The sequence below is a fragment of the Bradyrhizobium sp. PUT101 genome, assembly GCF_052043945.1.
In the GTDB taxonomy this organism is placed as follows: Bacteria; Pseudomonadota; Alphaproteobacteria; order Rhizobiales; family Xanthobacteraceae; genus Bradyrhizobium.
The window spans coordinates 281,232-332,760 of the sequence record NZ_CP197207.1 but is presented as its reverse complement, the minus strand read 5'-3'; the positions used below and the strand labels follow the sequence as shown (position 1 = coordinate 332,760).

Genomic DNA, 51,529 nt, shown 5'->3' with positions numbered 1-51,529 from the left:
TCGATCCCGCTGCGCACCGGATCATCGGCTCAACAGGTGCAAGGGCTAACGGTTCCTCCGCACACAACTTATATTTGAATATGTCGATTGCGTCCGAGCCCGCGCCGTAAATGAGACCGCGAACGTCACGGTTTTTCCGGTTTTTGCGGCGTTTACGATAGCGACGCATCGGCCCTGATTAAACCAGAAATAGAAAAGCAACTTCAGCCGGTCGGGGCCGTTTGCTCTCCATGGCTGACCTTCGTCGGCATCATACTCAATTGAATTGGAAAAAATCAGATGAAACATACTTTGATGGCTTCCGTCGCCGTCGCGGCCTTGTTTGCAGCGACCGGTCTTGCGATGGCTCAGGGCGGAGCAAAGGGTTCGGAATCTCCCGACGCCGTTTCGCCGAAAGCTGACAGAGCGGCACCGATGAATGCGCCCGCAGCAAAGGGCGCGCCCGATGCAAAGCACCTCGGCGACGCAAAGGTCGACGGCAAGCCGAAGGCCGCGGAAAGAATGGCGCCGCCGACCACGTCGAAGGACGTGAAGAATTCGCCTTCAGAAACCAAGTCGACCGCCGACAGCAAGACGACCGGCGAGATGAAGGCCGATGGGAAGACAAAGGCGACCGATTCCGCCACCACATCGAAGGACCTGAAGACGCCGACCGCCGAGAGCAAGTCTGCCGCGCCCGAAGGCAAGACGACCGGCAATGCCGCGACCACGGCAGTCGCTGCACCTCCCGCCGAAAAGCGGACCCAGATCAGTTCGGCCATCAAGCAGGAGAAGGTCGAGGAAGTCACCAACGTGAACTTCAACCTGTCGATCGGCACCGTCGTCCCGACAAGCGTCCGTTATCATGCGTTGCCGAGCCGTATCGTCGAAATCTATCCGGAGTGGCGCGGATACGAGTTCATCCTGGTGCACGGCAGGTACGTCATCCTTCGTCCGCACACCCACGAGATCGTCTATATCATCGAGGGCTAAGCTCAACCCGACGACTCACGCGCAAACCGGAAGGGCGGCCCATAGCCGCCCTTTCGTCGTTCCGCCCGAGGCGATCCACCAGGCCACTCTCGCCTCGCCGCGCCGAAGTGATAGCCGCAATCCACAGATCGCGGCCACCTCTCCTCCCCGATCAACCCGATCGTCTCACGCCGCTTTCGCCTGCTCCGGCGATGCCGTCTCCATCGCGCGCATGTAGAGGTCGAGCAGGCTTTCGCGCTCGTCGCGCTCGTTCTTGTCTTCCTTGCGCAGCTTGACGATCTCCTTGAGGATCTTCACGTCGAAACCCTCGCCCTTGGCTTCCGCGAAGACTTCCTTCTTCTGTTCGCTCAACTCCTGCATTTCGCTGTCGAGGTTCTCGATCCGCTCGACGAAGGAACGGATCTTGCCGCCGGGAATGGTGATGTCGGACATGGTGCCTCTTTGCTGAGTGAGGTCGTGAAAATGACCGCAAAGAAATGACCAATGTGTTAACCTCGCTGCCCGCGCAGTGCCTGTTGAAAACTCCGAGGGAGCCGTTCCATGGCCGAGCTTCGCTTCGATGACGGCGCCGCCTATGAGCAGATGATGGGAGTCTGGAGCCGTTCGGTCGGCGAGGTCTTTCTCGACTGGCTCAGGCCGCCACGAGGGCTGCGGTGGATCGACGTCGGCTGCGGCAGTGGCGCCTTCACCGAGCTCATCGTGGCGCGCTGCGCCCCGAGCGACGTGCAGGGCATCGATCCCTCGGAGGGACAGCTCGCCTTTGCACGCACGCGCCCCGGTGCGCGCGTCGCCGTGTTTCAAACGGGCGACGCCATGGCACTGCCCTTTGACGCCGCAAGTTTCGATGTCGCGGTGATGGCACTGGTTCTCGTGTTCGTGCCGGACCCGTCGAAGGGTGTCGCGGAACTGGCGCGGGTGGTCCGTCCCGGCGGCCTGGTTGCGACCTACATGTGGGACATGCTGGGCGGCGGATTTCCGCTCGATCCGATCGTCGACGAGATGCACGCGATGGGGCTATCGCCGACGCGTCCGCCGCATATGGAAGTGTCCACCCTTGCTGCGCTTCAGGATCTTTGGCGCGCGGCCGGGCTGCAGCAGATCGAAACCCGCGACATCACCGTGCAGCGCACGTTCCGCGATTTCGACGAGTTCTGGAGCGTGGAGACGAGGTCCCCCTCCATCGCCCCGGTGATCGCGGCCATGGCGGCGGCCGATGTCGCCCAGCTCACGCAGCGCGTGAGGACGCATCTCGGCGCCGGCACGGACGGCCGCATCACCTGCAGCGCCCGCGCCCACGCGATCAGCGGACGCAAGCCGGGCTGAAGATGTGGCGAGACGGAGATTCGTTCGCAACGCCCGGCGGGGCGCTCGGTGGGTGCGCAAGACATTCGCCCGAGCGCCGCGAATGGTTCGGATCGCGACCCTTGCGGTGATTCTGCTTGCGGCCCTCGCGCTCCTGAACATCGCCTATCACGTCGTCCGCAAGCCGACCGAACTCCTTGCCGTCGTCGGACACGCCCTCGACAAGGAGCCGGCCGAGACCTGGGCGAGATACGGGGCCCTCTTCCGCGGCTACTCCACCGCGACGATCAGGCCGGAATTGCTGGCCGCGCTGGCGCAGGTCGAGAGCTCAGGCAATCCGGTGGCGCGCACCTATTGGCGCTGGCGATGGAGCTTCAATCCGATGGCGATCTACCGGCCCGCCTCCAGCGCCGTCGGCCTGTTCCAGATGACCGACCCGGCTTTCGCGGAGGCCGCGCGGTTCTGTGTTCGCGGCAATGCGGTCACGCAGACCGGCTGCGGGCCGACTTTCCTCTATGTCCGCGCGATCCCGAGCCATGCCGTCGAGCTGGCCTCGGTGTATCTGGACCGCCAGGTGGCCATGGTTCTCACGCTCGCGGGCGATGCGAAGGCAAGCGCGCAGCAGAAGCAGGATCTGGCCGCCTTCATCCATCTCTGCGGCGCAGGCCCCGCAGCGGACTATGCGCGGCGCAAGTTTCAGATGATCGCGGGCGAGCGCTGCGGCGATCACCTCGTCGCGGGCTACCTCGCCAGGGTCAACGCGATGAAGCGGCAGTTTCTGCGGCTAGCCGCGAATGAGGGCGGTTAGGCGCAGCCCGGATGAGCGAAGCGACATCCGGGACTTCTGTTGCCGAAGCACCCCGGATATCGCTTCGCTCATCCGGGCTACGAGACCACGCGAGTGGCCGGCTCTACCACCAATACGGCCACCGCCATCCCTCATACTGAACATAAGACGGCACCAGCGGCGGACCGTAGGGATCGACCTTGTCGTCTTCCGGGCGATAGCGATAGCGCGGAACGATGTTGTAATCCCACGGCGTGGGCCTCAGCACCGGCGCCGTGACGATCAGCCTCTCCTGCGGTGCACGAACCACTTGCTTCCGCGGCTTTGCTTCGGCAGCCGATGTTGCAAGGCCGCTCAGCACCAGGGCCGTTCCGAGCGCATAGGCGATGGTCATTTTCTTCATTGCATTGGTCTCCTTGCCGCCAGAGTGCAAAAGGACGGGCGGCAAGGCAAGCGAATTTGCGCGCGACCTTTGCGGGAATGACCGATGCCGGCCCTTTGCAAAGCCCCTCCGTCATTGCGAGCGAAGCGAAGCAATCCAGGCTGCCTCGGCCGAAAGAGGCTATCGCATATGAGAGCTTCTCCCTGCGGCCATCCTTCGAGACGCCCGCCTTCGGCGGGCCCTCAGGATGAGGAGCGAGTGCGCGGCAGCAGTTTCAGCGGGCACCGATGCTGATGAGCCTCCTCCTACAGATGCTGAAGAGCCTCATCCTGAGGAGACCGCGAAGCGGGTCGTCTCGAAGGACGAGGCGCTTGCTCGAATCGATCGCAGCGGCCCCGCGTCAGCGCCTGCGAGCGTCACTCGCCGCGCTCGCCGTCCAACAGCGCGAGCGCCCGCGGCACCTGATCGCGATCCGCCACCAGCACATATTCCTGCCGCGTCAGGCTGGCGCCGCTCGCGAGCACGATCGAATTCTTCGGGCAAAGGCCGAAGCATCCGGTCATGACCAGCTTGGCCGGCTTGGTGCCGTCGCGCTTGCTCGCCTTCAGATCGGACTTCAGCGCACGCCTGACGTCGCGGCCCTCGTCGCTGCGCTTCAGGCACTTCCGGCACACCAAAACCGGCGCCGCGCGGCGCGCTCTGGCGATCATCGGACTTGAAGATTTCGAACTTGCGGATTTCGGACTTGCGGATTTCGACGGCTTTTCAGGCATGGCAGACCTATATGGGACGTCAGCTCATATAGGGATGGAACCGCGATCTCGCTGCCGGAGCGAGACGATGCACGGTGGATCAGCCCTTGCGCGAGCCCTACTCGCGCGCGAGACGTAGCGCCTGCTCCAGCTTCATTCGCTGCGTGTCCCAGCGGCCCTGCTCGGCCTCGGCGCGCGCATCCAGCGCAGCGCGCTCCGCCTCGATGTCCTCGGTGCGCGCTTCGTGCTCCCGCCTCGCTTTGTCCAGCGCCGCCTGCGCGGTCGCGACCGCCTTGTCCCGGCGCGCGCGCTGCTTGGCGCGGGCGGCCTCCTCCTTGCGGCGCTGAGCCTCGCGCCGCCGTTCCTCCTTCTCGAACGCCGCCGCGGCCTTGCGCGCGGCCTGATCGTCGATCTTGCGGGACGGCTTCCTTGCGGTCTTGGCCGGGCGTTTCGTGGACTTGCTGTTGGGCTTGCGTTTGGTCTTGCGCTCGGACTTGCCCTCGCCTTCGCCGAGATCGGTCGGCAGTTCCGCACTCTCGGTGAAGGGGCCGTCCGAGCCGACCGGCCGCCTCAGCACGACACCCGGCTTCGCCATCGTCGCCGCGACGATATCGGGATCGTCGGTCTCCTTCGCTGCGCCCTGATGGAACAGGTTGGAGCTGGCGCCCCAGGCCTGCAGCGCCGCCTTCATCGAGGGTGCGGCGATCGCCTGATCGTAGAAGCCGAGCGAGGTCTGGTAGGTCTTCAGTTTCTTTGGCATGTCGCTCCGGTTTTCGGCGTCGCTTTCCGCTGGCGAGCGTAATCCGGAATATGCTCGCGCTCCATCCGGACTACGAGCTCCCCAACAACGCGTCATACCCTTTCTCGCTGAACGCCAGCAGGCAGAACCCGTGCCCGAACGGATCGGCCAGCATCGCGATCCGGCCATAGGGCGCATCGCGCGCGGGCGCCTCCAGGATCGCACCCGCACTGAGCGCACGCGCCACAGCGGCGTCGACGTCGTCAACGACGACGTCGATATGCACGGGCGTCCAGTGCCGTTCGTAACGGCGGCGGTCGCCGCCGGCGCCGACCGTCCCGGCCTGCTTGGTCAGGAGATACACCGGCGCCGGCCAGCCGAGCAGCTCGACGAAGTCGGCGCCGAAGCGGCGGCCGACCGTCAGGCCGAAGGCTTCGGTGTAGAAGGTCGTGGCTGTCCCGACGTCCGGGACGTCGATGTTGAGGAGGAAGGTCATGGCGGGCTCGTCGGCGAGGTTTCCGGATCAGCGGAAGCTACGCACCGAACGCCCGGACGTCGAGGGGACTCCACCGTGACATCATGCGCCTGTTTTGCCCGACGGCGCAAACGAAATTCGGTATCGCCGAAGTCAAATCAAATCCCGAGCGATTCCATGGCGATGTCTACTGTGCATGGGGTTGTTTTCGCAGATATTGTCTGCCCGGGCCCTCAATCGCCCCTCAGGCTCAGGATATACGCCGAAAGCGCGTCGGCCTGCTCCGGCGAGATCACGAGGTTCGGCATGTTCTGGTGGCTGGTCCTCAAGAACACCTTGAGCGACAGCGCGGTGGTGCCGTGCCGGTCCGCGATGGCCTGGAAGCCCGGGGCCTCGTCGAACACTCCGATCATGTGCGGCTCGACGGCGTGACAGGTCTGGCACCAGGCCCGCGCCAGGCGATGTCCCTCCGCGATCGTGCGCGAGCTGGACCTGGAGGCCCCCGCGGCGGTGTGGACGACGCTGAAGAGAAACAGCGCCGACAGGATGATCAGGATGACGATGCCGATGTAGATTCGAACAGTGTGCGACATGGCCAGACCTCACCGCGATTGAATCATCGCACCAAGCTAGATTTGCATGGAAAGGCCGAGTTGATCTGCATCAAGGGAGAAGCGGATGACCGCTCGTCTTCGCAAGCTTGCCCCCGCCTCCTCAGCACGTCACAAGCTCGGTGTGACCGAAGCCCTTGGAGTAATCGAGCAGCGAGATCACCGTCGGTGTGAGGCGGATCAGCCGCACCTCGGAAGGCTTCGGCACGCTGAGGCCGGAGGCCTTTTGCTCGGGATAGCGCGCCATCAGCAGCGTGATCGCCTTCTCGGCTTCGACCGGATCGGTCACGGCCACCGCCCGCGCCGCCATGGACAGGCCGGTGATCTCCAACACTTCCGCCGGGTCGTCGTCGATCGCCAGCGAGACGCGGTCGTCACGGGACAGGTTCTGCGCCTTCTGGCTGTCGATGCCGCAAAGGAAGTAGATGGTGAAGCCCTCATTGGCATAGCCAACGGTCGTCACCTGCGGCCAGCCATCCGGGCGAACGGTTGCGATCCGCATCGTGCGGTGCTGGTCCAGCAGGGCCTGGATTTTTTGTCTGAGGGTGTCGTCCATCGCGCTGCCTCCGGCGGTCATTTCCACAAAAGGATACGCCCCTCGCGCGCAATGCCGTTGACGCAACTCAACCCCGCGCGGGCGACGTTGGCTCATTCATCATGCCGCTCGCCAGGATCACGGCGACCGCATAGGCTTGCGCTGATCCAACGGTTCAGGAGGCATCACCATGAACGGCAACCGCTATTATGGCGTCCGCGTCGAGGGCGCGAAATACGGCGTGGGATTCGGCTCGGCGCTCGCCATCGCGATCTCCTACACCAACAACCATTCGATCCTGTGGGCGATCATCCACGGCATCCTGGGCTGGCTCTACGTGATCTTCGTCGCGCTGTTTCGGTGACATCGCACCGGCAGGCGAGGCGCTGCCCGCGAGGTTTGCAGCTTTTCCTTGCTTTCCCGGTTCCCGCCTCTACGGTCGCGCCGCGAACGAACCGTTGAGACGAGACAGACATGACCGACACGATGAAATGCCCGGCCTGCAACTCCGAGCACGCCTATCAGGACCGCGATCTCTGGGTCTGCCCGGAATGCGGCCATGAATGGAGCGGCACGGCGGAAGCGGCCGCGGACACGGCGCAAGATGCCGGCGTGCGCGATGCCAACGGCAACGTGCTCGCCGACGGCGACAGCGTCATCGTGATCAAGGATCTCAAGATCAAGGGCTCGTCCTCGGTGGTCAAAGGCGGCACCAAGGTGCGCAACATCCGTCTGCAGGACGCCAGCGACGGCCACAACATCGCCTGCAAGATCGACGGCATCGGCGCGATGAATCTGAAATCGGAGTTCGTGCGGAAGGCGTAAGGTCCGCTAGCTTTGCCGCTGCGCCAGATAGAATCCGCACAGCACCGTCACGAGCCCTGCCGTCTGCAACATCGTCGGCGGCTCGCCGAGCAGCAGCCAGCCGGTGAGCAGCGTCAGCGCCGGCACGCAGGCCGGAAACACCGCGGCGCGGGCAACGCCGAGACGCTGGACCGAGACGGCGTAGAGATAAAGCGCGGCGGGCCCGGCAAGCACGCCCTGCGCCAGCGCCTGGATCGCGTTCTCGGTCACGCCGATGGCCGCAATATGGGCGAGGCCGACGGTCGCGACGTAGACCGGCACCAGCAGCAGCGACAGCACGTTGATCACGAGCGCAGCCGGCACGGCCGAGACGCGCCAGCGGCGCAACATCGCACCGAAGCCGGCGAACATGAACCCGGCAAGCACGAAGATCAGATCGCCCTGCACGCCGTCGGCCCCGATATGGCCGATCGATTCCGCGCCGATCACGCCGAGGCCGCCGACGATGACGAGCGCGCCGGCAAGCCGCGAGGCGGAGATCCGTTCCTTCAGCACGAGCGCCGCGAGGAGCAGGCCGCCGAGCGTCGCGCAAGAGGGCTGGATCACGCTGCCATGGCCGAGCGGCACGAACAGGAAGCCGCTGTAGGAGATCAGCGACATCACGGGGCCGCCGAGCACCATCAGCACGAGGCCCCTGCTCCAGCCGATGCCGCAGAGATCGGAGATGCCCGCACGCGCGACCAGCGGCAGGAACGCGATCCCCGACCAGACATAGCGATGCACCAGGAGATCGACCGGCGTGAAGCCGACCTTGAGGCCGTGCCGCGTGGCGGCAAAGCCGAGCGCCCAGAACAGCGCCGCGGCAAGGCCGCAGACCACGCCGAGCAGCGCCGGCGCTGCATCGTTCTTCTGAGTGAGAGCGTCAGCGCCGCTCGTCCGCTGATCCATGGATCAAGCGATATGTCGGCGCGCTGAGCCGCTCAACCCACGCGGCTGCAGGGCTGGCACGCAGGCATCGCGACGATGCCGCGGAGCCGCGCAGAACCGTGATGGCCGCCGGCGCAATGCGCATGCGGCGTCGTGATGCCAGTGGCCGCCCGAAGCGCTGAACCTCGCTCTGCGCGAGGCCCAGCTGCCTCAAGCAAACTCAGGCTTAGCGGGCCGCGCCCGTGGTGACGTCCGCAGTCGTCACCTTGCGGGGGCTGAGCACTTTCGCCTGGTGGACCGAGGCGATCGTGGTGGGCGCGGCGACCTGCTGCTCGACATGCGCAGCACCGAGCACGCGCACCTGCAGCGGAGAGACCGGCAGACCGTTGGCCTCGTAGGTCGGCAGCTCGGCAGCGAAGGCGGCGGTGCCGCCCACGACCGTCAGGATGGCGGCGGCGATCGTCAAAGTCTTCTTGTTCATGGTGATGCTCCGAAGGTGAAGGTCGGAGCATATTTAGGCCCAATTTGCTGCATTGCGATATACTTTGTTGCATCGCAACAGCGCGCGCGACGCATGGCGATATGCCTAATGCGTACAGGGCCTTGGGCGAATCACGCTGGCCGCGACATGGCGTTTCCGCGGGCGGTACTCAGCCACCAAGCACATTGCCCCAGCCATCGAAGAGATAGGTCTTCCAGGCCACGGTTCCATCTCCACCGGGCCTGCTGGCACGGCGGTAGTCATCGGCCTGATCGGCGGTCCAGGTAATGATCGTGTCCGAAAGTCGATCGTGCAGGATGGCGGGCTCGGTGGGATCGAAGGCGTCCATGGGACGAAGCGTGGGATGCGTCATGGCGCCTCCAACGCAGCAGCGACCGCAAAGTTGCGGCAGGGCCTCGGGCAAGACACCGCGCCGAGGAGAGAGGCGAACTGAAGAAGAGCGTTGCAGCGGTTGCCTGCGACTACAGCTTTTCGCCGAGACTGGTGCCGAGGCGTAGATGATCTCGATGATGGCGCGAGACGCGGCTGCGATCATCGACGCTATACTCGATCGCTGTGGAGCGAATTCAGATTGCGCAAATGCGATCGCCGCAATGTGACGGCAATGCTGCGTTTGCCGTCGTTGTGGTGCCGACACACGCTGGAACCGTCATGGAACCCGCGTTGCAACTCGGCAACACCTGCCTCGAAAAGCCCACATCCGCTGATTTGCGCCATTGCGCCGCCACACCGTCCCCCGAACAATCGACTCGCTGCGTGCCTTTCCGTGCAAGACTGTTTCGTCAACTGTTTGCATCATGACTGTTCGAACAAGATGGTTCGGACAGAACCGTTTGGAGGCAGGGATCATGAACGATCGGCGGTCTCTTCTGGTGGCGGTATCGTGTCCCTCGGCCGTTCTCGCCGGCTGGCTGGTGTTGTCTCTCTCCGCCTATGCGCCTGCCCTCATCGAGAACAGCGGTGCCAATGTGGCTGCCGTCTCGCACGTCAAGGATGTCAGTCGCCTTGACCTCGCCGACGTGCCGCGCGCTGCAACGATCGAGGACGGCATAGCCTTGACCGCCGACATCGCCGCCGCCGTCGCTGCGGCGCCTGCCCCGGCGGCGACTGCGCAGGAAACGCCGGAGGGGCTCGCCTTGGCCATCAAGCTCGCTTCGGCCGACCCGGCACTGATCCTGCCGACGGAGGCGGCGCCCGCACCGCAGATTGCGCCTGAACCGGAAGCCATCGTCAGCGAGGCTGCCCCTGCTCCCGCGCCGGAGCCCGTCAAGCTCGCAGCCGCCGATCCCACCGAGATCGTCACGACGGACGCACTGTCGCCTGCGGCAATCGCAAGCGGCCCCGTCACGCCCGCAAGCAAGGCATCGCCGCCGACCGATACCGTCGCCGTGCTCGACGAATGCTTCGTCATGGAGGCCTGCATCGACCGCTACCTCTGGGCGCTCTATCAGCGCACCGCCAAGGAGGACACGATCAAGGTTCAGGAGCGGCGCGCCGTCACCGTCAAGCGCAAGGGCAAGACCGTCACGGTGATGCGCAGCTTCACGAAGCTGGTCGATCAGGACTTCACCTGGAAGGATCCGAAGGCGGCCGAGCGCGCCGGCATGTCGATGATGGACTACGTCATCGGCGGCATGGACAAGAGTTTCAAGAAGAAGCTGTTCCGCACGCTGCTCGCGGCCGAAGCCGCCGGCCTGTCGCCCGGCATCACCAGCGCGTTCCGCGACGACTATCGCCAGTCGATCGCGAGCGGCCTCAAGGCCGCCTCCGACCGCTCCTATCATGGCGGCAGCACGCGCGGCGGTTATGGCCACGGCATGGCGGCCGACATCGTCAGCACTCAGGGCAACAACCGCGCGCAGCGCTGGGTCTCGACCGAGATCCTGTGGAAATGGGTCGATGCCAACGGCAAGGCGTTCGGCATCGGCCGCCCCTACCTCGACCGCGATCCGCCGCATGTCGGCCCGATCGACGGCCGGGAATACATCTCGCGCCGCGGCGTTGCGACCGACCGCAAGGAAGCCGCGAACGTCAAGCCGAAGAAGACGCGGGCTGCCGCCAGCGCCAAACCGCCCAAGGCGCACGCCGCACGCGAGCAGAAGACCCCGGCCAAGCAGCAGAAGTCGGCGCAATCGGCCCTCAAGCCCGCGACCTGAACCGTCAGGCGTCGGGCCCGCGCTTCGGCAACGGCACGAGCCGCATCTCGGCGGAGCCGGCTTCCTGCGTGCGCACCAGCACCGCGAAGATCGTGTCGACCGCAAGCCGTACGGCCGACTCGATCGCTTCGCCCTTGGCCAGATGCGCCGCGATCAGCCCGGTGAGGAGGTCGCCGGTGCCGTAGGGACGGATCGGCAGGCGCGGCGTCGCAAAGCGCGACAATCGCCCGCCCGTGCACAGGATCGTCTCCACCTGCCCCACCGCCGTGTCAGCGAGCGTGCAGCCGGTCGCGACCACGTCGATGTGGCCCGCCCCTGCCAGCGCGGAGCACGCTGCGCGGAGCCCTTGGGCATCGGCAATCGTGAGACCGGAGAGCAGCTCGAGCTCGAACTGATTCGGCGTCGTGAGGTTTGCCGCCGGCAGCAGCCGGTGCCGAACCACATCCAAAATGCCGTCCGCGACATAGACGCGGCCGTCATCGCCGATCACGGGATCGCAGAGATAGACGAGCTTCGCATTCCGCGCGAGCGCCCGCTCGACGAAATCGGCGATCACGGCAGCATTGCCCGGCGAGCCCAAATAGCCGGTGACGAGCACCGCAGCCTCGTCGACCAGGCCGCGCTCCTCGACGCCCTTCAGGAGATCAGCGACGAGGTCGCTCTCCAGCACCCGCCCGCGCAGGCTGGGGTAGCGCGGATGGTTTGACAGCAGCGTCGTCGGCACCGCCGCAACGTTCACGCCCTCCGCCTGCATGGCGTAGGCAGCCGCGCTGTTGCCGACATGGCCGTGGACCACCTGGCTCTGAATGGAGATGACGAGCATGAGGAAGGTCCGTAAGGTCAAACGTTGCGCGAGGCAAGCGTTACGGCATCTCGTATCCAAGCCCCTGCCGCAGCGCCTGCATCTTGCGCGCCAGCCGCCGGTGACCCGTCTCCTCCGACCGCGCCAATCGATTGGCGACCGCGACATGGTCAGCATCGCTCTTGTGCTGGTTGAGCTTGGCCTGCCCTTCGACCTCATCCACCACGAGATCGACGACGCGGATCGCAGCCAGCATGCTCTCGCGCTTGCCCGGCTCCATCTGCGCGAGGTCCCAGGGTTCTTTCGGTAAGCGCGCCTCGGAGACTGCGAGCAGCGCATCGCCGTGTCCGCGGTTGTCGTCGAGCCCACGCAGATGGGCCACGCCCGACAGGTGCACTGCTTCGTAAAGCCAGGTCGAGACGTTGTCGCGTGAGGCATACCAGTCGTTGGAGACATAGGCATCGTCGCCGGTAACGATCAGCAGAAATCGTCTGCTGCCATCGGCCAGCGCCACAAGCGGATTTTTGGCGGTGAAGTGAATCTGCACGACAGTGTGCCCGCCGCGCTCGGTCAGCACGAATGGCACGTGCGAGGCCCGCGGCCCGCGCTCGTCCGCCGCCACGATCACGCCGAAGCCGCGAGATGCGGCAAATTCCAGCGCGCGCTGCGTCTCGATGCGGAACTGGGCGCGGAGAACGTGCATGGCGTGGGGACTCGATGAATGGATGACGAACGCGGCGAGGCTAACCCATAATCCCCCGAAATCTGAATAACAATCAACCTTCGAACGCCGATGCCAGCAATCCCTCAGCGCCGCGACAACCTCGCAAGATAGGCGCAGGACACGGCCTTCGCCGACGACGTCGAGCTTTCGGTGCGGATCGATTGTAGCCACGTTTGACCGCCGCTATGTCACGGAGCCGCTGCGCGATTCATCGCGCGGCGGCTTGGTCATCCGGGCTGACCGACAGAGCCTTTGCGCCGCGCTCCAAGCTGTCGCAGGCTCGTCACCCCCGCGTGATATGCGCCGTCATATGTCAGCCATCGTCGGCCTAGTCTCCGCATGAGCTCCGTCTTCAACGCCTATACGGCTCTTGCCCTCGCTATCGTGTTCGAGGTCACCGCGTCGGCGCTCCTGCAGCAGTCCGTCCAGTTCACCCGTCCCTGGCCGACGCTGGCGATGGTGCTGTTCTACGTCGCCTCGTTCTACGCGCTGTCGGTGGCGATCCGGGTCATCCCGTTGAGCATCGCCTATGCGATATGGGGCGGGGTCGGCATCATCCTGACCGCCACCGTCTCCTTCGTGCTGTTCCGCCAGATACTGGACGCCGCAGCCTTCGTCGGCATCGCGCTGATCGTGTCCGGGGTCGTGGTCATCAACCTGTTCTCGGAGACCACGGTGCGTTGATGCCGGCCCGATGCCGGCGCGCCTACTGGCTCTGCACCGGCTTAGGCTGACGCGGCGCGGATCGAGGCGGCTTTGCGCCAGCCTTGGCCGCACCCCGGGGCGGCGATTCATCGACCGACACGAGGTAGGCGGCGAGCGCCCTGGCCGAGTCGACGCTGGTTGCGTAGTGGTCCTTCAGGAACCAGGACAGCGTCAGGGTGAAGCGGCCCTTGGCCAAGCCGCGCGGGCTGCGATGGCAGGTCGCGCAGCCGTCAGCAAAGAGCTTCGCGGGCGATTTGCCAGCGTCGAGATTTTGCGCGGCTGCGACCGTCGCCGTCAGCATTGCGGCGGCTGCAAGCGTCATCGGGGGCGCGATCAGGTCGCACCAAGATCGAAACAGCGACGTCAAATTGTCGTCCCCTCGCCCGTCTCGCGATCACGCCGCCGACAGCTGATCGAATTCGGGCGGGGCGTAGGCTTTGCCGTCCTGGTCGGTGATGACGACCCGCCATCCCTCGCTCGCCCACACTTTCGCCTTCGCCACGATGACCAACCGGCTCTCGCGGGCGAAGCTGTACTTCTCGTTGTCGCGTTCTGCGACCATTTTGTAGGCCAATTCGCATCCCCTTGCGTCGCCCTGCACCCAACCTCGTCGTGGCAGCGGGCTTTGGCGGCAATTCGCCGGGAGCGTGGCAATTTGGTGCCATCCGCAGACGGTATGGCCGGCTCCGTGCCATCGGCAACGGAGCCGATCCTGCTGCGTCGGATCGGCGCTAGAGCATGACCCGGAAAGGTGCGGAGCGGTTTTCCGGAAAGATCATGCGTAAAAAACGACCTGAAGCGCGATGACGATTCATCCAAATCTCATCGCGCTTTAGTGCACGCGGATAATGTGGGGACGGCCGAGATTGATCAGGCCCTGCACCGCCGAGAGGCGGTCATCGAGGGCTGCAATGGTGAGCAGCAGATTGTTACGGCGCTCGTCGAGCAAACCCATCTCGGCACCCGTGAGCTTTGTGCTCGTCCGTTCCTTGTGGATCGTTTCGAGGGATTTACGCAATCCGGCAATCAGTCCGGTCAGCTGCTTCGCCTCCCTGGTCATCGACCGCTTCGCGACATTTTGCTGACGGCGCGTCTCCGCCTGGCTCTGTCTCATCTCATCCTCCCGTGCCCCGCTGCCCCGAGTGGATGCTTACATCTTTGGGTACACATCTTACGATCGATGAAATCTGCCCGCGAAGATCTTTCTTAAATTGTACGCGCAGGGAACCTGAGGCCGTGCCGACGCACAAAGCCCGGCACGAGGCCGGGCTTTCCAGGGAACGCTAGTCTAGTGTCTGTCAGAGGTTCGGAATATCGACATCCGTTTCCAACCGGCCGTCGCGCAGGCCGAACATGCGATCGAATCGATTGAAGATCTTCTCATCATGCGTGACCGCGATGATCGCGGCCTCCTGTTCGACGGCAACCTTGCGGAGCAGATCCATCACGATCGCGGCGCGCTTTGAATCCAGCGCGGCCGTCGGCTCGTCGGCCAGGATGATGCGCGGCCGGTTGGCGAGGGCGCGGGCGATGGCAACGCGTTGCGCCTCGCCGCCCGAGAGCTTGGCCGGCATGGACCTCCGGCGATGCCCCACCTCGAGGTAGTCGAGCAATTCGAGGGCGCGGTTGCGGGCCGCCGCCTTGTCCGTCCCTGCGAGCTGCAGCACCAGCGCGACGTTGTCCGTGGCGTCGAGAAACGGGATCAGATTGTGGAACTGGAAGATGAAGCCGATCTTGTCCAGTCTGAGCTGCCTGAGATTTGGCCTCAGCCAGCGACCATCCGCGAGCACCGTCGTTCCGTCGAGCTCCATCGAGCCCGACGATGGATCCAGGATGCAGCCGATGATGTTGAGAAGCGTGGTTTTGCCCGAACCCGACGGTCCGAGCAGCGCGACCACTTGCCGCGGATAGACGTCGAGCGACACGTCGCGCAGAGCGTCGACGCGGGTCTCGCCTTCGCCGAAGTGCTTGGAAATGCGATCGAGCCGGACCAGTGGACGATCCGCCGTTGCAACCGCCATGTCAGCCCCCGAGCGCCGTGGCGGGATCGACCCGAAGTGCGGCGCGAACGCCAAGTCCGCTTGAGAGGAGGCACACCGCGAAGACGATGAGGGCGAGGATGAGGACGTTGTCGGGCTCGAGCACCACGCGTCGTGGAAAGTAACCCTTGGCGTTGACGATGAGTGTGGCGCCGATGATAAAGCCGATAGAGCCGAGCGCGAGAGCCTGCTGCACGATCATTCCGATGATGGTCCGGTCCGGTGCGCCGATCAGCTTCAGTGTGGCGATCTGCTTCAGCTTCTCCATCGTCATCGTGTAGATGATGAGCGCGATGATCACCGCGGAGACGACGAGCAGGAGGGACGTGAATAGTCCGATCTGGCGCCTCGCGCGGTCGACCAGCGAGCGCGTCAGGATCAGTTCCTGTTCCTCCTGCGTGATCGCTGCCAGATGCTTCCAGCGGCGCACCGTTTCGGCCACGGCATCCGCGGAGGAGTTGGGATCGAGCTGCGCGACGACCGCGTTAACCGTATCCCGGCCCGATCCGGCCGTGCCGCGCGCGAGCTGCACGCGCGCGGCAGGCGGAGCCAGATCGAACTGAAGCTTCTGCGCATCGAGCAGATTGATGTAGACGGCGGGATCGCCGCCGGAGCTGACTTGGCGGCTGGTCAGCCCGACGACGGTAAACACGTTGCGGCCGAGCCGGATGCGATCGCCGAGGGTCAGCCCCGTGGTCAGATCGGCGACCAGCTCGTAGTGACTGCGGACGATGGCGCGACCGTCCGCGATCTCCGGCGGACCGCCCGGTCGCGTGGGCTCGTAGCCAATGACGTAGAGCCTCAGTTTGCCGCCTCTGTGCTCGGTCTCGACCGTCTGGTAGGTGACGCTGCCGGCCGAAGACACGCCGGCGATGCGCGCAACCGCCTCGCGGATGTCGCCGGGAATGCGCGAGGCCTGGGCGAACGGACCACGCGTATTGGCTTCCACGACCCACAGATCGACGGCCGGAGCGCGGGCGATGGTCAGGGCTTCGACCACCAGCCCGCGATAGATGCCTATCATCGCCAGCACGACGCCAAGTAGAAGCCCCAGCCCCAGACAAGTCAGGAGGAAGCGGCCGAGATTGTGTCTGATGTCGCGATAAGCGAGGTTCATGGCTTGTCGCCCGCGCCGGTCCTGGCCGAGCGGCCCTCTCGGAAGGAGGTCTCGATCCGGGTCGCCGCGCGTGCGCCGTCCGGCAAGCCATCGACGATCTCCAGACGCGAGTCCTCTGTCCGATGACGGAACTTGACGAGGCGCCGGTGCAATCTTCCGTCCTCGACGGTCCAGACCGTCCCCTCGCGCCCGTTGTAGCCATGGACGGCGGCTTCCGGCACGAGCAGCGCCTTGTCGAGCATTGCAACCGTGATCAGGAATTCGACCTGTTCGCCGAGAAAGACGCGCGGCGGCGGATTGTCGCCCTTGATGAACACACGTCGTTCCTCGGTCACGCGGTCGCTCTCGAGACCTATCCGCGCCACCTTGCCCGTGAAGGCCTCCTGCGGGCGCGACCGCAATCGGGCATCGACCCGCTGGCCCTCGGTGATGAATCCGGCGCGCGCCTCGTCGACATAGGCAAGTCCCCAGTAGGAGCCGTCCGCAACGAGAGTGAAAATCGGATCTCCGGCCTTGACCACGGTACCCAGCTCCTTGTGCCGCTCGACGATGATTGCGTCGTAGGGCGCCACCAGGATACGGTGCCCCAGCAGCGTCTCCTCGTATTGCAACTGCGCACGGGAATCGCTGAGCTGTGCCTTGGTGCTCGCGATCTCGCTCTCCGCAACGCTGGCGTCCGCCCGGGCCACGGCCTCGTCGCGCACTGTTTCCTCGGCCACCTGCTGCGAGACGATGTCGCGCCCGACCAAGGTCTGCTTGCGCCGGTTGGCTTCCTGCTTCTGGGTCAGGACGGCCCGCGCTTTCTCCAGGTTTGCTTCCGCCCGTTTGATGTTGACGGCGGCGATCTCGACTGCAGCGCGGGCCTTGGCGGCCTTCGCCTCCTGCTCGCCGATGCTGAGCCGGGCCAGAACCTGTCCCTTGCTCACATGGTCGCCGTGGTCAGCATTGAGCGCGACGAGGGTGGCGCCGACCTCGAATCCGATCTTCGACATGACGCGCGCCTCGGCCGTCCCGAGTCCAAACACGCGGACGGGGACATTCCGTTCGATCGCGGCCACATCGACCTGGATGGGGCGGTTGTTGATGACGGTGCCTGCCGTCAGGATCAGCGCGAGAATGCCGACCCCCACCAGCGCATAGCGCACGGCACGCCGGCGGAGAAACGGCTTCGTCGATGTCGCTTCGTTTGCGAGCCTGTCCCCGACCGGAGGAGACTGTTCAACTGACGCCCTCATGATCGCTCAGGCTCCCTGCGGGCTGATCGTGCGCCGGATCGCGGCAATCAGCGCAGGATGGCCGCCATCTGGATGTCGGCGTTGCTCCGCGCGCCTTCATCTGGATCAGTATCTGGATCGATACACAGTTGACGTTGATCCGGCTCAAAGACGGGAGCGGACCATCGTTGGCCCAGTTCGGCATGGACGAGTTGGTTCGCGGCCTGGCGCGGTAGCGATAGCTACGGGCGGCTCAGTTGCGAACGAAGATCAATTCGTACGGCTCGCGTTCGGGGCATAGGACTGGAACACACGAGCCACGCGAGCGAGCGACAAGCCTCTGATTTTATTGAATTTATTGAAGTTTTGGCGCAATCCCTCCCTCTCCGCCACATTAGAGCAGCTCGAGAGAACTCGGTAGAATCAGGCTCTTCTGCACATCGGGAGCTTGCGGCCTGGCGTCAGCTCACCTTCAGCACGAAGCTGTCGAAGTACGATGCAAGCCCGGCGTAATCATCCAGCGGCAATACACTCGCGACATACTGGTCAGGCCGCACCACGACCATGCAGCCGCTCTTTCGATCGATGCCTCGCATTGCGAAAATGTCGTGGCCGCCCTTGAGGTCCGGACAGAACATCTTTTCGTAGTCGATCAGACCATAGCGGCCCTTGCGCGGGAGCAGCAGTGACGGCATCGCCGCGACGGCAAGCTGACGATGATCCTGCTGGAAGACGGCGCGCAGGTCGATCACGCTGTCGACGTCTGCGCCAACCGGCGTATATCGCCGCGTTGGCGATTCCCGGCTCTCGGTGAGGAAGTTGCATAGCGCGCGAATAGCCGAACCGGCAGCCGCAGGATCTTCCGCGGGTGCAAACGCGTAGATGCGGAAACGGCCGTCGGCCTGCGCGGCGTGGCCGAGGTGGACCGGCTTGGCGTCCGCCAGCCGGATCACCGGCGCGGAATGGAAGCGCTTGCCGATCATGAGGCCTTGCGCGAGGTGCTGATGCGAAGCCGCCCCGGTGAGCACAGATGGCCTGTAATGCGTAGCCGTGCCCGCGGTGTAGCGCCCGTGCCTGACGAAATAGTCCTGCGTTTTGGCGGCATCGGCGCCGCCGGCCTTGGCGGCGGAGGCGAGAATCCCCGCCCATTCGCGGTCGAAATCGATCAGCTCCTTCGCGACCGCCTGGCGCTCCGCCGAATAGGAATGCAGCAGGCTTGGGGCGCACTGCCTCCGCAGCACGGCAGCAAGCTTCCAGCCGAGATTGAAAGCATCCTGCATCGAGACGTTCATGCCCTGCCCCGCCTTCGGGCTGTGCGTATGGCAGGCATCGCCGGCGATGAAGATGCGCGGCAGGCGCGTATTGATCTCGGCCTGCGGCACGTCGTCGAACTTGTCGGTAAGGCGCTGGCCGATCTCGTAGACCGACCACCAGGCGATCTCCTTCACGTCGAGCGTATGCGGCTTCAGGATCCGCTGCGCCTTGGCGATCACGTCGGCGGCGGTGATGTTGCGGTTCGCAACGCGCTCGCCGACATCGAGTTTTGCGAGCTCGACATAGATGCGGACCATGTAGCCGCCTTCACGCGGAATGATCAGCAGGCTGCCGTCCTTGGCCGACTGGATCAGCGACTTGAAGCGGATGTCAGGAAAGTCGGTCACCGCCAGCACGTCCATCACGCCCCAGGCATGGTTGGCGGAATCGCCGTGCAGTTCGCGCCCGATCGATTTGCGCACCGTGCTGCGTGCGCCGTCGCAGCCGACGACGTAGCGCGCCCTGATCGTCTCGACCTCACCCTCGTTCGCGGCATCGACGCGTTCGAGGCGCACGGTCACGGCATGAGCGGCGGCATCGGCGGCAGGATCGACATGGAGATCAAGCACGCGTCGGCTGTAATACGGCTCGAGCTTCGCCCGCGATTTGCGCATGACGTCGAGGAAATGGTCATGGATGCGCGCCTGGTTCAGAATGACGTGCGGGAGTTCCGACAGCCCGTCCTCGACGTCCTGAACCCGGCCGCTGCGGATGATCTTCTCCGGCGTCCGCTCATCCGGCTTCCAGAACGTCGTTTCGTTGACCCAATAGGCCTCCTTCAGCACCCGCTCGCTGAAGCCGTAGGCCTGGAACATCTCCATGGTGCGGCAGGCGATGCCGTCGGCCTGCCCGACCAGCAACCGGTCCGGCTTCTGCTCGACGATACAGGTCTTGATGTCAGGGAATTGCGCAAGCTGGGCAGCGAGCGTCAGGCCGGCAGGCCCGCAGCCGACGATGAGAACATCGACCTCGCCAGGCAGGGCGCCTGTTGCGCCCGATGCCTGAACGCGCTCGGCGGGATCGGCAATTTCGGGATCGCCCGGCTGAAATCCATTCAGATGGAATTGCATGAGCACCTCTCCCGCCCAATTTCTGTTTGGATATTGCTCAGTATGCTGACGATCAGTATACTTGTCAACGACCCTCGAAACCTCCCTGCCCTCCGCGGAGACTTCGGTGAAGGACAACAACGACATGCCCGGGCATCTGGCGCGCCGCTTCCAGCAGATCGCGGTGGCGGTGTTCCTGGCCGAGGTCGAAGACGCCGGATTCGATCTCACGCCGGTGCAGTACGCCGCGCTCGCGACCATCAAGGCCAATCCGGGGCTCGACCAGGTGACGCTCGCCGGACTGATCGCCTACGATCGCACCACCATCACCGGCGTGATCGATCGCCTCGTACAGAAAGGCCTCGCGGAGCGCCGCCCCTCCAGCCGCGACCGCCGCGCGCGGGAGCTCCAGATCACCGATGAAGGCCGGCGCACGCTGCGCAAGATCACGCCGGCCGTCGAATCTGCGCAGCGCATCATGCTGCGTGGCCTCAGCGCGAAGGAGGGCGAGGAACTGATGCGGCTGCTGCGCAAGGCCATTGCCGCCGGCAATGAGCTCAGCCGGGCCCCGCTACGCGACGTTCAGGTCTGATCCCGGACCGCGTCGGTCATTGTCGCAGCGCACGAAACCAGGAACTAACTTTCGCCTGCTAACGTCGGCCGCATTGGGCGCTTAACGCGCGATTAACTTTGCGGGGCGGAGTTTCGGAATGTTCAGGTTCCTCGTTATGGCCGCAGCCATGACGCTCTCGACCAGTCATGCGGTCGCAGGCGGCCACGGCGGCGGCGACCCTCCTCCGCCGAAGGTCGAGGCGCCGGCGGCGCCGGCGAAGGTAATCCTGACCAAACAGGGCCCCAAGCTCGTCGATCTCAACGGCATGACGCTTTATACCTACGAGCGCGACACCACGGGCAAGACGTCGAACTGCAACGGCAAGTGCACAGAGAGCTGGGTTCCGCTGGCGGCGACGGCCGACGCCAGGGCCGTCGGCGACTTCACCGTGATCGACCGCAACGACGGCAGCAAGATGTGGGCGTACCGCTATCGTCCGCTCTACACCTCACCCGCCGACAAGGCGCCGGGCGATGCCAACGGGAATGCCACGACCCTGCAATGGCGGATCGCGCGGCCCGCGAACTAGGGCGAGAACATCGCCGGATGACGGACGACGCTGCGACGGAATTGACCGATCGCACAAGCCCTCACCCGCGCCAGCGCAAGCCCGTCTGCGCCTGCGCGTTCTGCCCTGGCGGCAGCACCACGACCATCGAATTGAGCTTTACGCGGTCGTAGAGATCGATGACGTCCTCATTGCGCATCCGGATGCAGCCGGACGAGATCGCCTGGCCGATATATTCGGGCTGGTTGGTGCCGTGGATGCGGTAAAGCGTGTCCTTGTTGCCGACATATAGATAGATGCCCCGCGCGCCGAGCGGATTGGCGGGACCGCCACGAACGCGCGCCGGATACGGTCCGAGCCGCGCCTGGATATCCGCCGTCGGAACCCAGTCCGGCCATTCCGCCAGGCGGCCGACCCGCGCGACGCCGGAGAACGCCATGGCCTCCTCGCCGACCGCAACGCCATACCGGATCGCCTTGCCGTCGGGAAGCACGTAATAGAGGTAGCGCGCATCGGTATCGACCAGGATCGTGCCCGGCTGTTCCTTGCGGTGGTAGTCCACGATATGGCGGAGATATTGCTCAGGCACCTTGGCCTGAGCGTAAGGCGTATGCGCGAGCAACTGACGGTCGCGCGGCGTCATGCTCGCATCCGTCGATGGCGAGAGTGTCGTCTGCATGCAGCCGCCCAGCGGCAACATGGCTGCGACGAACAAAACGAGTAAAGATCTTGGCACCGCCGGCCCCCCCGATAGCGGATAGCAGCACCCCCAGCAGCGCCACATATCGCCAAAATCGTGCTGAAAACAAGGCGGGACGGGAACACGTGCGCGTGTTTGATCAGCCGGGTTCCATCACCACAAACGGCGGAAGACCGTCGCATCATCTCCATCCCCTCGCCTTGCTTTGGTCAAACGCGGCTGGACTCGTGCGTCCTGGGGTTCGGGATGGGCCACCTCGACAGATCGGTACCGCGCGAATGCGGACGAACTCGACTTCAAACACCGGGCTTCAAAGGAGCTGCGATGCTCGCGACGCTGAACGCCAAGCAAATCGTCGATGAGATCGTGAAGGACACGGTCAAGGATAACGATCCGCACGACGCGGTTCAGATCTCTCCAGAGGTCGTGCTGGCCTCGCGGCCAACAAGCGCGTCGCCTGCGCTCGCGCCGGAGATCGCGCCGCGGCCGGAGCCGAAGTTGACTCTGGAGCCGGCGCGTGCGCCCGAGCCCACCATCAACGTCGTCTACGGAAAGCCCGCCGCGGCACCGTTTGTCGACACGGCTGTCCGCGTCACGTCCAACGACGGTCCTGTCAGGCAGAAGCGATCCTCGCTCGGCAAGTGGCTGCGCGGAGCGTTCGTCGCGTTCCTGTTTGCCGGCGCCAGCGTGGCCGCCAGCATCGCGTGGGACGAGCACGGCGACGCAGCAAAGCAGATGCTCGCCGAATGGACGCCGGCACTGGCCTCGTTGCTGCCTGCGACCTCGCTGCTACCTGCGACATCGCAGACCACGCCGGTCGCCGCCGCGCAGGCCGCACCGCCTGCAGTGGAAGCCACTTCGGATCAAGCGGCCGACCAATCTGCGACGCCGCCCGCCGCTCAAATTGCCGCGGTCGCGCCTGCCCCGACACTGCCCGTCGACACAACGCAGTCGGTGCAATCGATGACGCGCGATCTCGCCGCGATGGCGCAGCAGATCGAGCAGCTCAAGGCCAACATCGCCGAGCTGAAGGCCGGACAGGAGCAGATGGCGCGCGAGATGGCGAAGCCACCCGTACCGAAGCCCCATGCGGAGGCGAAGCCGCCGGTCGACCCCCGCGCGCGCGCGTCGGCGCTTCCGCCGCGGCCTCCGGCGCCGCCGGTTCGCAAACCGAAGCCGGCCGTGTCGCAGACCTACGTGCCGACTTATGCGCCGGCGCCGCTCGCGCCCCCGCCGTCGCAGTCTGCCGCGGCCGCCTCGCCACCAGCTGCGCCGGTCACGACGACACAAGCCGTTGCCGATGATGATGGACCGGTCGTGCGCCCGCCAATGCCGCTACGCTAAAGCGACGACGTCGCGCAGGCTGTCCGAGTCTGTGTGATGGGTTGAGTCCGGGCGATTACGGGAGCGATACCGCGCATCTTCCGCTCAAGAGAAAAGGCCGTCGGGATCTATGCCGCCGGCCTTCTCTTGCAGCTGCCGGTTCCCGGAGCCCGGTTCTGCTGCAATTCCATGCCTCATGGTCGCGCAAGCATATTTAATAAAATGTTAACGCACTCACACATTGCACATCATTTCTGCGCCATAAGCACAGAGATTGCGCGGCCTGTTCATTCGGCCTCTATCGACTCAGTGGTATCATGCGAGAAGTGTTGAGACTTGCACTGAAGCTCAGATCGTCACACGGGGAATTCACATGCCCTACTACTATTTCGATCTTGTGGTTGGTGAAGAGTTCAAGAACCAGGGGGGAATCATCCTCGAAGACATCGAGGTTGCCTCCGATCGCGCCGATCAGCTGGCATGCGAGCTGTCGCAGGTGAAGCCGGAGCTGCAGCAGAAGGGTTGCGCGGTGCGCGTCACCGATCGCGATCACAACGAGCTCTATCGCACGCCGCTCGATCCGGTGCCGGCCTGGCAGCGCCAAGCATAGCGTTTTCAAGCGAAGCGGATCTTTACTCTTCAAGCGTCGGCGGCTCGAACCAGTTCGTCAGCGACAATCCACCGTCAACGACGAAGGCCGCGCCGGTGACGTAAGCGGAGAGCTTGTTCGACAGCACCGTGAGCGCCATCGGCACGAGGTCCTTGGCCTCGCCGAGACGTCCGAGCGGAATGTGCCGCGCCAGCGCGGGATCTGCAACGAATCCACCGGCCGCGATCGCGCCGGGCACCAGCGCGTTGACGCGGATATCGTGGCGGCCAAACGTCTTGGCCAGCTCCTTCACCAGCATCCCCAGCCCCGCCTTCGCCGTCGAATAATGCGGCAGGTTGCGCGGGGTGCCCGCATGCAGCGACGTCAGAAACAAGAATGAGCCCGGCCGTTTCGCCGCGATCAGCCGTTTTGCGAGTTCGCGCCCGAGGTGAAAGCCGGCATCGAGATTGACGGCATGCATCTCCTGCCACGTCCTGCGATCGACCGCGAGGGCATGATCGGCTTCGCGCCGCGGCGGCGAGGCGCTGTGGACGAAATGCGTGACCTCGCCCAGCGCGGCATGTGCAGCAGCCAGCAGCTCATCGCAGGCCTCGAGCCTGGCGAGATCGCCGACCCAGGGCACGGCCAGAGCGGGCTGCTCGCTCGCGCCGATCGCGGCATGCACCCGCTCCGCGCTCACATCCGCAAACACGGCCCGCACGCCCTCACCGACCAGTGCCTGCGCGATCGCGCGGCCGATGCCATTGCCCGCGCCGGTGACGAGCGCGGTGTCGCGTGCTGGATCGAACGGCGTGCTGAACAGGCTCATGTCGTGCTCCGAGGCTGGGGAGCGGCAGGTTAGCCCACCGCCTGGACCGACGACAATTGTGCCGCGCACCATTGCGGAGCGCCGTGCCGGGCGCTAGCCTCTCAAAAAAACGGAGGAGGTTCCAAGGATGCGCACCGGTTTTCTGATGGCGGGCCTGCTGCTGCTGACCGCGCCGGCCCAGGCGGCCGACGCGCCGCCGCGGTCGATCTATGTGACCATGGTCTTGCAGGCCTTCGCGGCCAAGGTCGAGTGCCCCAACACAGACCTCGTCTATCAGGACCTGGTGCAGAAGGCGCAGCAGATGCACCTGCCCGATGGCACCACCGAGAAGGTGCGCAAGGCGATCGCCTGGATGCACACCGGCGGCAAGATGGGCGAGAAGCAGGACGATGATTTGATGGCCGAGGTCGCGGTCGCGACCCAGGCGACCGACATGGACCAGCGCCGTCTCGGCATGTCCGGCTGGTGCGAGGCCCAGAAGACCAATCTCGCCGGCCTGATCCGAAGCAAGGGCGGCTGAGCGAGCCGGCCTTTCGCGTTAAGCACGCCGCGACGGAACCTCTGCTGCGGCCCAAAATCGTCACAATCCTCGAAAGCATGTGGCATCTTCGAATCCGAACAGGAGGTCCTCATGCGGAGTATCCATTTCGTTTTCGCCGGCGCGATTGCAGCCGCCACGGTGCTGGTTGCGCCCGTGCTGGCGAGGAATTCCGACGCCCAGAAAGGCGAGGAAAAATCCACCTTGTCGTCCTGCAGTGCCTATCAGCAGGCGCCGGATGGCTCGTGGGAGCCGCTCCCCTGCAAAGCGACAGGCGAGCGCGGGCAGCCGCAGACACAGAACCGGACGTCGTCGCAAGGCGCCGATCACGGGGAACGTTGAGGACGATCGCGCTGACGAATGTCAGCTCTGATGCGGGCCGCGCATGATCTTCATGGCGTCCGCGATGTGACGCCACTCCCTGGCCTCGTCGGCCTCGCCGCGGCTCTCGCAGGCCTGGGCTTGCTCGGCGGCCTTCGCGATCGCAACAAAACCGTGCTGTTCGAGCATCTGCCGGGCAACGGTATGGACCTGGACCTCGGACATCATGGGCGCTCTCCCGCTTGAGGGAACTGCGGTGCAGTGCGGCAACTGCCACCGCGGGTGTCTCACAACGGCTGAGCCCCGGAGCTCGTTCCGTCCCGTCGATGTGAGCCAAGACAAAGGCGGCCCGCCATGCCCGGCGGACCGCCCTTTCACCCACCCCAGAGCTGGAAATCTTCGGCCGCGGCCCCTACGCGACCGCCGCCTTCTTGCGCTCGAAATCGTTCGGCACCTCGATATCGACCTCCAGGGTCGAAACCTCGTCGCCGCGTTCGAGCCGGACGATGACCTTGGTCGGGTCCAGCGCCACATGCCTGGACACGACGGCGAGAATTTCCTCGCGCAGCACACCGAGCAGATCGGGCTGGCCGCGCATTCCACGCTCATGGGCAAGCAGGATCTGCAGCCGTTCGCGAGCGACGGGTGCCGAGGCCTTCTTGCCGCGGAGAAGTCGAAGCAGACCCATGCTCATGCAGCCCTCCGTCGCAGCAAACGATCCATCAGACCTCTGCGCTCGGCAGGAACATGCATCGTCACGTTCTCGCCGCAGAGGCGCTTGGCCGCGTCCATATAGGCCCGCGCCGGCGCTCCATCCGCGTTCGACAAGGTCACCGGCGTGCCGACGTTGGACGCCTTCAACACGTCCTGGCTCTCGGGGATGATGCCGAGCAAGGGCGTGGCAAGGATCTCGAGGATGTCGTCGATGGTCAGCATCTCGCCGCGCGCGGCGCGGGAGGGATCGTAGCGGGTGATGAGAATGTGCTTCTCGACCCGCTCGCCCTTTTCGGCCCGCACCGTCTTGGAATCGAGCATGCCGATGATGCGGTCGGAATCGCGCACCGAGGAGACTTCCGGATTGGTGACGATCACGGCCTCGTCGGCAAAGCGCATCGCCATGGAGGCGCCGCGCTCGATGCCGGCCGGGCTGTCGCAGATCACCCAGTCGAAACGGCTACGCAGATCGGCGATGACCTTGCCGACGCCCTCTTCCGTCAGCGCGTCCTTGTCGCGGGTTTGCGAGGCCGGCAGCAGCCAGAGATTCTCCAGCCGCTTGTCGCGGATCAGCGCCTGCGGCAGCTTCGCGACGCCCTGCACCACGTTGATGAGATCGAACACCACGCGACGTTCGGCGCCCATCACGAGGTCGAGATTACGCAAGCCGACGTCGAAATCGACGACGACGACCTTGTCGCCGCGTTGCGCGAGCGCCGCTCCCAGAGCGGCGGTCGTCGTGGTCTTGCCGACCCCGCCCTTGCCTGATGTCACGACCAGTACCTTGGCCATCTCAATTATCTCCTTCTGGTCAGTTCAGCGCAGTAATTCGCATGGTGTTGCCTTGCAGGAAGGCCTGGGCGGGCCGCCCGCGCAGGGCCTCGTCGATGTCGTCGGCGGTCTGATAAAACCCATCGATTGCAAGCAGTTCGGCTTCGATCTTCTGACAATAGATGCGCGCGCTGGTGTGACCGTTCACGCCCGCCATGGCGCGGCCGCGCAGCGCGCCGTAGACGTGGATGGAGCCGCCGGCGACGACCTCGGCGCCGGAGCCGACCGAGCCGAGAATGGTGACGTCGCCTTCCGGGAAGATCACGGTCTGGCCCGAGCGCACGGGGTTTTCGAGGAGCAGCGAGGTCGGCTTGGTCTCCACTTTCACGTCGGCCTTCTTCGGCGCGCTCGGCTCGACCACGCAGCTGCGCCCGCCCGACAGCAGCGGCGGCATCGCGGAGGTCAGCCGGCCCTCCTCCACGCCCTCGATGCCGAGCACGCGGATGTTGCGTTCCTGAAGGCTGGTGAGCAGATGGCCGATGCCGGCCTGGCTGAGATCGACCGAGGACAGGTCGATCACCACGGGCCGGCCGGCAAAGAAGCCCGGCGACCGCGCAATGGTGGCGTCGATCTCATGCAGCCAGTCCTGGACCGGAACCGTCGGCGTGAACACGAACGCCACATAGGAGCGTCCGCGCAGGCGCACCAATTGACGTTGGACTTTTGCTGCAGCCTGCATGGCGGCCGACTCGTTCCCTGTTATTGAATGGTTAACGATGCGGCGGATATGGTTAACGGTCGGTTAATGTCTCCGTGGGGTTACGTGGGACGTGAATTGGTTGGAGTCGCTTTCGTGTCCGGACGCGCGCTGCGACGCACAACTCTGCTGCTCATGGCGCGCCCAAGCCGGTCACGCTCACCGCCAACATGGGCCCGGGCCCCGGCTCTGCAGCGCACCGTGTCGCGCCATCCATGTGATTGCAGGACCGCTCACCCGGATTGACACGGTCGTGCCATCTGGTTTCGATGCGCGTCCCGCAGACGGAGCCGATCATGTCAATTCAGTCGTCCATCAGACGCAAGACCGCGCCGGACATCCGCGCCCGCAAGCACGGCGAGCCGGTCGTCATGCTGACCTCCTATCATGCGCACACGGCAGCGCTGGTGGATCAGCATTGCGACGTTATTCTGGTCGGCGATTCCCTTGGTAACGTCATGCACGGCTTCGAGACGACAGTGCCGGTCACGCTCGACATGATGATCCTTCAAGGTGCTGCCGTGATGCGCGGATCGAAGCGGGCGCTGGTCGTGGTCGATATGCCGTTCGGGTCGTATGAAGCCTCCAAGGAGCAGGCATTCAATTCCGCGGTACGGATCATGAAGGAAACGCAATGCGGCGCGGTGAAGCTTGAAGGCGGCGTCCGCATGGCGGAGACGATTGCATTCCTGTCCGGACGTGGCATCCCGGTGATGGGTCATATCGGCCTTACGCCGCAATCCATCAACACGCTCGGTTCGTTTCGCGCCCAGGGGCGCAACGAGATCGACTGGGGGCCGATCGAGGACGATGCGAAGGCGGTCGCCGATGCCGGTGCGTTCTCAGTCGTCGTTGAAGCCGTGGCCGAGCCGTTAGCGCGCAAGATCACGGAAACGATCGCGATCCCCACCATCGGGATCGGCGCGAGCGCGGCCTGCGACGGCCAAGTGCTCGTGCTCGAGGACATGCTTGGGCTCTCGCCACGAACCCCTAAATTCGTTCGGCGCTACGGCGATCTCGGTCCGGCCATCGAAGCGGCGGTCGAACGGTATGCCGCCGACGTGCGGTCGCGTGCCTTTCCCGGACCGGAACACGTCTACGACATGAAGAAGGGCTGACGCAGCGAGCAGTCAAGCGCCGCTCACTTCTTCACCTTGCTCGCATCCATCTTGATGTTCGGATCCAGCAACTTCGTTGTGAACGCCGTCGTCACGTCGAACGGCTTCTCCATGCCGAGATAGGTGTGGACCAGGTCGTAGTCCTTCTTCATCCGCTCGCCGTCGATCCAGCCGAGCCCCTTGGTGGTCGTGAACTCGTCCGTCATCAGGAACTTGATGCGCTCCCACTGGCGTTCCTGGTTGGCGCGGTCGAGCCCCGAGACCTGCGCGAGCAGCGCGTTCAGGCACGGGGCTACGTCGGCGACGCAGGCCGCAAATGCCTTCTGCGTGACGCGCACGAAATCTTCGACGACCTTCGGATTCTTCTGCAGATAGGCACCGTTGACGATCAGCGAATTGCCGTAAGGGTTGAGCCCGATGTCCTTCCAGTTGACGTAGCCGAGGTCGGGACCGAACTCGATGACCTTCAGGTCGTGCTCGTTGTAGAAGTCGCTGATGATATCGACAGTGTGGCTCTTCAGCGCCGCGATCTTGGCGGTCGGCCCGACATTGACGAAGCCGACGGAGTCGGGCGCAAGCCCTGCCGCCTTGGCGAAGGCCGGCCACATCACGCGCGAGGCATCGCCGGGCGGGTTGCCGATCTTGTGGCCGGCGAAATCCTTCACGCCGTTCACGCCGTAGCTCTTCAGCCAGTAGAAAGTCTGGCCGGTATTGGCATAGACGCTCATCACCGCAACCGTATCGGCGCCCTTGCTCTTGGCCACCAGCATGGTCGCGAGATCGGCGACGCCGAAGGGCGAGCCGCCGGAGCCGACCTTGGCCGCGGAGACGCCGGAGCCCTTGCCGGTCTCGATGGTGAGGTCGATGCCCGCCTTCTCGTACCAGCCCTGCGCCTTGGCGTAATAATACGGCGAGTGATCGGCCGTCGGCGTCCAGTTCAGGATCAGATTGACGGCCTCTCCCGCATGCGCGGGCATCGCCGGCGCACCGAGCGCCAGAGCCAAGACCAGGGCCGAGCCCGCCGCCTGCAAACGCTTCATCGCATCTCTCCTCGTTGCCGCGACCCGGCTTGTCGCTCTCCCCTTGTGAGGATACCAATGCAACAAGCCCGCCCTCCACTTGTCAACTGTTTGGTTGGAAATGCCCGCAAAACGATCTGGCGACACCGTGCCGCAGCGCCGCGACCCCGTCGCCACCCGCAAGAAGCTCCTGACCGCGGCGCGCCAGGAATTCGCCCGGCACGGCTTTGCGGGCGCCCGCGTCGACGAGATCGCCGAGCGCGCCGGCGTCAACAAGCAGCTCGTCTACCATTATTTCGGCGACAAGGACGCGCTGTACCTCGCCGTGCTCGAATGGGTCTATGAGGACATCCGCGAGCAGGAGCGCAGGCTCAATCTCGAAGGCCTGCCGCCGGAGAAGGCGATCCGCAAGCTGATCGAGGCTTCGTTCGACCATCTGGCCGCAAACCCCGATTTCATCGTGCTCCTGAACGACGAGAACCGCGGCGGCGCCCGCCACGTCCGCGGCTCGACCAGGCTGGAAGCGATGCACTCACCGCTCGTCAAAAGCGTCTCCCACATCCTCAACGAGGGGGTGCGCTCGGGCGTATTCCGCAAGGGGATCGACCCCGTCCAGCTCTATATCTCGATTGCGGGCCTCAGTTATTTCTTCTTCTCCAACACGCCGACGCTGTCGGCGATCTTCGGCAAGGACCTGTCGAGCCGGGCCCAGCGGCGCGCCCGCCGCCGGCACGTCGCCGATCTGGTGCTCCAGTCGCTCCGGCCGTAATCAACCAACTGGTTGAAACTTTCCTCAAGTCCGGCTAGGCTTGCGACCCGCGGCAGGGTGGCTGCGAGCAACAGGAGCAATCGGTGGCAGGAGACGGGGCACGCAGCTGGCGCAGCTTTACGATCGTCCTGATCGTGCACCTCGTCGTGCTCGTGCTGTGGCAGGTCGCGGTCGACGCCTTCCACGTGCCGAAATTCATCCTGCCCTCGCCGCTTGCGACAATTCAGACATTGGGAACGACGGGCTACGCCTGGGGTGCCAATACGCTGGTGACGGCGATCGAGATCCTCGGCGGCTTTGCGCTCGGCGCATTCGTCGGCGTCGCGCTCGCCGTGATCTTCAGCTGGGCACCGCTGCTCAGCCTCGTGCTGCTGCCGCTGTTCGTCACGCTGAACATGATTCCGAAAGTGGCGCTCGGCCCGCTCTTCATCGTCTGGTTCTCCTACGGCATCGTGCCGAACATCCTGATCGCCTTCAGCATCTGCTTCTTCCCGATCCTGCTCACCACCGCGCGGGGCCTGCGCGAGGTCGAGCCGGATCTGCTCGATCTCGTCAAATCGCTGCGCGGCTCGCGCTGGACTCTGTTCCGCAAGATCCAGCTGCCGGGATCGCTGCCCTACATCTTCTCCGGCATGAAGGTCGGCGCCATCCTCGCGGTCGCCGGCGCCATCGTCGGCGAGTTCATCGCCTCCGAGCGCGGGCTCGGCTACCTCATGATCCAGGTGCAGTCATCGCTCGACACGCCCGCGATGGTGATGGCGGTCGTGCTGCTGACGCTGCTTGGTGTCGCTCTCTACGGCCTGGTCCTCGCCCTCGAACGCATGTTCGTGGTCGGCGACGCCAGACAGACCTGAAGCCCAAGGACGACGAACCCATGCTGCTCACCCGCCAGACGCTGCCGAAGACCATTCCCGACATCGCTGCGCTCGACGACATCCTGTGCCGGCCGAGCCAGGCGCTGATCGACGACCTCGAGAAGGTCGAGGGCGACATCATGATCCTCGGCGTCGCCGGCAAGATGGGCCCGACGCTGGCAGGACTTGCGAAGGCCGCCGCGCCCGATCGCCGTATCATCGGCGTCGCCCGCTTCAGCGACGCCGGCGTGAAGGACTGGCTGCACGCGCGCGGGATCGAGACGATCAACTGCGACCTGATGGACGAGAAGGCGATTGCGGCGCTGCCGAAGGCGCCGAACATCGTCTTCATGGCCGGCCGCAAGTTCGGCGCCGAGGGCGATCTGTCGCTGACCTGGGCGATGAACGCGCATGTCCCGGCGCTGGTCGCGCAGGCCTTCCCCTCGTCCCGCATCGTGACGTTCTCCACCGGCTGCATCTATCCGTTCGTTCCCGTCGACGGCAAAGGCTCGAGCGAGGACATGGCGCCGAACCCGCCCGGCGAATACGCCCAGTCCTGCGTCGGCCGCGAGCGCATGTTCGAATATTTCTCGCGCAAGTTCGGCACGCCGGGGCGGCTGTTCCGCCTCAACTACGCGATCGACATGCGCTATGGCGTGCTGCACGACATCGCGACGAAAGTGCTGACGGGCACGCCGATCGACGTCAGCCTCGGCCATGTCAATTTCATCTGGCAGGGCGATGCGTCCTCCCAGGCGCTGCGCTGCCTCGCGCATTGCACGACGCCGACCTCGCCGATCAATGTCAGCGGCCATGAGATCCTGGCCGTCCGCGACCTCGCGCAAAGATTCGGCGCAAGGTTCGGCCGCGCGCCGGTGCTGACGGGCAAGGAAGAGCCGACCGCCTGGCTGACCGACACGTCGAAGGCGGTCGAACTGTTCGGCCTGCCCGTCGTTGACACCGAGCAACTGATCGCCTGGACCGCGGATTGGGTCTCTCGCGCCATGCCGAGCCTCGGCAAGCCCACCAAATACGAGGTGCGCGATGGTCGTTACTGACGGGCCGCGCATCGTCCGGCTCGGCGTCGAGGACGCCGCGGCGGGCCTTGTGCTCTCGACCGAAGCGCACTGGAACCAGACGGTCGAGGACTGGCGCTTCTTCCTGAGCGAAGGCTTCGTGTTCGGCATCCGCGACGGCGCACGGCTGGTCGCAAGCGCGGCCCTGCTGCCCTATTCCGGCAACAATGCGTGGATCAGCATGGTGCTGGTGACGGAAAGCCATCGCCGCCGCGGCCTTGCCACGCAGCTCGTCGATGCCTGTCTCGATACGGCGCGCAAGAGCGGGCTGACGTGCTGGCTCGATGCGACGCCCGACGGCGCCAAGGTCTACGGCCCGCTCGGCTTCACCCCGACTTCGCAATTGCGCCGGCTGAAGCTGGTGAAATCCACCCCCGCGTTCGGGCAAGCTCCCTCAACCGCAACGCTCGACGCGCTTCGCGGTCGGGACCAGCGCGCCACCGGCCTCGACCGCAGCGCCCTGCTCTCCGCCTTCGCGTGGCGGCCTGGCTCGCGCATCGTCTCCGCGAACGGCGCCATCGCGCTGGTGCGGGACGGCCGAGCCGCGTGCCATATCGGCCCGTTGTTCGCGGATCACACCGCAGCCGCGCTGACCCTGGTTAACGCGATCGCACAGTCGCAGGACGGACCGCTCCTGCTCGACGCCGTCGCGTCGCAAGCCGCGTTCCTGGACGGATTGACAGCGTCCGGCTGGACCATTGAACGCCCGTTCCAGCGGATGCGTCTCGGCCCCGTCACCGCCATGGCCGAGGAAATGCCGTTCGCCGTCGCAGGCCCCGAATTCGGATAGGACATCATGCACCACAGCCAGATCAACAGCGAGATCCGCAAGCTGATCGCCGACGGCACCGTGCTGCCGGCGCATCCCCTCGCGCTCACCGCCGAGCGACAGCTCGACAAGACGCATCAGCGTGCGCTGACGCGCTATTACATCGACGCCGGCTCGGGCGGCCTTGCCGTCGGTGTGCACACCACGCAGTTCGCGATCCGGGACGTCGGCCTCTACCGCCCCGTGCTCGAGCTCGCCGCCGAGACCGCGGCGAACTGGACCAGGCGGCCGCTGGCGCTGGTCGCAGGCCTCGCCGGGCCAACCAGCCAGGCGACCGCCGAGGCCCGCACCGCGCGCGACATCGGCTACCATGCGGGCCTGCTCAGCCTCGCCGCGATGAAGAGCGCCTCCGAAGACGAGATCATCGCGCATTGCACCGCCGTGGCCGCCGAGATTCCGCTGGTTGGCTTCTACCTTCAGCCTGCCGTCGGCGGCGTCGTCCTGTCGAGCCGGTTCTGGCAGCGCTTCGCCTCGATCGACAACGTCATTGCGATCAAGATCGCACCGTTCAACCGCTACCGCACCCTCGATGTTCTGCGCGGCGTCGCGGCCGCCGGCGCGCTCGACCGCGTCGCGCTCTACACCGGCAATGACGACCATATCCTGCTCGACCTGACGCTGCCGTTCGATCTCCGCGACAAGGGCGTCACCACGCGGACCTATTTCAAGGGCGGTCTGCTCGGCCACTGGTCGGTCTGGACCGCGAGCGCGATCAAGCAGTTCGAACGCTGCAAGGCCGCGCGGCACAAGGACAGCATTCCGGCCGACCTGCTCGCGCTCGATGCCCGCGTCACCGATTGCAACAGCGCCTTCTTCGATGTCGCCAACAATTTTCACGGCTGCATCGCCGGCTGCCATGAAGTGCTGCGGCGCCAGGGCCTGATGAAGGGCCTGTGGTGCCTTGATCCCGACGAGGGCCTCAGCCCCGGACAGAAGGAGGAGATCGATCGCGTCACGCGCGAGCACGCCGACCTCAGCGACGATGCCTTCGTCGCCGCAAACCTGGACAAATGGCTGGCATGAGCTCGGCCCCCTTCATCAGCCTGCAAGGCGTCCGAAAGGTCTATCGCAGCGGCGGCACCGAGTTTCTGGCGGTGTCCGACGTCACCATGGACGTGCAGGAAGGTGAGCTCGTCTCGCTGGTCGGCCCGTCCGGCTGCGGCAAGACCACCGTGATGAAGATCCTGGCAGGCCTGCATGACGCCGACGGCGGCACCGTGAAAATCGGCAATGCCAGGAGCCCGTTCGATCCGAGCCGCGACATCGGCATGGTGTTCCAGCAGGCGCTGCTGCTGAAATGGCGCACCATCCTGGACAACGTGCTGCTGCCGGCCGAGATCGTCGGCCTGCCGATGAAGGCCGCGCGCGCGCGGGCGCGCGACCTGCTCAACCTCGTCGGGCTCGCCGGCTACGAGCAGAAATATCCGCAACAATTGTCCGGCGGCATGCAGCAGCGCACGGCGATCGCGCGCGCCTTCATCCACGATCCGAAACTGATCCTGATGGACGAGCCGTTCGGTGCGCTGGACGCGCTGACACGCGAGCAGATGAATCTGGAGATGCTGCGGATCTGGCGGGAGAGCGGCAAGACCATCATCTTCGTCACCCACTCGATCCAGGAAGCCGTGTTCCTGTCCTCGCATTGCGCCGTGCTGACGGCGGGCCCGGCGAAGATGGCCGACTATTTCACGATCGACCTGCCCTTCCCGCGCGACCTTCCGCTCAAGACGACCGATGCGTTCGGCGCCTATGCGCGAAGGATCTATGCGAAGCTCGGGTTGGGGACGGCGTAAACAGCCGGTCCGCTGTCATTCCGGGGCGCGACGAAGTCGCGAACCCGGAATCCATTGGGCAGCAAAACACGCGATGAAATGGATTCCGGGCTCGCGCCAAGCGGCGCGCCCCGGAATGACGGTGCGCGGCGTGAACACCGCGCCCCTCACGTCAGCTCTTGTTGCGCATCTTGCTGAGCAGGTAATTGTCGTAGAAGTTCTCCGCGATCTGCGTGTAGAAGAGCAGCTCCTTCATATACGCGTCGTGGCTTTCCTTGGTCCGCTTGAACAGGTCGCTCTTGGCGGCGAGCTCGTTCAGATGGTCCTGGGTCGCGTTGTAGCAGGCCTCCAGCACCGGCTGCGGGAACGCTTTCAGCTCAGTGCCGCTCGCGATCAGCCGCTTCAGCGCGGCCGGGTTCACGCTGTCGTATTTCTCGAGCATCCAGGCACCGGCCGCCGCGCCCGCCTGGTTGACGATCGCCTGGTATTGCTTGGGCAGCGAATTCCACTTCTCGTCGTTGACGATCATGTGCAGCATGGCACCGCCTTCCCACCAGCCGGGGAAGTAATAATATTTGGCGACCTTGTAGAAGCCGAGCTTCTCGTCGTCATAGGGACCGACGAACTCGACCGCGTCGATCGTGCCCTTCTCCAGCGCGGGATAGATATCGCCGCCCGCGATCTGCTGCGGGACGACCCCGAGCTTTGCCAGCACGTGGCCGCCCATGCCGGCAATGCGGAATTTGAGACCCTTGAGATCGTCGACGGTCTTGATCTCCTTGCGGAACCAGCCGCCCATCTGGGTGCCGGAATTGCCGCAGAGGATGGCATGCGCCTTGAAGGGTTTGAGCGCCTCGTTGGTGAGATCAGCGCCGCCGCCGAAGTGCCACCACGATTCCTGATGGCGATGGTTCATGCCGAACGGCGCGCCGGTCGCATAGGCCAGCGCCGGCTCCTTGCCGATGTAGAAATAGAGCGGGGTCTGCGCCATCTCCACCGATGCGGTGCTGACGGCATCGAGCGCCTGGAGGCCTGGAACGATCTCGCCGGCCGCAAAGGTCTGGATCTGGAATTTGTTGTCGGTGGCCTCAGCGACGTATTTCGCAAAGGTCTGCGCCGTGCCGTAGATGGTGTCGAGCGACTTCGGGAAGCTCGAGGTCAGGCGCCACTTGATCTCGGGCGCGCTCTGCGCGATCGCGGGTGCAGCAACCAGCGTCGTCGCGCCGGCGACTGCGCCGCCCTTGAGGAATGTTCGGCGTTTCATGATGTGGACTCTCCCTGGAAGTAGATTTCGAACATATGGGCTTTGTGGCGATGGTCTTCGCGGACCGTTTGCCCGTTCCTATAGCGGAGTTCAAGTTGCGAGGAGAAGGCCTGTACGGAGCTCTCAGAGCAGCTTGGCGCTGACGAACAGCGCGCGCACGGCGTTGGTCGCCTGCACCGCCAGCATGGCGTTACCGGCGGCGCCTTCCAGGGCCGCGACTGCGTCCTCGTGCAGGGAGCGAAATTCCATCCACTCGACCGACTTGAAGTTGGTGAGGAATTGATAGGCCTGACCGACGGTCGCGATCGCCAACGTGTCACCGTTCAGCTTGATCTTGAACGTCGTGCGCAGCGGGGTTTCGGAACTTGATGGATCGCTCATGGGCTGCTTCTGGACGAGGACGGCTTAACGAAGGGGAAACGGCAGCCCCCGCCGTCGCAGGCAAGGTCAGGAATTGGTGCTCGCGCGCTGCGAAGCGGTGGCCGTCCCGCGCAGGCTCGGCACCACGACCAGGCGGTTGAACTCGCCATTGTCGTAGGCCTTCAGGAAACGGTCATAGTCCTTGATCGAGACGCAACCGTTGGAATCGCCGCGCGGCCCGAGCAAGTAGTTATGCGTGAGCAGACCGACGCGGCCAAGCGCACTGGTGCCCTCAGTCGGCGTCATGCGCAGTGCCCGGACACCGTGGAACGGCTTTTCGCGCGGCTTGAGGTCGTAGGTCGCCGGCGGCGTCGCGCCGACCATCCGCCGGTCGACGTGGTCGGGGTTGTCCATCAGCGCGCCCAGGCCGGAATGCGCTTCCAGCGCCACGCCGCTCGGCAGATAGACCGCCTTGGCCGAGATGTCATAGACCGCGGTCCGCGAATCATAGCCGAGCGCGGCGAGATCCGGCGCCTTGGTCAGCAGCCCGCTATCCGGCGTCAACGAAGCCAGCTTGATCTTGTCGGTGAATCTTTCGAAGAAGTTGCGGTTGTCGGCCCTGGAACCGGTATCGGCATAGGCCTGGCTGGAGGCGATCTGGGCGGCCAGATCCGCCTGGACCGGACGCGAGCGCGGCATCGGGATGGCGTCGGCGCGCTGCGAGGGCCTCGCCTCTTCGGCTGCAGACTGTTCGTCCTCGGTCAGCATCGAGCGCCAGTCGTCGCCCTGGAGCTTCTGGGCGAGCATCGCCTTGGCATCTCGCAGCTTGAGCTGGACCGCATTCACCGCGGAGCGCTCGAACGCCCGCAGGCCGAACTCGCGGGCCGGCGGGCTGCCGGAGGCCGACGCGAAACGGTCTTCGAACGAAGGGGCATTGGCCGGCGGCAACGCGGCCGAGACCAGCGGGGTCGAATCGCCCATATCGGAAACCCACGCGGCGACGCCAAGCGCCAGCGCGAGCGCTGCCACAGACAGTAAAATCGTCTCGGCCCGCCCGACACGGCGGCGCGACAACAGCCTCTCGGCGTTTGCTGCGTCGGAAACCATCAGATCCCCAAAATCGACCCCGGGGGTGCCCACCCCCACCCGGAGACTCTATACCAGCTACCACATTGGGAGCCAAAAGTTAGGCATAATCGCGGCCGGAAAGCCTCCCAAAAGTATCCAATGACCGACCCATTCGATCTCAACCGCTTTGTCCGTGCCCAGGACCCGGTCTATCGCGACGTCCAGGCCGAGCTGGCCCGGGGCCGAAAGCAGACTCACTGGATGTGGTTCGTCTTCCCGCAGGTCGCAGGTCTCGGCTTCAGCGCCATGTCGCAGCGCTACGCCATCGAGTCCCGCGCGGAGGCCGAGGCCTATCTCGCCCATCCCGTCCTCGGGGCGCGCCTGATCGAATGCACGAGGCTCGTGCTCGCCGTCAAGGGCCGGACCATCAACGCGATTCTCGGCGCACCCGATGACGCCAAATTCCGCTCGTCGATGACGCTGTTCGGCGCGGTGTCCGACGAGCCCGTCTTCGATCAGGCGATTGCTCGATACTTTGCAGGCGAACGCGACGGCGCCACGCTGGAGATCCTGTCGAGGCTCGACCGCACATCCGGCTGAGTTGGCGGGACCGGCAGCGTAAACCCGCGATTAACACGGACCTCCTATTCTCAGGAGAATATCCTTCTCCCCGCGCCCATTGCCGGACAGATCATGAAAATCGGTACGCTCCTGACCACCGCCATCGTCTCGCTCTCGACCGTCGGCGGCGGCCTCGCCGTCTACGTCGCCGTGACGAAGTACCAGACCATGGACAGGATCGGTGAGGCACAAGGCCGACTCGCAATCGTTCGCGCGGCCAGCGATATCCCGCGCTATCTCAACCCCGAGCGCGGCTTCGCCACCAACATCCTCTACGGACCGGCGACCGTCGACCCGGCGCAGCTCACCCAGCACGACAAGCTGCGCAAGGCGACCGATGGCGCCCGCGACAGGATGAACGCGCTGCGCAAGGAGTTGCCCGGCTCGTTCGACGACGGCAACGCCATCGGCGGCAGCATCGACGCCATCAACTCGAAGTTCACCGGACTACGCGAGGCGATCGACAAGGCCATCGCGGGGCCCGCGGACGCGCGCAAGGACGCGGCCCGCAAGGTCGTCGCCGACAATGCCGTGCTCAACGCCGGCGTCACGGCGCTGCTGAACGAGCAGGTTCGCCGCATGGCGATTCTCAATGGCGATGCCTACCGCCAGGCCAATTACGCCAACATCGCCATGACGCTGCGCGACATCGGCGGCCTCAATGCAAGCGTGCACAAGAACCTCGTTGGCGGCAAGAAGGTCGCGACCGAGGCCGAGAAGGCCGACGTCGCCCGCATGCAGGGCCGCAGCGACCAGATCGTGATGTCGCTGATGGAGTTGCACGGCAATCCGGCGACACCCGCCAATGTCGGCGCCGCACTGGAGACGATGAATTCGCGCTACGTCGAGGAATTCGGCCGCGAGCTCAAGCTGGTCAAGGACGGTGCCGTCAGCGGCAAGTATGAGCACGACGTCGACACCTATTACGCGGCGTCGCAAAAGGGTCTCGGCTCCATCATCGGCGTTCGCGATGCGCTCTATGACAACGCCGAGCATATCCTCGCCGACGCTTCCTCTGCCGCGCGCACCAGCTTCATCATCGCGCTCGTCGGCCTCCTCGCCGTGCTGATGGCTAGCGCCGGCCTGATCGTGATGGTCCGCCGCCGCGTCTGCGCCCCGATCGTCGGCCTGACGAGCCGGATGTCGCGCCTGGCCGACGGTGACCTTGCCGAAGAGATCCCCGGCGCCGAGCGCTCCGACGAGATCGGCGCGATGGCGGCGGCGGTTCAGGTCTTCAAGGACAACATGATCCGGGCCGACCGGCTCGCCGCCGAGAAGCAGGCCGAGAACGACGGCAAGATGCGCCGCGCGCAGGCGCTCGACAATCTCACCCGCGCCTTCGAGGCCAAGGTCACCGAGCTCGTCGGCGGCCTGTCGCGGGCGTCCGCGACCATGGAAAGCACCGCACAGTCGATGACCTCGACGGCGGCACAGACCAACAGCCAGGCCGCGGTGGTCGCCGCCGCCTCCGAACAGACCTCGACCAACGTACAGACCGTCGCCAGCGCCACCGAAGAGCTGACCTCCTCGATCGCGGAGATCGGCCGGCAGGTCGCCCAAAGCACCGAGATCGCGGCCCGCGCCGTCGACAACGCCCGCCGCACCGGCGACACCGCCCGCACACTCGCCGAGGGCGCGCAGAAGATCGGCGACGTCGTCACGCTGATCCAGAGCATCGCCGAGCAGACCAACCTGCTCGCGCTGAACGCGACCATCGAGGCCGCCCGCGCCGGCGATGCCGGCCGCGGCTTTGCCGTGGTCGCTTCCGAAGTGAAGTCGCTGGCCGGCCAGACCGCCAAGGCCACCACCGAGATCTCCGAGCAGATCACGGCGATCCAGACCGCAAGCGACGAGACCGTGGCCGCCATCCGCAACGTTGCCGACGTCATCGCCGAGATCGACCAGATCGGCACCGCGATCGCCGCCGCGATCGAGGAACAGGGCTCGGCCACCAAGGAAATCGCCCGCAGCGTCCAGGAGGCCGCCCGCGGCACCCAGGAGGTCAACAGCAACATCTCCGGCGTGCAGCGCGCCGCCGACGACACGGGAGCTGCCGCAAGGGAGGTGCTGGGCGCTGCCGAGCAGCTCTCGACGCAGTCGCGCGATCTCGCCGGACAGTTCGACCGCTTCCTCGGCGAGGTCAGGGCCGCTTAAAGCATGATCCGGAAAAGTGCGCAGCGGTTTTCCGAAAAGATCGTGCTTGAACAACAACCTAAAGCGCGATGACGGTTCATCCTGGTCGCATCGCGCTTTAGTAAGGCGGCGCCTTCCGCGCCCGCTGCGCTTTCGCCGCCTCGATCCACCACAAGAGATCGTCGGCAAAGCGCGGGAACGAGCGTTCCAGCGCCTTGCCGCCCTCTCCGATCGGCTCTGCATCTGCCGACAATGTCTGCGCGATCGGGCCGACGCCGATGGTGCTCGACACCACCACCATGCCCATTTCCGACAGCGTGCCGTGCCAGGCCGTCGCGGCGCGCGCGCCGGACAGTCGGCCGGCGGAATAGCTCACGATCGCGGCCGGACGCCAGAACCATTCTTCGAGGAAGTGGTCGGTGAGATTCTTCAGGCCGGGCTGGATGCCCCAATTGTACTCGCCGGTGACGAAGACGAAGCCGTCCGCGTCCCGGATCTGCCCGGCCAGCTTCTCCAGCGCCTCGGGCGCCGCGCCCTTGGGATGTTCCTTGTACATACGGTCGAGCATCGGCAGGCCGATCGCCTTGGCGTCGATGAATTCGACCTCCTCGCCGCGGCCGCGCAGCCGATCGATGACGAAATTCGCAAGGCGGATGCCCATGCGGTCGGAACGGTAGGAACCGTAGAGAACGAGAATGCGATTGCTCATGGCCGGACGGTAGCACGAAACCGGTGTCCGTCCCTACCCGATTTGGCGAACTATTGGCCGCGACCGCGGCCCAGCGTTTGCGACGGCGACTCGCCGAACTGGTCGCGGTAGCTTCTGGAGAAATCGCTGAGGTGCCAGAAGCCGAACGCCAGCGCGACCGCCTTGACGCTATCGGCCCCGGCGAGAAGCCGCCGCCGCACCAGCCACAGCCGGCGCAGGCGCAAATAGCGATGCAGACTCATGCCCCGATAGCGGCGGACGACGTCGTGCATGGTGCGAACGGACAGCCCGAGCTTGCGCGCGATCTCATCGCTGTAAATCGGCTGCGACAAATCCTCGGAAAGTAGCGCGCGGATGTCCTGGAACGTCCTGAAATTCCGCCCGTCGTTGGGGCCGAGGGTCCAGCGGGACGAAACGACGCTTTCGAAGGCATCGTCGACGGCTCCGAGCAGGGTCTCCTTCATCGCCGCACTCTTCAATGAAAGCTCCGGTGCCGCGACCGGGTCGGACGCCTCGGCCAGCACCTCACGAACCACGGTGCGCAGCCGGTGCAAGCCGGCCGCGGAGACTTCAAAAATCTTGAAGCTCGAGAGCGTGGGCGGCCAGCCTCGATCCTGCACCTCCGGTCTGAAAACCACTGAGGCGATTTGTCGCTGCACCTCCTCAACGGTGGTGTAGGCCGCGCCGCCGCTGCCAATGACCACGACCGGCCGGGCGCGTTGCGAGCCATTGAAGCGAACGGGTACGTTGAGGTCGTCCATCGTGAAGCCGATCGCCGTGCAATTCCCGACGAGCTGTGCATCAACCACCCGCGGAAACGCGTGCGTCAAATTCACGTCGCAGCCGGGCAACGACAGGATCGTCTGCTCAGCCGAAATCTTCCGTACGAAAGGCGTGAATTCGAAATTCAGCCCGCGTATGGCACTTCGAAATTCGTCGACGTCTGAAAAGCGAAATGTCTTGAGTGCCGATTTCGGCACATCGTCATTGCTGTTCATGAAAATAAAAAACGCAAGGTCGTGTCGACGTGCGTCCGGCCGCGATGCCGGTTCGTCTCCCCCCTCGTTTTTCCGTTACCCTGAAAGGATCAATCTTAACGTGTCCTGACCAATTGGCGAGGAGCTAATTGGAAGGAACAAGCCAGGGACGTCCCCTCTCGCCAAATTTCGATAGCGTTTCCCGCACAGCCGCTGGTGCTGGAATACCCGACCCTCGATATCCAAAATTCAAAATTAACGACTTTGAGGCGCAATAGCTCTCGTTTGATCGTCAAAGTTATTTCGAATTTCAGGCCCCTGCCATGACGGCAAATTCGCCTGCTGATGTTCTGGTCGAGTTGGAGGACGCGGTCGCAACGTGTCCGCTGGACCGCTGCGCACGCGTTCTTTCCGGCATCATGCAGCTGCTCACCAGCAGCCGCGACCGGCCTCAGGAATTGCTCGCTAGTGTGGTCGACGGCGTTCTGCTGCGGCTGACGGAGCGGGTTGAGGCCAGTGCGTTGATCGAGCTCAGCACGGCACTCGCCGAGCTCGCGGTGGCCCCGCCGAAGACCGTGCGGCGTCTCGCCTCACACCACGATCCGGAGGTGGCGTGCCCCGTCTTGCTGAGATCGCAGTCACTGTCCACGGCCGATCTCAAGTCGATCGCGGCATCGAGCGGCGAACGGCAGCAACGCGCGATCGCAGCCCGCGCGCCGATCGATCCGCCGGTGATCGAGACGCTGATCGAAGGCGGCTTCCGCAGCGTTTGTATTGCGCTGATCGCCAATACGGAGGCACGATTCTCTGACGCCGCCTACGCCGCGCTGGTCGGGAAGTGCCTGACGGATGATGAGCTCACGAAGGCGCTGGCCCTCAGGCCGGACACGCCCGACACGGTCATGCGGAAGTTGCTGTCGACCTCACCGGCCCCGACATCCGGCACAGGACCGAAGGCGACCGTCTCGCTTCAAGCAGTAGCGGCCGCCCCGATCGTCCCCAAGCTGCCCTGCGCGGCCGCCTATGCAAGCGCGCGGCCGGAGATCGTCGCGCTCAACCGCATCGGCAAGCTCAACGATTCCACGGTGAACCGCTTCGCCATCCGCGGCGAGACCGCCAACCTCGTCACGGCCCTATCGGTGCTTTCGGGGGCTCCCATCGAAATCGTCGAGCATGTCATGACCGACGACGATTGCGAGGGTCTCGTGATGGCCTGCCGTGCCTCGCGGCTGAACTGGCAGACCACGTTGGCCATCTTGGGCAATCGCTGCGGCAGAAGGCTTTCCTTCGCCGAGCGCGAACGCGCGCAGCACATTTTCGAGACACTGCTTCTGTCCACCAGCCAGTGGACGGTGCGTTGGGGGGAAATTGCCGCGAACGCCACGGAGAGCAGTCGGGAACATCGCGGCGCAAAGATGGGGATTAGCCGATGAAATTCGACGGTCGCAAAGCCTCTCGCGTGAAAATGGACCACAGGCAGCCGGTCAACCTCATGGGGTCGGACGGCACCTGGCGACGCCGTTGCGTATTGCTGGACGTGTCGCAAAGCGGCGCCAAGATCGAGGTCGAGGGCACGCTCGACGTGCTCCAGGCCAAGGAGTTCTTCATGCTGCTGTCGTCGACCGGCCTCGCCTACCGGCGCTGCGAACTGGTCTGGATCGACGGCACCACGGCTGGAGTCCACTTCGTTACGGCTGACGGCAAGAAGAAACCTGCAGGCGCACCAGCGCCTGCGCAGACCGCGGCTCAGAGCAAATAGATTCGAACATTCCACCTACTGTTTGACATTCATACAGTCGAAAAGTGCAGGTCAGATCGTGCAGCACGCGCCAACCAGATCCGGCCCGGTCAATGGTGAGGGCGGCATCCGTCAGACGCGAACGGATCGCCCCTTCCTGCACGTGCTGGCCGACACGTCCGACAAGCTCTCAGGCGTCTGCGCGATCCTCGAAGAGAAATTCACCATTGCTGGCGAGCGGCTCGATGCCGATTCCAGGCTGTCGCAGACGCCGGCCGCCATCGTCATCCGCGCGGAGCTGCGCGACGTCGACAATATCGCCGCGATCAAGAAGCGGGCCGGCAAGCTGGCGAAGGCCAGGAAGCGCATTTTCCTGCTCGAGCACGCCTCCCACGTCTGCATCTCGCAGGCCTACGCGCTCGGGGCGACGCTGGTCCTGCCCGGCACGGTCAGCCGGACCAGGCTGCTGGCGGCGCTGGCCGATCCGGCCGACGGGGTATCCGCTTCGTCAGGCGACACGCTGCAACCGGACAACGCCGTCGAGACCGCGGCGACCGCGATCGCATCGATGTTCACGGCTGTGACCCTGGGCCAACCACTTGACATCGACGGCACCAAGGAAGCCGGTCGCCAGATTGCCGAGCGTATCACCCAGCATGGCCTGACGGAGTGGCTCATGACGGTGCGGCGCCATCACGAAGGAACCTATCAGCATTGCCTGCTCGTGACCGGCGTTGCCATCGACTTCGGACTGAGCCTCGGCGTCGGCAGGGCCGACCTGGAACGTCTCTACTCGGCTGCCATGTTCCACGACATCGGCAAGGCGCAGATTCCGCTCGCCATCCTCGACAAGCCGGGCCGCCTCGATGCCGCCGAACGCGCACTGATCGAAACGCATCCGGCCGCCGGCTACGAATTTCTGAAGGGGCAGGACGGAATCTCGCCGGAAATACTCGATGCCGTTCGCCATCATCACGAGTACCTCGACGGAAGTGGCTATCCCGATGCGCTCTGCGCCGAGAGCATTGGCGACATCGTACGGATTCTAACGATCTCCGACATTTTCGCAGCGCTGATCGAGCACCGGCACTACAAGCCGACCATGCCGCGCGCGGAGGCCTACAACATTCTGTGCGGGATGAATGGGAAGCTGGAAAAAGCGCTGCTCCACTCATTCAAGCAGGTCGCGCTCACGCGGTGAGCGCGGTAGACACGCCTCGAACGCGGCCTAATGGGTGGCGCGGTAGCTGGCGCGGCGCGGGATGGACCGGCAGGCCAGCCCCTCTGCCAGCAGCTTCATGTCCTCGTGCCGGCCGCTGCGAATCAGCCGGCCGAACTCTTCGGGTGTGAAAGGAAGACTTGGATCGTCATCGATCGTGTGCCGCAGTCGCGGACCGAAGAACCGTCGAACCAGGCTAGCCAGCCGCCGCATATCAATTCCCTCGCGCCAGCAACAAACCTATCAGTCCGCGTATTGTTCCTCCTGCACCTTGGAGATTGCAAGAGGCCGCCCAGGACTCCGCAGCAAAAATTTCCGCCAGAGAATAATCTCCTCTTTGCCGCGTTAATCGGCAAAACCCACGTAACGCACGAACTCGTCGTTGTGCTCGCGGTCCGAGCGAACGGCATTCGCGGCAAAGCCATCGTCGGGATAGCCCATCGCGACGCAGGTCATGATGACCTCATTCTCCGGAATCCTGGCGACCGCGCGCACGATGTCGGAACGCATGATGCCCTGTCCGTTGATCACGGAGCCGAGGCCGCGGTCCCACGCCGCGAGCACGATGCCGTAGCAGAGCGCGCCGAGATCGAAGTGGCAGACCGCGCCGGGATCGAGGACACGGTCGTAAGTCAGCACAAGCGAGACCGGCGCGTCGAACTGGCGGAAGCCGCGCAGTACCCAGTCCTGCCGCATCGGCTTGTCGTCGCGCGCAATTCCCATCGCGCCGAACAGCTTCTTGGCGATGTCGACCTGCCGCGTGCGGTGCACACCCTGGTACTCGCCGTGGCTGACGATGTCGCGCTTGACCGTGGCGCCGCTGGCCATCTCCTCCATGTTGCGGCGGCGCACCTCTTCCAGAGGCGTGCCGGTGAGCACGTGGACATGCCAGGGCTGGGTGTTCATCGACGACGGCGCGCGCTTGGCGCTTTCGATGATCGCCTCGATCACCGCGCGCGGCACCGGCTCGTTCCTGAAGCCGCGCACGCTGCGGCGCGACTGGACCAGCGTTTCGAATTCCACCTCGTGAACCTCCCTGCCTTGTTCGTCCCGCCCACATTGCAACGCGGTGCCAGTTGCCGACGCGGCGCGCAAAACCTATGCTCACGACCAAGCAAGACCAAGAACCCTGTGTGGACCCGCCACACCCAGTGAGGACTCAAATGGCCGCGCCGCTCGATCCCGTCATCGCCCAGATCATTCCGCTCATGCCGATGCGCGATCCCACCACGATGACGCCACAGAGCGCCCGCGATTCCTTGCGCGCACTGGCTGCCGCGCGCGCGGCCATACCGCCCCCGTCTGTCGATACCGTGCAGGACATCAAGGTGAAAGGCGGCGCCGGGCCGCTCGATGCACGTATTTATCGGGTCGGCACCACGCCGGCACCGACCGTGGTGTTCTTCCACGGCGGCGGCTGGGTCGCGGGCGACATCGAGACCCACGACCGGCAGGCGCGCAACCTTGCGATCGAGACCGGCGCGGTGGTCGTCTCCGTCGATTATCGCCGTCCGCCCGAGACGCGCTTTCCCGGTGCGTTCGAGGATGCCTTTGCCGCCGTGAGCGACGTGTTTGGCCGCGTCGCGGAATTTGGCGGCGATGCAAACCGCTTCGGCGTTGCCGGCGACAGCGCCGGAGGCAATCTCGCAGCGACCACCGCGATCGCCTGCCGCGACGCCGGCATCAAGCTCGCCGCGCAATTGCTGGTCTATCCCGTGACCGACGTCCTCGGCGCTTACGCCGATGCGGACGAGAACGCGCGCTTTCCGTCCCGCGCCGAGAATGCCGAAGGCTACTTCCTCACGCGCGCCACGATGGAATGGTTTTGCGGCCACTATCTTGCCGATCCCGGCCATGCCACGGACTGGCGTGTCTCGCCGCTGCGCGCGGCATCCCTTGCCGGCGTCGCCCCCGCGATCGTGACCACCGCCTGGTTCGATCCCCTCCGCGACGAGGGCGCGGCCTATGCGCGCGCGCTGGAAGCGGCCGGCGTGCGGGTCAAGCATCATGAGGGCCCCGGCCTGATCCACGGCTATTTCGGCATGGGCGATGCCTCCGAGGCCGCACGCGCCGAGGCGCAGCGCGCACGCGCGGACTTCAAGGCGCTGCTCGCGCGGGGTGCCTGAAGTCGGTCAGATGCTCCGCGCACGCTGCGCCGCGGTGTGCCCCCACGTCTCGTCCCAGTCCTGACCGGAGGCGTCGACGACGCGGCCGTCGGCTTCGAAGAACTTGTTCGGCACCTGGAAGATCGCGAGGATCAAGGCGCCGTCCGGACACCACGCAGCATGCCGGCTGCCCGCCTCGCGCCAGATGAATTCGCCGGCCTTGCAAGCGATGTTCTTGGCCGGGCCCTCCTTGTCGACAAGCGCGCCTTCGATGACCCAACTCTGCTCGATGCCGACATGCTCGTGATCGGGCAGCACCGATCCCGGCGCAAAGCGCATCAGGGCGGTCATCAGGCCCGTGCGGCGATCGAACAGCAGCGTCTTGGCCTCGCACCCCGCAAAGCGGGTCTTCTGCCAGTCCATGTCCTGGGGCCGAACCAGGTGGGAATGCCGATCGGCGGATCGTTCGCCCTGCGGGATCGTGGCGTCCATGACGATGCTCCTCCATCTCAACTGCCTGAAGCTAGCAGGATGGCGCGGCCGGGTCAGCGAGCGGTGCAACAGACGAAGACAGTTACCGATCGCGCGCAAAAACCGCCAGGGAGACGGCGATCGGTGCTCATCCTGCTTGATTGCGCCACGATTCCCGGCTCCAATCTGCCGGCCATTTCTGGTCCAGGGAGACACCCATGATGAAGCGGATTTTTCTCGCAGCGATCGTAGCCACCTTTGCGGCGGGCTCGGCCTTCGCGCAGGAAACCTGCGAGAGCAAGGCGATCGGCAAGGACGGCAAGCCGCTGGCCGGCGCCGCCAAGACCTCGTTCCTGAAGAAGTGCAAGGCGGATGCCTGCGCACCCAAGGCGGTCGGCTCCGACGGCAAGCCGCTCGCCGGCGCCGCCAAGAACAGCTTCATGAAGAAGTGCGAGACCAGCGCCTAAGGCGCTGCGAATCCGCTGCTTCTTCAGCGAGCGGTTGCTCCACGAACTCGTCATGCCCGGGCTTGTCCCGGCCATGACGGAAAGAGTCACTCCCGCTTGAAGCGGTAATCGAACGCTCCATCCAGCGGCTTGATCAGCCCCACCGTCGGCGTTGGAAAATGGATCGGCAGGATCAGCGTGTCGGTGTCGGCGACCGACGCAAAGAATTTTCGCCGCGACACCGCTGATTGTTTTGCATCCCAGTCCGGCTTCGCCGACCAGTCAGGCTCGCGGCACTGGATCTGGTGATGCATGAGATCGCCCGCGACCACGGCGCGCTGGCCTTTGGAGAAGATGTTGACGCAGCAATGGCAGGGCGAATGCCCCGGCGTCGGCGTCAGCGTGACGGTATCGTCGAGCGCGTAGTCGTCATCGACCAGCAGCGCCTGCCCGGCCTCGACGATCGGCAGGCAATTGTCGCGGAAGACCGTGCCCGGCGGATTGTTGCCCTTGGCATGCTCGGCTTCCCAGGCCGCATACTCGCCCTTGTGGAAGACGTATTTCGCGTTCGGAAACGTCGGCACCCAGCGGCCGTCGCGCAAGGTCGTGTTCCAGCCGGTGTGGTCGATGTGCAGATGCGTGCAGAAGACGTAGTCGATCTGCTCGAAGCCGACGCCGAGCGCGAACAATTCGTTGCGCCAGCGCGCCTTGCCGGGGAAGTCGAACGGCGGCGGATGCCCCTTGTCCTCACCGGTGCAGGTATCGACCAGGATGGTATAGCGCGGCGTGCGCACCACGAAGGTCTGATAGGTGATCACCATCATGCCGCGCTCGGCGTCGAACACCTCCGGCTCCATCGTCGGCAGATGACGGGCGAACACGCCCTCGTCATAGTCTGGGAAAAAATCCTGCGGCCGCCGCCAAGGCCCTTCCCGCTCGATCACCGCATCGATGGTGATGTCGCCAATCCGGAGTTGCTTCATCGCCGTTCCGCTCCCTTTTTTGAGGGAGCGTAGCGCGAGGCGTCAACGCGTCAAGCCGCGCAGCGGAATGCTAGCTCCGCAACCCCGGAGCCTCCTGCCCGGTGCGCGTGACATATTCCGTGTAGCCGCCGCCGTACTGGTGGATCCCCTCCGGCGTCAGCTCCAGCACGCGGTTCGACAGCGTCGCCAGGAAGTGGCGATCGTGCGAGACGAACAGCATGGTGCCCTCGAAATCCGACAGCGCATTGATCAGCATCTCCTTGGTGGCGAGATCGAGATGGTTGGTCGGCTCGTCCAGCACCAGGAAGTTCGGCGGATCGAACAGCATCTTGGCCATCACGAGGCGCGCCTTCTCGCCGCCGGAGAGCACGCGGCAGCGCTTCTCGATGTCATCGCCGGAGAAGCCGAAGCAGCCGGCGAGCGCGCGCAAGGAGCCCTGCCCCGCGGTCGGAAACGCATCCTCCAGCGACTGGAACACGGTGCGCTCGCCGTCGAGCAGGTCCATCGCGTGCTGGGCGAAATAGCCCATCTTGACGCTGCCCCCGAGCGCCACCGTGCCCTCGTCAGGCTCGCTCGCACCGGCGACGAGCTTGAGCAGCGTCGACTTGCCGGCGCCGTTGATGCCCATCACGCACCAGCGCTCGCGGCGGCGGATCATGAAGTCGAGGCCGTCATAGATGCGCTTGCTGCCATAGCCCTTGTGCACGTTCTTGAGCGCCACGACGTCCTCGCCCGAGCGCGGCGCCGGCGGAAAGTCGAACGCCACGCTCTGGCGGCGGCGCGGCGGCTCGACCCGCTCGATCTTGTCGAGCTTCTTCACCCGGCTCTGCACCTGGGCGGCATGCGAGGCGCGCGCCTTGAAACGCTCGATGAACTTGATCTCCTTGGCGAGCATGGCCTGCTGACGCTCGAACTGGGCCTGCTGCTGCTTCTCGTTCTGCGCCCGCTGCTGCTCGTAGAATTCGTAATCGCCGGTGTAGGTGGTGAGAGAGCCGGAATCGATTTCGATCACCTTGGAGATCACGCGGTTGATGAACTCGCGGTCATGCGAGGTCATCAGCAGCGTGCCTTCGTAGTCGTGCAGGAATTTCTCCAGCCAGATCAGGCTTTCGAGATCGAGATGGTTGCTCGGCTCGTCGAGCAGCATCACGTCGGGACGCATCAGGAGAATACGCGCCAGCGCCACGCGCATCTTCCAGCCGCCGGAGAGTTTTCCGACGTCACCGTCCATCATCTCCTGGCTGAAGCCGAGGCCGGACAGCGCTTCGCGCGCACGACCGTCGAGCGCATAGCCGTCCAATTCCTCGAAACGATGCTGCACCTCGCCGTAGCGCGCGATGATCTCGTCCATCTGATCGGCCTTGTCGGGATCGGCCATCGCGGCCTCGAGCTCGCGCAGCTCCGCCGCGACCTCGCTGACGGGCCCTGCGCCATTCATCACCTCGGCCACCGCACTGCGGCCAGACATCTCGCCGACGTCCTGGTTGAAATAGCCGATGGTGATGCCGCGATCGGTCGAGACCTGGCCCTCGTCGGGCAGCTCCTCGCCGGCGATCATCCGGAACAATGTGGTCTTGCCGGCTCCGTTCGGCCCGACGAGGCCGATCTTCTCGCCCTTGTTCAGGGCGGCGGAAGCTTCGATGAACAGGATTTGGTGGCCGGCTTGCTTGCTGACGTTGTCGAGGCGGATCATGAGGTCTTTTGGGGGGATTTTTGCGTTGCAGCGTCATAGGCCATACGGCCCCCCAGGGGAAGCCCGGGACAGGCCCGGATCCAGCACCATCGGGGGCCAAGACCGTCGTTCAAACCGCAGTTTTGGGGATGACGGACCTCGAGGGCCCGCATCTCGGCGCGCGGGCCATCACCCAGCGACGCATTTTGCCGGGAACGATCTACATTGGCTGGCCACCGGGGCTTTCGACGGTCGATACCTGCCTCGATAGTGCAGGCTGCATCGAATCGTCACTTCTTGAGGATGCCGGTATTGGCATTTCCAAGCTGTTGGATGGCAGCGTTCGCGGCGGGCGTATTGTAAGTCGGTCGAGATCCACCGCCTTCCTGACCGGAAGGGGTTGCGCCTGGTCTCTCGCCCGTCGTTCCCCGGCTTTTCGCATTGAGCGTGTTGGGGCCTGGCGAACCGCCCGTTCCGCTCAGCGTGGTCCCATTCGAGAGCGTCGAGCCACCCGCGCCGCCCGAACCGGTTGCGTTCGCGCCGCCGCTGGATGAAGAGCCGCCAGAAGTGCCTCCCGAGCTTTGCGCCATAGAGAACGAAACAGTGCCCAGAAGAATGGTCACGGCCGCCGCAAGAAGCCTCATTTGTCCTCTCCCTCGATCTGCCAGCCAGCTCCGAAATCGCTGGGTTCCTCGTGATGAAGCGCGCAAGCTCACAGCGCCTATCGGCGGCGAGCGATCCATGCTCCGGCTAGA

64 protein-coding genes are annotated in these 51,529 nt (G+C 64.9%); 27 read left to right on the top strand and 37 right to left on the bottom strand.

The genetic code is table 11. The features are described 5' to 3' along the window. Positions 1-279 precede the first annotated feature (279 nt). Positions 280-972, top strand: a complete 693-nt coding sequence (locus ACSHT2_RS01620; RefSeq protein WP_440640092.1) for a DUF1236 domain-containing protein — start codon at positions 280-282, stop codon at positions 970-972. 165 nt (positions 973-1,137) lie between these two features. Here ACSHT2_RS01620 and ACSHT2_RS01615 read toward each other — a convergent pair whose 3' ends face one another. Beyond that, entirely contained in the window at positions 1,138-1,404 is a 267-nt protein-coding gene (locus tag ACSHT2_RS01615) for a DUF2312 domain-containing protein (RefSeq protein WP_440640091.1), read from the bottom strand. 108 nt (positions 1,405-1,512) lie between these two features. Between ACSHT2_RS01615 and ACSHT2_RS01610 the strand changes: the two genes are divergently transcribed. Together ACSHT2_RS01610 and ACSHT2_RS01605 are read left to right on the top strand one after the other, a co-directional pair. After that, positions 1,513-2,295, top strand: coding sequence for a class I SAM-dependent methyltransferase (locus tag ACSHT2_RS01610; RefSeq protein ID WP_440640090.1), 783 nt, complete (start codon positions 1,513-1,515; stop codon positions 2,293-2,295). An 82-nt stretch (positions 2,296-2,377) separates the two neighbouring features. Further along, a complete protein-coding gene (locus ACSHT2_RS01605; RefSeq protein ID WP_440640089.1) occupies positions 2,378-3,082 on the top strand; it encodes a transglycosylase SLT domain-containing protein in 705 nt (234 codons plus the stop codon). Positions 3,083-3,185: 103 nt separating this feature from the next. Here the strand turns inward: ACSHT2_RS01605 and ACSHT2_RS01600 are convergent, their stop codons facing one another. The 6 genes from ACSHT2_RS01600 to ACSHT2_RS01575 all read right to left on the bottom strand — a co-directional run bounded on the left by ACSHT2_RS01600 (position 3,186) and on the right by ACSHT2_RS01575 (position 6,576). Further along, the gene (locus tag ACSHT2_RS01600; protein ID WP_319329575.1) at positions 3,186-3,464 is read right to left on the bottom strand and encodes a hypothetical protein; all 279 of its coding nucleotides are present in this window, start codon (positions 3,462-3,464) and stop codon (positions 3,186-3,188) included. Between the two features lie 395 nt (positions 3,465-3,859). Next, positions 3,860-4,153: a hypothetical protein gene (locus ACSHT2_RS01595; protein WP_440640088.1), complete on the bottom strand. Its 294-nt coding sequence runs from the start codon at positions 4,151-4,153 to the stop codon at positions 3,860-3,862. A gap of 160 nt (positions 4,154-4,313) precedes the next feature. Beyond that, positions 4,314-4,955 carry a cell envelope biogenesis protein TolA gene (locus tag ACSHT2_RS01590; protein ID WP_440640087.1) on the bottom strand — a complete coding sequence of 214 codons (642 nt, stop codon included), beginning with the start codon at positions 4,953-4,955 and terminating at the stop codon, positions 4,314-4,316. Positions 4,956-5,025: 70 nt separating this feature from the next. Then, the gene (locus ACSHT2_RS01585) at positions 5,026-5,430 is read right to left on the bottom strand and encodes a VOC family protein (RefSeq protein WP_440640086.1); all 405 of its coding nucleotides are present in this window, start codon (positions 5,428-5,430) and stop codon (positions 5,026-5,028) included. Between the two features lie 212 nt (positions 5,431-5,642). Beyond that, positions 5,643-6,002, bottom strand: a complete 360-nt coding sequence (locus ACSHT2_RS01580) for a c-type cytochrome (RefSeq protein ID WP_440640085.1) — start codon at positions 6,000-6,002, stop codon at positions 5,643-5,645. Positions 6,003-6,123: 121 nt separating this feature from the next. Further along, positions 6,124-6,576 carry a pyridoxamine 5'-phosphate oxidase family protein gene (locus ACSHT2_RS01575; protein WP_440643021.1) on the bottom strand — a complete coding sequence of 151 codons (453 nt, stop codon included), beginning with the start codon at positions 6,574-6,576 and terminating at the stop codon, positions 6,124-6,126. Between the two features lie 169 nt (positions 6,577-6,745). Between ACSHT2_RS01575 and ACSHT2_RS01570 the strand changes: the two genes are divergently transcribed. Together ACSHT2_RS01570 and ACSHT2_RS01565 are read left to right on the top strand one after the other, a co-directional pair. Further along, positions 6,746-6,919 carry a hypothetical protein gene (locus ACSHT2_RS01570; RefSeq protein WP_018644642.1) on the top strand — a complete coding sequence of 58 codons (174 nt, stop codon included), beginning with the start codon at positions 6,746-6,748 and terminating at the stop codon, positions 6,917-6,919. 110 nt (positions 6,920-7,029) lie between these two features. After that, positions 7,030-7,380, top strand: a complete 351-nt coding sequence (locus ACSHT2_RS01565; protein WP_239623355.1) for a zinc ribbon domain-containing protein YjdM — start codon at positions 7,030-7,032, stop codon at positions 7,378-7,380. A gap of 6 nt (positions 7,381-7,386) precedes the next feature. Here the strand turns inward: ACSHT2_RS01565 and ACSHT2_RS01560 are convergent, their stop codons facing one another. From ACSHT2_RS01560 to ACSHT2_RS01550, 3 genes are all read right to left on the bottom strand, one after another. Continuing rightward, a complete protein-coding gene (locus ACSHT2_RS01560) occupies positions 7,387-8,307 on the bottom strand; it encodes a DMT family transporter (protein WP_440640084.1) in 921 nt (306 codons plus the stop codon). Between the two features lie 205 nt (positions 8,308-8,512). After that, positions 8,513-8,767, bottom strand: a complete 255-nt coding sequence (locus ACSHT2_RS01555) for a hypothetical protein (protein WP_440640083.1) — start codon at positions 8,765-8,767, stop codon at positions 8,513-8,515. A 169-nt stretch (positions 8,768-8,936) separates the two neighbouring features. Continuing rightward, on the bottom strand, positions 8,937-9,140 hold the full coding sequence (locus ACSHT2_RS01550) for a hypothetical protein (RefSeq protein ID WP_440640082.1): 204 nt from the start codon (positions 9,138-9,140) through the stop codon (positions 8,937-8,939). 496 nt (positions 9,141-9,636) lie between these two features. Between ACSHT2_RS01550 and ACSHT2_RS01545 the strand changes: the two genes are divergently transcribed. Further along, on the top strand, positions 9,637-10,944 hold the full coding sequence (locus ACSHT2_RS01545) for a hypothetical protein (RefSeq protein ID WP_440640081.1): 1,308 nt from the start codon (positions 9,637-9,639) through the stop codon (positions 10,942-10,944). 4 nt (positions 10,945-10,948) lie between these two features. On the opposite strand, the gene pdxY is transcribed toward ACSHT2_RS01545, so the two are convergent. Both pdxY and ACSHT2_RS01535 read right to left on the bottom strand, forming a co-directional pair. Then, a complete protein-coding gene (pdxY, locus tag ACSHT2_RS01540) occupies positions 10,949-11,767 on the bottom strand; it encodes a pyridoxal kinase (protein ID WP_440640080.1) in 819 nt (272 codons plus the stop codon). Positions 11,768-11,807: 40 nt separating this feature from the next. Then, a complete protein-coding gene (locus ACSHT2_RS01535; RefSeq protein WP_440640079.1) occupies positions 11,808-12,449 on the bottom strand; it encodes an FMN-binding negative transcriptional regulator in 642 nt (213 codons plus the stop codon). Between the two features lie 360 nt (positions 12,450-12,809). Between ACSHT2_RS01535 and ACSHT2_RS01530 the strand changes: the two genes are divergently transcribed. Continuing rightward, entirely contained in the window at positions 12,810-13,154 is a 345-nt protein-coding gene (locus tag ACSHT2_RS01530; RefSeq protein WP_440640078.1) for a DMT family transporter, read from the top strand. A gap of 22 nt (positions 13,155-13,176) precedes the next feature. Here the strand turns inward: ACSHT2_RS01530 and ACSHT2_RS01525 are convergent, their stop codons facing one another. The 7 genes from ACSHT2_RS01525 to ACSHT2_RS01495 all read right to left on the bottom strand — a co-directional run bounded on the left by ACSHT2_RS01525 (position 13,177) and on the right by ACSHT2_RS01495 (position 19,929). After that, positions 13,177-13,497 (bottom strand): hypothetical protein, encoded by a 321-nt coding sequence (locus tag ACSHT2_RS01525; protein WP_440640077.1) that lies wholly within the window; start codon positions 13,495-13,497, stop codon positions 13,177-13,179. A 72-nt stretch (positions 13,498-13,569) separates the two neighbouring features. Beyond that, a complete protein-coding gene (locus ACSHT2_RS01520; RefSeq protein WP_440640076.1) occupies positions 13,570-13,776 on the bottom strand; it encodes a hypothetical protein in 207 nt (68 codons plus the stop codon). 231 nt (positions 13,777-14,007) lie between these two features. Continuing rightward, positions 14,008-14,289, bottom strand: coding sequence for a hypothetical protein (locus ACSHT2_RS01515; protein WP_440640075.1), 282 nt, complete (start codon positions 14,287-14,289; stop codon positions 14,008-14,010). A gap of 184 nt (positions 14,290-14,473) precedes the next feature. Further along, positions 14,474-15,196, bottom strand: coding sequence for an ABC transporter ATP-binding protein (locus ACSHT2_RS01510; protein WP_440640074.1), 723 nt, complete (start codon positions 15,194-15,196; stop codon positions 14,474-14,476). Position 15,197: 1 nt separating this feature from the next. Continuing rightward, positions 15,198-16,331 (bottom strand): ABC transporter permease, encoded by a 1,134-nt coding sequence (locus tag ACSHT2_RS01505; RefSeq protein WP_440640073.1) that lies wholly within the window; start codon positions 16,329-16,331, stop codon positions 15,198-15,200. Next, entirely contained in the window at positions 16,328-17,566 is a 1,239-nt protein-coding gene (locus ACSHT2_RS01500; RefSeq protein ID WP_440640072.1) for an efflux RND transporter periplasmic adaptor subunit, read from the bottom strand. Before ACSHT2_RS01500 ends, ACSHT2_RS01505 begins: the two co-directional genes overlap by 4 nt. A 440-nt stretch (positions 17,567-18,006) precedes the next feature. After that, on the bottom strand, positions 18,007-19,929 hold the full coding sequence (locus ACSHT2_RS01495; protein ID WP_440640071.1) for an FAD-binding monooxygenase: 1,923 nt from the start codon (positions 19,927-19,929) through the stop codon (positions 18,007-18,009). 106 nt (positions 19,930-20,035) lie between these two features. Here ACSHT2_RS01495 and ACSHT2_RS01490 point away from each other — a divergent pair, with 106 nt between their 5' ends. Beyond that, entirely contained in the window at positions 20,036-20,500 is a 465-nt protein-coding gene (locus ACSHT2_RS01490) for a MarR family winged helix-turn-helix transcriptional regulator (protein ID WP_440640070.1), read from the top strand. 118 nt (positions 20,501-20,618) lie between these two features. After that, the gene (locus tag ACSHT2_RS01485) at positions 20,619-21,050 is read left to right on the top strand and encodes a COG4315 family predicted lipoprotein (RefSeq protein ID WP_440640069.1); all 432 of its coding nucleotides are present in this window, start codon (positions 20,619-20,621) and stop codon (positions 21,048-21,050) included. A 61-nt stretch (positions 21,051-21,111) separates the two neighbouring features. Here ACSHT2_RS01485 and ACSHT2_RS01480 read toward each other — a convergent pair whose 3' ends face one another. Then, positions 21,112-21,729 (bottom strand): L,D-transpeptidase, encoded by a 618-nt coding sequence (locus ACSHT2_RS01480; RefSeq protein ID WP_440643020.1) that lies wholly within the window; start codon positions 21,727-21,729, stop codon positions 21,112-21,114. Between the two features lie 324 nt (positions 21,730-22,053). On the opposite strand from ACSHT2_RS01480, the gene ACSHT2_RS01475 reads away from it, so the two are divergent. Both ACSHT2_RS01475 and ACSHT2_RS01470 read left to right on the top strand, forming a co-directional pair. Next, positions 22,054-23,073, top strand: a complete 1,020-nt coding sequence (locus ACSHT2_RS01475; RefSeq protein ID WP_440640068.1) for a hypothetical protein — start codon at positions 22,054-22,056, stop codon at positions 23,071-23,073. Positions 23,074-23,425: 352 nt separating this feature from the next. Continuing rightward, positions 23,426-23,662: a DUF6894 family protein gene (locus tag ACSHT2_RS01470; protein WP_124158999.1), complete on the top strand. Its 237-nt coding sequence runs from the start codon at positions 23,426-23,428 to the stop codon at positions 23,660-23,662. Between the two features lie 22 nt (positions 23,663-23,684). Here the strand turns inward: ACSHT2_RS01470 and ACSHT2_RS01465 are convergent, their stop codons facing one another. Continuing rightward, positions 23,685-24,470: an SDR family NAD(P)-dependent oxidoreductase gene (locus tag ACSHT2_RS01465; protein ID WP_440640067.1), complete on the bottom strand. Its 786-nt coding sequence runs from the start codon at positions 24,468-24,470 to the stop codon at positions 23,685-23,687. 127 nt (positions 24,471-24,597) lie between these two features. On the opposite strand from ACSHT2_RS01465, the gene ACSHT2_RS01460 reads away from it, so the two are divergent. Further along, positions 24,598-24,990, top strand: coding sequence for a hypothetical protein (locus ACSHT2_RS01460; RefSeq protein ID WP_440640066.1), 393 nt, complete (start codon positions 24,598-24,600; stop codon positions 24,988-24,990). Between the two features lie 111 nt (positions 24,991-25,101). Further along, positions 25,102-25,350: a hypothetical protein gene (locus ACSHT2_RS01455; RefSeq protein WP_440640065.1), complete on the top strand. Its 249-nt coding sequence runs from the start codon at positions 25,102-25,104 to the stop codon at positions 25,348-25,350. Positions 25,351-25,371: 21 nt separating this feature from the next. On the opposite strand, the gene ACSHT2_RS01450 is transcribed toward ACSHT2_RS01455, so the two are convergent. The 4 genes from ACSHT2_RS01450 to minC form a co-directional block, all read right to left on the bottom strand. After that, entirely contained in the window at positions 25,372-25,557 is a 186-nt protein-coding gene (locus ACSHT2_RS01450; RefSeq protein ID WP_124158995.1) for a hypothetical protein, read from the bottom strand. 184 nt (positions 25,558-25,741) lie between these two features. Further along, the gene (gene minE, locus ACSHT2_RS01445) at positions 25,742-26,023 is read right to left on the bottom strand and encodes a cell division topological specificity factor MinE (protein ID WP_124158994.1); all 282 of its coding nucleotides are present in this window, start codon (positions 26,021-26,023) and stop codon (positions 25,742-25,744) included. Further along, positions 26,020-26,835 (bottom strand): septum site-determining protein MinD, encoded by an 816-nt coding sequence (minD, locus tag ACSHT2_RS01440; RefSeq protein ID WP_440640064.1) that lies wholly within the window; start codon positions 26,833-26,835, stop codon positions 26,020-26,022. The genes minE and minD overlap by 4 nt, the downstream gene beginning before the upstream one ends. 19 nt (positions 26,836-26,854) lie before the next feature. Continuing rightward, positions 26,855-27,553, bottom strand: coding sequence for a septum site-determining protein MinC (minC, locus tag ACSHT2_RS01435; RefSeq protein WP_440640063.1), 699 nt, complete (start codon positions 27,551-27,553; stop codon positions 26,855-26,857). A gap of 314 nt (positions 27,554-27,867) precedes the next feature. Here minC and panB point away from each other — a divergent pair, with 314 nt between their 5' ends. After that, positions 27,868-28,689, top strand: coding sequence for a 3-methyl-2-oxobutanoate hydroxymethyltransferase (gene panB / locus ACSHT2_RS01430; RefSeq protein WP_440640062.1), 822 nt, complete (start codon positions 27,868-27,870; stop codon positions 28,687-28,689). A gap of 23 nt (positions 28,690-28,712) precedes the next feature. Here panB and ACSHT2_RS01425 read toward each other — a convergent pair whose 3' ends face one another. Further along, positions 28,713-29,729 (bottom strand): ABC transporter substrate-binding protein, encoded by a 1,017-nt coding sequence (locus ACSHT2_RS01425; protein WP_440640061.1) that lies wholly within the window; start codon positions 29,727-29,729, stop codon positions 28,713-28,715. Positions 29,730-29,829: 100 nt separating this feature from the next. Between ACSHT2_RS01425 and ACSHT2_RS01420 the strand changes: the two genes are divergently transcribed. The 6 genes from ACSHT2_RS01420 (at position 29,830) to ACSHT2_RS01395 (ending at position 35,029) form a co-directional block, all read left to right on the top strand. Further along, positions 29,830-30,477 (top strand): TetR/AcrR family transcriptional regulator, encoded by a 648-nt coding sequence (locus ACSHT2_RS01420; RefSeq protein ID WP_440640060.1) that lies wholly within the window; start codon positions 29,830-29,832, stop codon positions 30,475-30,477. Between the two features lie 83 nt (positions 30,478-30,560). Then, the gene (locus tag ACSHT2_RS01415) at positions 30,561-31,331 is read left to right on the top strand and encodes an ABC transporter permease (protein ID WP_440640059.1); all 771 of its coding nucleotides are present in this window, start codon (positions 30,561-30,563) and stop codon (positions 31,329-31,331) included. Positions 31,332-31,351: 20 nt separating this feature from the next. Continuing rightward, positions 31,352-32,389: an NAD-dependent epimerase/dehydratase family protein gene (locus ACSHT2_RS01410; RefSeq protein ID WP_440640058.1), complete on the top strand. Its 1,038-nt coding sequence runs from the start codon at positions 31,352-31,354 to the stop codon at positions 32,387-32,389. Continuing rightward, positions 32,376-33,197 (top strand): GNAT family N-acetyltransferase, encoded by an 822-nt coding sequence (locus ACSHT2_RS01405; protein ID WP_440640057.1) that lies wholly within the window; start codon positions 32,376-32,378, stop codon positions 33,195-33,197. Before ACSHT2_RS01410 ends, ACSHT2_RS01405 begins: the two co-directional genes overlap by 14 nt. Before the next feature lie 6 nt (positions 33,198-33,203). Then, positions 33,204-34,259, top strand: coding sequence for a dihydrodipicolinate synthase family protein (locus ACSHT2_RS01400; protein WP_440640056.1), 1,056 nt, complete (start codon positions 33,204-33,206; stop codon positions 34,257-34,259). Beyond that, a complete protein-coding gene (locus tag ACSHT2_RS01395) occupies positions 34,247-35,029 on the top strand; it encodes an ABC transporter ATP-binding protein (protein ID WP_440640055.1) in 783 nt (260 codons plus the stop codon). The genes ACSHT2_RS01400 and ACSHT2_RS01395 overlap by 13 nt, the downstream gene beginning before the upstream one ends. 151 nt (positions 35,030-35,180) lie before the next feature. On the opposite strand, the gene ACSHT2_RS01390 is transcribed toward ACSHT2_RS01395, so the two are convergent. The 3 genes from ACSHT2_RS01390 to ACSHT2_RS01380 all read right to left on the bottom strand — a co-directional run bounded on the left by ACSHT2_RS01390 (position 35,181) and on the right by ACSHT2_RS01380 (position 37,739). Then, positions 35,181-36,272 carry a TRAP transporter substrate-binding protein gene (locus tag ACSHT2_RS01390; protein ID WP_440640054.1) on the bottom strand — a complete coding sequence of 364 codons (1,092 nt, stop codon included), beginning with the start codon at positions 36,270-36,272 and terminating at the stop codon, positions 35,181-35,183. 123 nt (positions 36,273-36,395) lie between these two features. Continuing rightward, positions 36,396-36,653: a hypothetical protein gene (locus ACSHT2_RS01385; protein WP_024338019.1), complete on the bottom strand. Its 258-nt coding sequence runs from the start codon at positions 36,651-36,653 to the stop codon at positions 36,396-36,398. A 66-nt stretch (positions 36,654-36,719) separates the two neighbouring features. Continuing rightward, complete coding sequence (locus ACSHT2_RS01380; RefSeq protein ID WP_440640053.1) at positions 36,720-37,739, bottom strand: DUF2778 domain-containing protein; 1,020 nt, start codon at positions 37,737-37,739, stop codon at positions 36,720-36,722. Positions 37,740-37,859: 120 nt separating this feature from the next. Between ACSHT2_RS01380 and ACSHT2_RS01375 the strand changes: the two genes are divergently transcribed. Beyond that, positions 37,860-38,300: a DUF1810 domain-containing protein gene (locus ACSHT2_RS01375; protein WP_440640052.1), complete on the top strand. Its 441-nt coding sequence runs from the start codon at positions 37,860-37,862 to the stop codon at positions 38,298-38,300. A gap of 93 nt (positions 38,301-38,393) precedes the next feature. After that, a complete protein-coding gene (locus ACSHT2_RS01370) occupies positions 38,394-40,475 on the top strand; it encodes a methyl-accepting chemotaxis protein (RefSeq protein WP_440640051.1) in 2,082 nt (693 codons plus the stop codon). Positions 40,476-40,572: 97 nt separating this feature from the next. On the opposite strand, the gene ACSHT2_RS01365 is transcribed toward ACSHT2_RS01370, so the two are convergent. Then, a complete protein-coding gene (locus ACSHT2_RS01365) occupies positions 40,573-41,163 on the bottom strand; it encodes an NADPH-dependent FMN reductase (protein ID WP_440640050.1) in 591 nt (196 codons plus the stop codon). 50 nt (positions 41,164-41,213) lie between these two features. Beyond that, positions 41,214-42,161, bottom strand: a complete 948-nt coding sequence (locus ACSHT2_RS01360) for a helix-turn-helix domain-containing protein (RefSeq protein ID WP_440640049.1) — start codon at positions 42,159-42,161, stop codon at positions 41,214-41,216. Positions 42,162-42,463: 302 nt separating this feature from the next. Between ACSHT2_RS01360 and ACSHT2_RS01355 the strand changes: the two genes are divergently transcribed. The 3 genes from ACSHT2_RS01355 to ACSHT2_RS01345 are packed head-to-tail and all read left to right on the top strand — an operon-like array spanning position 42,464 to position 45,079. After that, on the top strand, positions 42,464-43,573 hold the full coding sequence (locus ACSHT2_RS01355; protein ID WP_440640048.1) for a DUF2336 domain-containing protein: 1,110 nt from the start codon (positions 42,464-42,466) through the stop codon (positions 43,571-43,573). After that, on the top strand, positions 43,570-43,899 hold the full coding sequence (locus ACSHT2_RS01350; protein WP_271530478.1) for a PilZ domain-containing protein: 330 nt from the start codon (positions 43,570-43,572) through the stop codon (positions 43,897-43,899). The genes ACSHT2_RS01355 and ACSHT2_RS01350 overlap by 4 nt, the downstream gene beginning before the upstream one ends. A 58-nt stretch (positions 43,900-43,957) precedes the next feature. Further along, positions 43,958-45,079, top strand: a complete 1,122-nt coding sequence (locus ACSHT2_RS01345; protein WP_440640047.1) for an HD-GYP domain-containing protein — start codon at positions 43,958-43,960, stop codon at positions 45,077-45,079. 27 nt (positions 45,080-45,106) lie between these two features. Here ACSHT2_RS01345 and ACSHT2_RS01340 read toward each other — a convergent pair whose 3' ends face one another. Both ACSHT2_RS01340 and ACSHT2_RS01335 read right to left on the bottom strand, forming a co-directional pair. Next, a complete protein-coding gene (locus ACSHT2_RS01340) occupies positions 45,107-45,310 on the bottom strand; it encodes a hypothetical protein (protein WP_100234549.1) in 204 nt (67 codons plus the stop codon). 132 nt (positions 45,311-45,442) lie between these two features. Beyond that, on the bottom strand, positions 45,443-46,120 hold the full coding sequence (locus ACSHT2_RS01335; protein ID WP_440640046.1) for a nitroreductase: 678 nt from the start codon (positions 46,118-46,120) through the stop codon (positions 45,443-45,445). 140 nt (positions 46,121-46,260) lie between these two features. Here ACSHT2_RS01335 and ACSHT2_RS01330 point away from each other — a divergent pair, with 140 nt between their 5' ends. Then, on the top strand, positions 46,261-47,223 hold the full coding sequence (locus ACSHT2_RS01330) for an alpha/beta hydrolase (protein ID WP_440640045.1): 963 nt from the start codon (positions 46,261-46,263) through the stop codon (positions 47,221-47,223). A 6-nt stretch (positions 47,224-47,229) separates the two neighbouring features. Here the strand turns inward: ACSHT2_RS01330 and ACSHT2_RS01325 are convergent, their stop codons facing one another. Then, on the bottom strand, positions 47,230-47,694 hold the full coding sequence (locus tag ACSHT2_RS01325) for a cupin domain-containing protein (protein ID WP_440640044.1): 465 nt from the start codon (positions 47,692-47,694) through the stop codon (positions 47,230-47,232). A gap of 197 nt (positions 47,695-47,891) precedes the next feature. Between ACSHT2_RS01325 and ACSHT2_RS01320 the strand changes: the two genes are divergently transcribed. Next, positions 47,892-48,140: a hypothetical protein gene (locus ACSHT2_RS01320; RefSeq protein ID WP_128934182.1), complete on the top strand. Its 249-nt coding sequence runs from the start codon at positions 47,892-47,894 to the stop codon at positions 48,138-48,140. A gap of 86 nt (positions 48,141-48,226) precedes the next feature. Here the strand turns inward: ACSHT2_RS01320 and ACSHT2_RS01315 are convergent, their stop codons facing one another. From ACSHT2_RS01315 to ACSHT2_RS01305, 3 genes are all read right to left on the bottom strand, one after another. Further along, positions 48,227-49,102, bottom strand: a complete 876-nt coding sequence (locus ACSHT2_RS01315; protein WP_440640043.1) for an MBL fold metallo-hydrolase — start codon at positions 49,100-49,102, stop codon at positions 48,227-48,229. A gap of 70 nt (positions 49,103-49,172) precedes the next feature. After that, complete coding sequence (locus ACSHT2_RS01310; protein WP_440640042.1) at positions 49,173-50,795, bottom strand: ABC-F family ATP-binding cassette domain-containing protein; 1,623 nt, start codon at positions 50,793-50,795, stop codon at positions 49,173-49,175. 269 nt (positions 50,796-51,064) lie between these two features. Next, positions 51,065-51,418 (bottom strand): hypothetical protein, encoded by a 354-nt coding sequence (locus tag ACSHT2_RS01305; RefSeq protein ID WP_440640041.1) that lies wholly within the window; start codon positions 51,416-51,418, stop codon positions 51,065-51,067. Positions 51,419-51,529: the final 111 nt, after the last annotated feature.

What these genes read in the sequence shown, in the direction of transcription:
- ACSHT2_RS01600 (WP_319329575.1), bottom strand. Translation starts at nt 3,464, where the DNA reads ATGAAGAAAATGACCATCGCCTATGCGCTCGGAACGGCCCTGGTGCTG.
- ACSHT2_RS01480 (WP_440643020.1), bottom strand. Translation starts at nt 21,729, where the DNA reads ATGTTGCCGCTGGGCGGCTGCATGCAGACGACACTCTCGCCATCGACG.
- ACSHT2_RS01575 (WP_440643021.1), bottom strand. Translation starts at nt 6,576, where the DNA reads ATGGACGACACCCTCAGACAAAAAATCCAGGCCCTGCTGGACCAGCAC.
- ACSHT2_RS01565 (WP_239623355.1), top strand. Translation starts at nt 7,030, where the DNA reads ATGACCGACACGATGAAATGCCCGGCCTGCAACTCCGAGCACGCCTAT.
- ACSHT2_RS01340 (WP_100234549.1), bottom strand. Translation starts at nt 45,310, where the DNA reads ATGCGGCGGCTGGCTAGCCTGGTTCGACGGTTCTTCGGTCCGCGACTG.
- ACSHT2_RS01310 (WP_440640042.1), bottom strand. Translation starts at nt 50,795, where the DNA reads ATGATCCGCCTCGACAACGTCAGCAAGCAAGCCGGCCACCAAATCCTG.
- ACSHT2_RS01305 (WP_440640041.1), bottom strand. Translation starts at nt 51,418, where the DNA reads ATGAGGCTTCTTGCGGCGGCCGTGACCATTCTTCTGGGCACTGTTTCG.
- ACSHT2_RS01385 (WP_024338019.1), bottom strand. Translation starts at nt 36,653, where the DNA reads ATGAGCGATCCATCAAGTTCCGAAACCCCGCTGCGCACGACGTTCAAG.
- panB (WP_440640062.1), top strand. Translation starts at nt 27,868, where the DNA reads ATGTCAATTCAGTCGTCCATCAGACGCAAGACCGCGCCGGACATCCGC.
- ACSHT2_RS01325 (WP_440640044.1), bottom strand. Translation starts at nt 47,694, where the DNA reads ATGGACGCCACGATCCCGCAGGGCGAACGATCCGCCGATCGGCATTCC.
- ACSHT2_RS01350 (WP_271530478.1), top strand. Translation starts at nt 43,570, where the DNA reads ATGAAATTCGACGGTCGCAAAGCCTCTCGCGTGAAAATGGACCACAGG.
- ACSHT2_RS01320 (WP_128934182.1), top strand. Translation starts at nt 47,892, where the DNA reads ATGATGAAGCGGATTTTTCTCGCAGCGATCGTAGCCACCTTTGCGGCG.
- ACSHT2_RS01545 (WP_440640081.1), top strand. Translation starts at nt 9,637, where the DNA reads ATGAACGATCGGCGGTCTCTTCTGGTGGCGGTATCGTGTCCCTCGGCC.
- ACSHT2_RS01455 (WP_440640065.1), top strand. Translation starts at nt 25,102, where the DNA reads ATGCGGAGTATCCATTTCGTTTTCGCCGGCGCGATTGCAGCCGCCACG.
- ACSHT2_RS01375 (WP_440640052.1), top strand. Translation starts at nt 37,860, where the DNA reads ATGACCGACCCATTCGATCTCAACCGCTTTGTCCGTGCCCAGGACCCG.
- ACSHT2_RS01590 (WP_440640087.1), bottom strand. Translation starts at nt 4,955, where the DNA reads ATGCCAAAGAAACTGAAGACCTACCAGACCTCGCTCGGCTTCTACGAT.
- minE (WP_124158994.1), bottom strand. Translation starts at nt 26,023, where the DNA reads ATGAGCATGGGTCTGCTTCGACTTCTCCGCGGCAAGAAGGCCTCGGCA.
- ACSHT2_RS01525 (WP_440640077.1), bottom strand. Translation starts at nt 13,497, where the DNA reads ATGACGCTTGCAGCCGCCGCAATGCTGACGGCGACGGTCGCAGCCGCG.
- ACSHT2_RS01535 (WP_440640079.1), bottom strand. Translation starts at nt 12,449, where the DNA reads ATGCACGTTCTCCGCGCCCAGTTCCGCATCGAGACGCAGCGCGCGCTG.
- ACSHT2_RS01585 (WP_440640086.1), bottom strand. Translation starts at nt 5,430, where the DNA reads ATGACCTTCCTCCTCAACATCGACGTCCCGGACGTCGGGACAGCCACG.
- ACSHT2_RS01570 (WP_018644642.1), top strand. Translation starts at nt 6,746, where the DNA reads ATGAACGGCAACCGCTATTATGGCGTCCGCGTCGAGGGCGCGAAATAC.
- ACSHT2_RS01380 (WP_440640053.1), bottom strand. Translation starts at nt 37,739, where the DNA reads ATGGTTTCCGACGCAGCAAACGCCGAGAGGCTGTTGTCGCGCCGCCGT.
- ACSHT2_RS01390 (WP_440640054.1), bottom strand. Translation starts at nt 36,272, where the DNA reads ATGAAACGCCGAACATTCCTCAAGGGCGGCGCAGTCGCCGGCGCGACG.
- ACSHT2_RS01400 (WP_440640056.1), top strand. Translation starts at nt 33,204, where the DNA reads ATGCACCACAGCCAGATCAACAGCGAGATCCGCAAGCTGATCGCCGAC.
- ACSHT2_RS01395 (WP_440640055.1), top strand. Translation starts at nt 34,247, where the DNA reads ATGGCTGGCATGAGCTCGGCCCCCTTCATCAGCCTGCAAGGCGTCCGA.
- ACSHT2_RS01615 (WP_440640091.1), bottom strand. Translation starts at nt 1,404, where the DNA reads ATGTCCGACATCACCATTCCCGGCGGCAAGATCCGTTCCTTCGTCGAG.
- minC (WP_440640063.1), bottom strand. Translation starts at nt 27,553, where the DNA reads ATGCAGGCTGCAGCAAAAGTCCAACGTCAATTGGTGCGCCTGCGCGGA.
- ACSHT2_RS01605 (WP_440640089.1), top strand. Translation starts at nt 2,378, where the DNA reads ATGGTTCGGATCGCGACCCTTGCGGTGATTCTGCTTGCGGCCCTCGCG.
- ACSHT2_RS01550 (WP_440640082.1), bottom strand. Translation starts at nt 9,140, where the DNA reads ATGACGCATCCCACGCTTCGTCCCATGGACGCCTTCGATCCCACCGAG.
- ACSHT2_RS01360 (WP_440640049.1), bottom strand. Translation starts at nt 42,161, where the DNA reads ATGAACAGCAATGACGATGTGCCGAAATCGGCACTCAAGACATTTCGC.
- ACSHT2_RS01475 (WP_440640068.1), top strand. Translation starts at nt 22,054, where the DNA reads ATGCTCGCGACGCTGAACGCCAAGCAAATCGTCGATGAGATCGTGAAG.
- ACSHT2_RS01405 (WP_440640057.1), top strand. Translation starts at nt 32,376, where the DNA reads ATGGTCGTTACTGACGGGCCGCGCATCGTCCGGCTCGGCGTCGAGGAC.
- ACSHT2_RS01330 (WP_440640045.1), top strand. Translation starts at nt 46,261, where the DNA reads ATGGCCGCGCCGCTCGATCCCGTCATCGCCCAGATCATTCCGCTCATG.
- ACSHT2_RS01610 (WP_440640090.1), top strand. Translation starts at nt 1,513, where the DNA reads ATGGCCGAGCTTCGCTTCGATGACGGCGCCGCCTATGAGCAGATGATG.
- ACSHT2_RS01620 (WP_440640092.1), top strand. Translation starts at nt 280, where the DNA reads ATGAAACATACTTTGATGGCTTCCGTCGCCGTCGCGGCCTTGTTTGCA.
- ACSHT2_RS01470 (WP_124158999.1), top strand. Translation starts at nt 23,426, where the DNA reads ATGCCCTACTACTATTTCGATCTTGTGGTTGGTGAAGAGTTCAAGAAC.
- ACSHT2_RS01500 (WP_440640072.1), bottom strand. Translation starts at nt 17,566, where the DNA reads ATGAGGGCGTCAGTTGAACAGTCTCCTCCGGTCGGGGACAGGCTCGCA.
- ACSHT2_RS01510 (WP_440640074.1), bottom strand. Translation starts at nt 15,196, where the DNA reads ATGGCGGTTGCAACGGCGGATCGTCCACTGGTCCGGCTCGATCGCATT.
- ACSHT2_RS01555 (WP_440640083.1), bottom strand. Translation starts at nt 8,767, where the DNA reads ATGAACAAGAAGACTTTGACGATCGCCGCCGCCATCCTGACGGTCGTG.
- ACSHT2_RS01370 (WP_440640051.1), top strand. Translation starts at nt 38,394, where the DNA reads ATGAAAATCGGTACGCTCCTGACCACCGCCATCGTCTCGCTCTCGACC.
- ACSHT2_RS01410 (WP_440640058.1), top strand. Translation starts at nt 31,352, where the DNA reads ATGCTGCTCACCCGCCAGACGCTGCCGAAGACCATTCCCGACATCGCT.
- ACSHT2_RS01365 (WP_440640050.1), bottom strand. Translation starts at nt 41,163, where the DNA reads ATGAGCAATCGCATTCTCGTTCTCTACGGTTCCTACCGTTCCGACCGC.
- ACSHT2_RS01460 (WP_440640066.1), top strand. Translation starts at nt 24,598, where the DNA reads ATGCGCACCGGTTTTCTGATGGCGGGCCTGCTGCTGCTGACCGCGCCG.
- pdxY (WP_440640080.1), bottom strand. Translation starts at nt 11,767, where the DNA reads ATGCTCGTCATCTCCATTCAGAGCCAGGTGGTCCACGGCCATGTCGGC.
- ACSHT2_RS01560 (WP_440640084.1), bottom strand. Translation starts at nt 8,307, where the DNA reads ATGGATCAGCGGACGAGCGGCGCTGACGCTCTCACTCAGAAGAACGAT.
- ACSHT2_RS01505 (WP_440640073.1), bottom strand. Translation starts at nt 16,331, where the DNA reads ATGAACCTCGCTTATCGCGACATCAGACACAATCTCGGCCGCTTCCTC.
- ACSHT2_RS01530 (WP_440640078.1), top strand. Translation starts at nt 12,810, where the DNA reads ATGAGCTCCGTCTTCAACGCCTATACGGCTCTTGCCCTCGCTATCGTG.
- ACSHT2_RS01425 (WP_440640061.1), bottom strand. Translation starts at nt 29,729, where the DNA reads ATGAAGCGTTTGCAGGCGGCGGGCTCGGCCCTGGTCTTGGCTCTGGCG.
- ACSHT2_RS01595 (WP_440640088.1), bottom strand. Translation starts at nt 4,153, where the DNA reads ATGATCGCCAGAGCGCGCCGCGCGGCGCCGGTTTTGGTGTGCCGGAAG.
- ACSHT2_RS01580 (WP_440640085.1), bottom strand. Translation starts at nt 6,002, where the DNA reads ATGTCGCACACTGTTCGAATCTACATCGGCATCGTCATCCTGATCATC.
- ACSHT2_RS01465 (WP_440640067.1), bottom strand. Translation starts at nt 24,470, where the DNA reads ATGAGCCTGTTCAGCACGCCGTTCGATCCAGCACGCGACACCGCGCTC.
- ACSHT2_RS01420 (WP_440640060.1), top strand. Translation starts at nt 29,830, where the DNA reads ATGCCCGCAAAACGATCTGGCGACACCGTGCCGCAGCGCCGCGACCCC.
- ACSHT2_RS01315 (WP_440640043.1), bottom strand. Translation starts at nt 49,102, where the DNA reads ATGAAGCAACTCCGGATTGGCGACATCACCATCGATGCGGTGATCGAG.
- ACSHT2_RS01515 (WP_440640075.1), bottom strand. Translation starts at nt 14,289, where the DNA reads ATGAGACAGAGCCAGGCGGAGACGCGCCGTCAGCAAAATGTCGCGAAG.
- ACSHT2_RS01355 (WP_440640048.1), top strand. Translation starts at nt 42,464, where the DNA reads ATGACGGCAAATTCGCCTGCTGATGTTCTGGTCGAGTTGGAGGACGCG.
- ACSHT2_RS01450 (WP_124158995.1), bottom strand. Translation starts at nt 25,557, where the DNA reads ATGATGTCCGAGGTCCAGGTCCATACCGTTGCCCGGCAGATGCTCGAA.
- ACSHT2_RS01495 (WP_440640071.1), bottom strand. Translation starts at nt 19,929, where the DNA reads ATGCAATTCCATCTGAATGGATTTCAGCCGGGCGATCCCGAAATTGCC.
- minD (WP_440640064.1), bottom strand. Translation starts at nt 26,835, where the DNA reads ATGGCCAAGGTACTGGTCGTGACATCAGGCAAGGGCGGGGTCGGCAAG.
- ACSHT2_RS01485 (WP_440640069.1), top strand. Translation starts at nt 20,619, where the DNA reads ATGTTCAGGTTCCTCGTTATGGCCGCAGCCATGACGCTCTCGACCAGT.